At 67.8% G+C, this 57671-nt stretch carries 52 protein-coding genes and 1 pseudogene (2 of these 53 only partly in view); 30 read left to right on the top strand and 23 right to left on the bottom strand.

What is annotated here, in order from left to right:
* A protein-coding gene (locus A5696_RS18145; RefSeq protein ID WP_067882026.1) for a hypothetical protein crosses the window boundary here: on the top strand, positions 1-904 show its 3' portion. It extends 539 nt beyond the left edge of the window; 904 of the gene's 1443 nt are visible here — the last part of the coding sequence; the start codon falls outside the window, past its left edge; it ends in the stop codon at positions 902-904.
* Here the strand turns inward: A5696_RS18145 and A5696_RS18140 are convergent.
* The 4 genes from A5696_RS18140 to A5696_RS18125 all read right to left on the bottom strand — a co-directional run bounded on the left by A5696_RS18140 (position 901) and on the right by A5696_RS18125 (position 4523).
* Positions 901-2010: a hypothetical protein gene (locus tag A5696_RS18140; RefSeq protein WP_067881978.1), complete on the bottom strand. Its 1110-nt coding sequence runs from the start codon at positions 2008-2010 to the stop codon at positions 901-903. The genes A5696_RS18145 and A5696_RS18140 overlap by 4 nt on opposite strands.
* The gene (locus A5696_RS18135) at positions 2007-2612 is read right to left on the bottom strand and encodes a TetR/AcrR family transcriptional regulator (RefSeq protein ID WP_067881975.1); all 606 of its coding nucleotides are present in this window, start codon (positions 2610-2612) and stop codon (positions 2007-2009) included. Before A5696_RS18135 ends, A5696_RS18140 begins: the two co-directional genes overlap by 4 nt.
* The gene (locus tag A5696_RS18130) at positions 2609-3382 is read right to left on the bottom strand and encodes an SDR family NAD(P)-dependent oxidoreductase (protein ID WP_067881972.1); all 774 of its coding nucleotides are present in this window, start codon (positions 3380-3382) and stop codon (positions 2609-2611) included. Before A5696_RS18130 ends, A5696_RS18135 begins: the two co-directional genes overlap by 4 nt.
* A gap of 70 nt (positions 3383-3452) precedes the next feature.
* A complete protein-coding gene (locus A5696_RS18125) occupies positions 3453-4523 on the bottom strand; it encodes a dihydrodipicolinate reductase (protein ID WP_067881969.1) in 1071 nt (356 codons plus the stop codon).
* A gap of 96 nt (positions 4524-4619) precedes the next feature.
* Between A5696_RS18125 and A5696_RS18120 the strand changes: the two genes are divergently transcribed.
* The 3 genes from A5696_RS18120 (at position 4620) to A5696_RS18110 (ending at position 7623) form a co-directional block, all read left to right on the top strand.
* Positions 4620-5477: an SDR family NAD(P)-dependent oxidoreductase gene (locus A5696_RS18120; RefSeq protein WP_067882024.1), complete on the top strand. Its 858-nt coding sequence runs from the start codon at positions 4620-4622 to the stop codon at positions 5475-5477.
* A gap of 79 nt (positions 5478-5556) precedes the next feature.
* The gene (locus A5696_RS18115; protein ID WP_231964372.1) at positions 5557-5988 is read left to right on the top strand and encodes a hypothetical protein; all 432 of its coding nucleotides are present in this window, start codon (positions 5557-5559) and stop codon (positions 5986-5988) included.
* A gap of 135 nt (positions 5989-6123) precedes the next feature.
* Entirely contained in the window at positions 6124-7623 is a 1500-nt protein-coding gene (locus A5696_RS18110; protein ID WP_067881962.1) for an NAD(P)/FAD-dependent oxidoreductase, read from the top strand.
* A 13-nt stretch (positions 7624-7636) separates the two neighbouring features.
* Here the strand turns inward: A5696_RS18110 and A5696_RS18105 are convergent, their stop codons facing one another.
* Positions 7637-8653 (bottom strand): AraC family transcriptional regulator, encoded by a 1017-nt coding sequence (locus A5696_RS18105; protein ID WP_067881959.1) that lies wholly within the window; start codon positions 8651-8653, stop codon positions 7637-7639.
* A gap of 159 nt (positions 8654-8812) precedes the next feature.
* Between A5696_RS18105 and A5696_RS18100 the strand changes: the two genes are divergently transcribed.
* The 9 genes from A5696_RS18100 to A5696_RS18060 all read left to right on the top strand — a co-directional run bounded on the left by A5696_RS18100 (position 8813) and on the right by A5696_RS18060 (position 17985).
* Positions 8813-9643, top strand: a complete 831-nt coding sequence (locus A5696_RS18100; protein ID WP_197517011.1) for an SDR family NAD(P)-dependent oxidoreductase — start codon at positions 8813-8815, stop codon at positions 9641-9643.
* Positions 9640-10494: an alpha/beta fold hydrolase gene (locus A5696_RS18095; protein ID WP_067881953.1), complete on the top strand. Its 855-nt coding sequence runs from the start codon at positions 9640-9642 to the stop codon at positions 10492-10494. The genes A5696_RS18100 and A5696_RS18095 overlap by 4 nt, the downstream gene beginning before the upstream one ends.
* A gap of 15 nt (positions 10495-10509) precedes the next feature.
* Positions 10510-10893, top strand: coding sequence for a DUF1330 domain-containing protein (locus tag A5696_RS18090; RefSeq protein WP_156738468.1), 384 nt, complete (start codon positions 10510-10512; stop codon positions 10891-10893).
* An 80-nt stretch (positions 10894-10973) separates the two neighbouring features.
* On the top strand, positions 10974-12776 hold the full coding sequence (locus A5696_RS18085) for a long-chain fatty acid--CoA ligase (protein WP_067881947.1): 1803 nt from the start codon (positions 10974-10976) through the stop codon (positions 12774-12776).
* 76 nt (positions 12777-12852) lie between these two features.
* Positions 12853-13929, top strand: coding sequence for an SDR family oxidoreductase (locus tag A5696_RS18080; RefSeq protein WP_067881943.1), 1077 nt, complete (start codon positions 12853-12855; stop codon positions 13927-13929).
* Positions 13930-13970: 41 nt separating this feature from the next.
* Complete coding sequence (locus A5696_RS18075; RefSeq protein WP_067881940.1) at positions 13971-15326, top strand: wax ester/triacylglycerol synthase family O-acyltransferase; 1356 nt, start codon at positions 13971-13973, stop codon at positions 15324-15326.
* A gap of 6 nt (positions 15327-15332) precedes the next feature.
* Positions 15333-15818, top strand: coding sequence for an NUDIX domain-containing protein (locus A5696_RS18070; RefSeq protein ID WP_067881937.1), 486 nt, complete (start codon positions 15333-15335; stop codon positions 15816-15818).
* Position 15819: 1 nt separating this feature from the next.
* Complete coding sequence (locus tag A5696_RS18065) at positions 15820-16725, top strand: haloalkane dehalogenase (protein WP_067881934.1); 906 nt, start codon at positions 15820-15822, stop codon at positions 16723-16725.
* A gap of 30 nt (positions 16726-16755) precedes the next feature.
* On the top strand, positions 16756-17985 hold the full coding sequence (locus A5696_RS18060; RefSeq protein WP_067881931.1) for a cytochrome P450: 1230 nt from the start codon (positions 16756-16758) through the stop codon (positions 17983-17985).
* Positions 17986-18100: 115 nt separating this feature from the next.
* Here A5696_RS18060 and A5696_RS18055 read toward each other — a convergent pair whose 3' ends face one another.
* Entirely contained in the window at positions 18101-18469 is a 369-nt protein-coding gene (locus A5696_RS18055; protein WP_067881928.1) for a hypothetical protein, read from the bottom strand.
* A 40-nt stretch (positions 18470-18509) separates the two neighbouring features.
* Positions 18510-18959: a hypothetical protein gene (locus A5696_RS18050; protein ID WP_231964371.1), complete on the bottom strand. Its 450-nt coding sequence runs from the start codon at positions 18957-18959 to the stop codon at positions 18510-18512.
* A gap of 119 nt (positions 18960-19078) precedes the next feature.
* Between A5696_RS18050 and A5696_RS18045 the strand changes: the two genes are divergently transcribed.
* Together A5696_RS18045 and A5696_RS18040 are read left to right on the top strand one after the other, a co-directional pair.
* Positions 19079-19408 (top strand): hypothetical protein, encoded by a 330-nt coding sequence (locus tag A5696_RS18045; protein ID WP_067881925.1) that lies wholly within the window; start codon positions 19079-19081, stop codon positions 19406-19408.
* 126 nt (positions 19409-19534) lie between these two features.
* Positions 19535-19918, top strand: a complete 384-nt coding sequence (locus tag A5696_RS18040) for a hypothetical protein (protein ID WP_231964370.1) — start codon at positions 19535-19537, stop codon at positions 19916-19918.
* A gap of 12 nt (positions 19919-19930) precedes the next feature.
* Here A5696_RS18040 and A5696_RS18035 read toward each other — a convergent pair whose 3' ends face one another.
* Positions 19931-21001, bottom strand: a complete 1071-nt coding sequence (locus A5696_RS18035) for an ATP-dependent DNA ligase (protein WP_067881919.1) — start codon at positions 20999-21001, stop codon at positions 19931-19933.
* 25 nt (positions 21002-21026) lie between these two features.
* Between A5696_RS18035 and ligD the strand changes: the two genes are divergently transcribed.
* Both ligD and A5696_RS18025 read left to right on the top strand, forming a co-directional pair.
* On the top strand, positions 21027-22067 hold the full coding sequence (ligD, locus tag A5696_RS18030) for a non-homologous end-joining DNA ligase (RefSeq protein WP_156738467.1): 1041 nt from the start codon (positions 21027-21029) through the stop codon (positions 22065-22067).
* A 125-nt stretch (positions 22068-22192) separates the two neighbouring features.
* The gene (locus tag A5696_RS18025) at positions 22193-23566 is read left to right on the top strand and encodes a PE family protein (RefSeq protein ID WP_067881913.1); all 1374 of its coding nucleotides are present in this window, start codon (positions 22193-22195) and stop codon (positions 23564-23566) included.
* 82 nt (positions 23567-23648) lie between these two features.
* On the opposite strand, the gene A5696_RS18020 is transcribed toward A5696_RS18025, so the two are convergent.
* The 3 genes from A5696_RS18020 to A5696_RS18010 are packed head-to-tail and all read right to left on the bottom strand — an operon-like array spanning position 23649 to position 25599.
* Complete coding sequence (locus A5696_RS18020; protein ID WP_082956221.1) at positions 23649-24857, bottom strand: FAD-dependent oxidoreductase; 1209 nt, start codon at positions 24855-24857, stop codon at positions 23649-23651.
* A gap of 53 nt (positions 24858-24910) precedes the next feature.
* Positions 24911-25348 carry a type II toxin-antitoxin system VapC family toxin gene (locus A5696_RS18015; protein ID WP_067881906.1) on the bottom strand — a complete coding sequence of 146 codons (438 nt, stop codon included), beginning with the start codon at positions 25346-25348 and terminating at the stop codon, positions 24911-24913.
* Positions 25345-25599, bottom strand: coding sequence for an antitoxin (locus A5696_RS18010; RefSeq protein ID WP_067881903.1), 255 nt, complete (start codon positions 25597-25599; stop codon positions 25345-25347). Before A5696_RS18010 ends, A5696_RS18015 begins: the two co-directional genes overlap by 4 nt.
* Before the next feature lie 147 nt (positions 25600-25746).
* On the opposite strand from A5696_RS18010, the gene A5696_RS18005 reads away from it, so the two are divergent.
* Positions 25747-29070, top strand: coding sequence for a LuxR C-terminal-related transcriptional regulator (locus A5696_RS18005; RefSeq protein WP_067881900.1), 3324 nt, complete (start codon positions 25747-25749; stop codon positions 29068-29070).
* Between the two features lie 21 nt (positions 29071-29091).
* On the opposite strand, the gene A5696_RS18000 is transcribed toward A5696_RS18005, so the two are convergent.
* Positions 29092-30333 carry a cytochrome P450 gene (locus tag A5696_RS18000; protein ID WP_067881897.1) on the bottom strand — a complete coding sequence of 414 codons (1242 nt, stop codon included), beginning with the start codon at positions 30331-30333 and terminating at the stop codon, positions 29092-29094.
* Positions 30334-30582: 249 nt separating this feature from the next.
* Here A5696_RS18000 and A5696_RS17995 point away from each other — a divergent pair, with 249 nt between their 5' ends.
* From A5696_RS17995 to A5696_RS17985, 3 genes are all read left to right on the top strand, one after another.
* Positions 30583-33909: a LuxR C-terminal-related transcriptional regulator gene (locus tag A5696_RS17995; RefSeq protein ID WP_082956220.1), complete on the top strand. Its 3327-nt coding sequence runs from the start codon at positions 30583-30585 to the stop codon at positions 33907-33909.
* Positions 33910-34012: 103 nt separating this feature from the next.
* On the top strand, positions 34013-35089 hold the full coding sequence (locus A5696_RS17990; protein ID WP_067882018.1) for an ABC transporter ATP-binding protein: 1077 nt from the start codon (positions 34013-34015) through the stop codon (positions 35087-35089).
* Between the two features lie 147 nt (positions 35090-35236).
* On the top strand, positions 35237-38503 hold the full coding sequence (locus A5696_RS17985; RefSeq protein ID WP_231964375.1) for a LuxR C-terminal-related transcriptional regulator: 3267 nt from the start codon (positions 35237-35239) through the stop codon (positions 38501-38503).
* Here the strand turns inward: A5696_RS17985 and A5696_RS17980 are convergent.
* Together A5696_RS17980 and lysA are read right to left on the bottom strand one after the other, a co-directional pair.
* Positions 38500-39312, bottom strand: a complete 813-nt coding sequence (locus tag A5696_RS17980; RefSeq protein WP_067881892.1) for a rhomboid-like protein — start codon at positions 39310-39312, stop codon at positions 38500-38502. The genes A5696_RS17985 and A5696_RS17980 overlap by 4 nt on opposite strands.
* Positions 39300-40673, bottom strand: coding sequence for a diaminopimelate decarboxylase (lysA, locus tag A5696_RS17975; RefSeq protein WP_067881889.1), 1374 nt, complete (start codon positions 40671-40673; stop codon positions 39300-39302). The genes A5696_RS17980 and lysA overlap by 13 nt, the downstream gene beginning before the upstream one ends.
* Before the next feature lie 188 nt (positions 40674-40861).
* Between lysA and A5696_RS17970 the strand changes: the two genes are divergently transcribed.
* The 4 genes and pseudogenes from A5696_RS17970 (at position 40862) to A5696_RS17960 (ending at position 42891) form a co-directional block, all read left to right on the top strand.
* Positions 40862-41098, top strand: a complete 237-nt coding sequence (locus A5696_RS17970; protein ID WP_067881887.1) for an antitoxin — start codon at positions 40862-40864, stop codon at positions 41096-41098.
* Positions 41091-41441, top strand: coding sequence for a type II toxin-antitoxin system PemK/MazF family toxin (locus tag A5696_RS27215; protein ID WP_082969054.1), 351 nt, complete (start codon positions 41091-41093; stop codon positions 41439-41441). The genes A5696_RS17970 and A5696_RS27215 overlap by 8 nt, the downstream gene beginning before the upstream one ends.
* A gap of 107 nt (positions 41442-41548) precedes the next feature.
* Positions 41549-41644: pseudogene (locus A5696_RS27720) on the top strand (SDR family mycofactocin-dependent oxidoreductase); the annotation flags it as partial.
* 44 nt (positions 41645-41688) lie between these two features.
* Positions 41689-42891, top strand: coding sequence for a cytochrome P450 (locus A5696_RS17960; RefSeq protein WP_067881881.1), 1203 nt, complete (start codon positions 41689-41691; stop codon positions 42889-42891).
* Here A5696_RS17960 and A5696_RS17955 read toward each other — a convergent pair.
* Positions 42888-43436 carry a TetR/AcrR family transcriptional regulator gene (locus tag A5696_RS17955; protein ID WP_156738473.1) on the bottom strand — a complete coding sequence of 183 codons (549 nt, stop codon included), beginning with the start codon at positions 43434-43436 and terminating at the stop codon, positions 42888-42890. The two genes, A5696_RS17960 and A5696_RS17955, sit on opposite strands and share 4 nt — an antisense overlap.
* Before the next feature lie 156 nt (positions 43437-43592).
* Here A5696_RS17955 and A5696_RS17950 point away from each other — a divergent pair, with 156 nt between their 5' ends.
* A complete protein-coding gene (locus A5696_RS17950; RefSeq protein WP_067882015.1) occupies positions 43593-44297 on the top strand; it encodes an SDR family NAD(P)-dependent oxidoreductase in 705 nt (234 codons plus the stop codon).
* A 138-nt stretch (positions 44298-44435) separates the two neighbouring features.
* Positions 44436-46907 (top strand): DUF4118 domain-containing protein, encoded by a 2472-nt coding sequence (locus tag A5696_RS17945; protein WP_067881875.1) that lies wholly within the window; start codon positions 44436-44438, stop codon positions 46905-46907.
* Here A5696_RS17945 and kdpC read toward each other — a convergent pair.
* Genes kdpC through kdpA form a run of 3 tightly spaced genes read right to left on the bottom strand, consistent with a single transcriptional unit; the run spans position 46867 to position 51295 of the window.
* A complete protein-coding gene (gene kdpC, locus A5696_RS17940) occupies positions 46867-47469 on the bottom strand; it encodes a K(+)-transporting ATPase subunit C (RefSeq protein ID WP_369803365.1) in 603 nt (200 codons plus the stop codon). The genes A5696_RS17945 and kdpC overlap by 41 nt on opposite strands.
* A 3-nt stretch (positions 47470-47472) precedes the next feature.
* A complete protein-coding gene (gene kdpB, locus A5696_RS17935; protein ID WP_067881870.1) occupies positions 47473-49560 on the bottom strand; it encodes a potassium-transporting ATPase subunit KdpB in 2088 nt (695 codons plus the stop codon).
* A 13-nt stretch (positions 49561-49573) separates the two neighbouring features.
* Positions 49574-51295, bottom strand: coding sequence for a potassium-transporting ATPase subunit KdpA (gene kdpA, locus A5696_RS17930; protein ID WP_067881867.1), 1722 nt, complete (start codon positions 51293-51295; stop codon positions 49574-49576).
* A gap of 611 nt (positions 51296-51906) precedes the next feature.
* Between kdpA and A5696_RS17925 the strand changes: the two genes are divergently transcribed.
* Positions 51907-52293, top strand: a complete 387-nt coding sequence (locus tag A5696_RS17925) for a PPOX class F420-dependent oxidoreductase (RefSeq protein ID WP_067881864.1) — start codon at positions 51907-51909, stop codon at positions 52291-52293.
* Here the strand turns inward: A5696_RS17925 and A5696_RS17920 are convergent.
* The 5 genes from A5696_RS17920 to A5696_RS17900 all read right to left on the bottom strand — a co-directional run bounded on the left by A5696_RS17920 (position 52277) and on the right by A5696_RS17900 (position 56973).
* Positions 52277-53440: a zinc-binding dehydrogenase gene (locus A5696_RS17920; protein ID WP_067881860.1), complete on the bottom strand. Its 1164-nt coding sequence runs from the start codon at positions 53438-53440 to the stop codon at positions 52277-52279. The genes A5696_RS17925 and A5696_RS17920 overlap by 17 nt on opposite strands.
* 12 nt (positions 53441-53452) lie before the next feature.
* Positions 53453-54856, bottom strand: a complete 1404-nt coding sequence (locus A5696_RS17915; RefSeq protein WP_067881857.1) for a wax ester/triacylglycerol synthase family O-acyltransferase — start codon at positions 54854-54856, stop codon at positions 53453-53455.
* 155 nt (positions 54857-55011) lie between these two features.
* Positions 55012-55998, bottom strand: coding sequence for an SDR family NAD(P)-dependent oxidoreductase (locus A5696_RS17910; RefSeq protein WP_067881854.1), 987 nt, complete (start codon positions 55996-55998; stop codon positions 55012-55014).
* Between the two features lie 19 nt (positions 55999-56017).
* Positions 56018-56719 (bottom strand): cutinase family protein, encoded by a 702-nt coding sequence (locus A5696_RS17905; protein ID WP_067882013.1) that lies wholly within the window; start codon positions 56717-56719, stop codon positions 56018-56020.
* Positions 56720-56799: 80 nt separating this feature from the next.
* Positions 56800-56973, bottom strand: coding sequence for a CsbD family protein (locus A5696_RS17900; RefSeq protein WP_067881851.1), 174 nt, complete (start codon positions 56971-56973; stop codon positions 56800-56802).
* 95 nt (positions 56974-57068) lie between these two features.
* On the opposite strand from A5696_RS17900, the gene A5696_RS28030 reads away from it, so the two are divergent.
* Both A5696_RS28030 and A5696_RS17895 read left to right on the top strand, forming a co-directional pair.
* Positions 57069-57221, top strand: coding sequence for a hypothetical protein (locus A5696_RS28030; protein WP_197517013.1), 153 nt, complete (start codon positions 57069-57071; stop codon positions 57219-57221).
* 59 nt (positions 57222-57280) lie between these two features.
* A protein-coding gene (locus tag A5696_RS17895; RefSeq protein ID WP_067881848.1) for a serine hydrolase domain-containing protein crosses the window boundary here: on the top strand, positions 57281-57671 show its 5' end (the start). It continues 914 nt past the right edge of the window; 391 of the gene's 1305 nt are visible here — the first part of the coding sequence; its start codon is at positions 57281-57283; its stop codon lies off the right edge, out of view.

Below are 57671 nucleotides of genomic sequence, written 5' to 3'. Positions count from 1 at the left end.
CAGCAGCTGGGCTCCGCTGTGGACGGCGCTGATCGTCGTAGGCGTCGCGCTGGCGGCGGTCGGGCTGATCTGGTTCGCCGTGGGGCGAAGCCGCAAGCGCCGCAAGGACAACGAAGCCCGGGAATGGGTCAAGGGGCAGTTGATCGCCGCCGAATCCGAGGTCGCCGACCTCGATAATGCGGTCATCGCCAACGCCGACACCGATGTCAGCGCCGAGTCGCTGAAGGCCAACGCCAGTCTCGGCGACGCCCGAAAGGCCTACCAGGCGGGCGATTACACCGCGGCGCGGGCGCACCTACGGGCCGTGCAGTCAACTGTGGAAAAGGCCAACCGGAAGCTGAACCCCGGGCCCAACGTGTCCGCCGTGACGTCGGTGCCGGAGGCCGACCGCAGGCAGGCCACGGTGCGGGCGAAGAACCCGAATACCGGGGAGTACGTGACGATCAACAACAACAACTACAGCACCACCCCGCAACCCGGCTACGCGAACTACTACCCCGGTGGCATGTACAACGGGATGTTTTTCTACCCCGGCTACTACCCGTACGCGTTCTGGGGGCCGGGCTGGGGCTGGGCCCTGGCCGACGTCCTGCTGATCGACGCCATGCTCGACGACCATTGGGGCGGCAGTTACGACCGGGGTTTCGACGCCGGATGGGAATCCGCACAGGCGAATCAGAGCTTCGACAGCGCCGCGAGCGGCGGCTACGACAGCCAGCAGGGCGACGCCGGCTTCGACGGGGGCTACCAGTACTCGGGCGGCGGCGACACCGGTTTCGGCGGCAACGACTGGGGTGGCGGGTTCGACTCCGGCGGCTCGGACTTCGGGGGCGGGTTCGACTCCGGTGGGTCGGACTTCGGGGGTGGATTCGACTCCGGTGGCGGGGGCGACAGCGGCTTCTAGAACGCCGAGACCCCGTCGCGGTGCGGGTGCAGCGCCCCCACCGGTGACGTGAGCGGGATGTGCAGCGCGTCAACGATTCCCGGCTCCGCCTCGCAGACCCGGGGAATGGCGTTGACCGCGCGCATGCCCGTTGCCAGCAGGCCGTGATCGTTGTGGCTGTCGCCGGGTCGATGCCCGACCTCGAACTCGGCGTCGAAGCTCGGTTCGCCGTCGATGATGACGCGCCAGATGCCGTCGGTTCCACCGGTGCGGCCCTTAGGCCAGTCGGGGGCCAGGTCGTCGGCGATGCGGTCGACGTGCTCGATGGTGATGACGTCGACGCCGTCGACGACCCCGATGCAACGCGCCCGGGTGGCGCCGACGGTCCCCGCCCCGACAAGCCCGAACGCGGTAGGGATGTCGCGCGGGGTGGGTAGAAACTCACACGTCTCGCGGAGGTCGTCCAGCTCAACCCCTAGCGCGTCGGCCACCATGGTGACCGCGGCGCCCCAGCCCCAGCGCAGCACGCCGGGCCTCATCAACCCGCCCCGATAGTCCAGCGGCTGGCCGAAGCCGAACAGTTCACGCATGTCGTATTCGGCCGGGTACTCGGAGTAGTTCGTGATCTCGATGCCGCGCACCGAATAAACCTTGTGCGACATGGACATCAGCGCGATCGGGAACAGGTCGGCGCCGAACCCGGGCTCGATGCCGCTGGAGAACAGTGAGCTGCCGCCGGCCTCGGCGGCGCCGCGGATCGCGTCGGTCACCTTGGCCGGCAGCGAACCGCGCGGGTAGACCAGCCCCGGTATCGCGGTCGTCACCACGTTCTTCCCTGCGGCCAGGATCCGGCACAGGTCGCCGATGGCTTCCTTCATCCGCGGTGGCGCGGGCGCGGCATAGACCACGCAGTCGGCCTCGCCGCCAAGGATTTCCGTTTCGTCGCGGGTGGCGAGAACGCCGACGGGGTCGATGCCGGCGAGCTCGCCGGCGTCCTTGCCGTCCTTGCTGTCCGAGTGCACCCACACCCCGACGAGTTCGAGGTTGCTGCGGTCGGCGATGGTTCGGATCGCGTACTTCCCGACCCCGCCGGTGGCCCAGACCGCGACCTTGTAGTTGTCCTTCACGATTTCGGCTTCCTCCTCCAGTGGCTGCCCTTGACCGCGTCGAGGGCCTCGGTCACGTAGAGCTCCAGCGGCCGCGAGGCCCCGGTTTGGCGGACCCATCGTCGGAACGCGAAATCCGCAGCCGCGAACGCGAGTTGGACCAGCAGGCCGGGACGCATGTCGTCCTCGGGATTGGCGCCCATGCGTTCGCCGATCAGTTTGGCGGCGCGCTCCCTGTCGGCGGGCGTGTGGATGGTGGCCTTGTCGAGCAGGCCCGGAGCGACCAGCAGGGCCTCGCGCCATTCCTCGACGTCGGCTTGGTCGAACGAGCGGATCCGCGCGACGATGGCGTTGATCAGCGCGACGTCCGGCGATTCCCTGGGCGGCCGCTGTTCGAGGAGGTTGACGATGGCGGCGCCGCCGTGGCGCACGGGGGCCAGCAGCAGGTCCTCCTTCGTCGGCACGTGGCGGAAGAAGGTGCGTGCGGAAACTCCTGCGGCAGTGGCGATTTCCTCCGTCGTTACGGCGTCGTAGCCGCGCTCGATGAACAACCGAAACGCCGCGCGTCGGATTTCGGCGCGGATCTGTGCGCGCTGCCGATCACGCAGGGATCCCTCGGTCACCGGAAGCAGCCGATCCCGCCGTCGACGTGAATGGTCTGACCGGTGATGAACGTCGCGTCGCTGCCGAGCAGGAACGCCACGAGCGCTCCGACATCGGTGCGGACGTCGCCGATGCGCTTCATCGGAACGCGCCCGACCGCCTTGGCATAGTCGTTGGGCGCGAACTGCTTCCACAGCTTGACGCCGTCGGACTCGGCGAACGGGCAGATGACGTTGACGCGGATGTTGTCGCGCCCCCATTCGAGGGCGGCGACCTTGGACAGCCCGCGAATGGCCTCCTTGGCGGCGGCGTAGCCGCCCCACCGGGGCTCGCCACCGGTGCCCGTGCCCGAGCCGAGGTTGACGATCGACCCGCCGCCCGCCTCGACCATCAGCGGGTACGTGGCCTGCATGAGCAGAAAGGTCGCGCGGGGACCGACGTCGTAACCGAGCGCCAGGTCCTCGGTGGTGACGTCGACGAACGGCTTCGGCTCGTTGGTGGCGATGGCGTTATTGACCAGGCCGTGCACGGTGCCGAAGGCGTCCACCGCGGCCGCGACGATCCGCTGCGCGCTGGACGGGTCGCGCAGATCGGCGACCAGCCGTTCGACACGCCCCAGTGCCGTGAGCTCGGCGGTGGTCGCGTCGAGCACCTCGGCTTGGATGTCGACCAGCAGCACTTCGGCGCCACGCTCGAGCAGCGCAGCGGCGACGCCCTTGCCGACGCCCTGCGCCGCACCGGTGACGACCGCGACGTGGCCGCGCATCGAGGACGGGTGGGAGTAGGTCATTCGACGGGTCCCGGTTGCAGCCGAACCCCCACCCGCCCCTCCTGCTTTCGCCACACGTCGGTCAGCACGGTCATGGCGTGGCCGCAAGGTCGGGGGCGGGGCGGCCGGCGAACAACGGCAGGTCCAGGTAGGTCTTGATGCCGGGCCCGGCGGCGCACACGTCAGGGATGGCGTTGACGCAGTGGTTGGCCGTGGCGACCACGCCGGGATTCTTGACCAGCCCTTCGGCGATGGTCTCCGGCTGCAGCCCCTTGAAGGTGAGGCTGACGGTAGGGTCGCCGGTGATCTCCACTTCGAAGCGTTCGCCGCGCCCACCGAAATCCCAGGCGGGATCCAGGTTTTCCTCGCCCATCAGCCAGTTGACCGCGGCGGTGATGACCGGCTCGCCGTCGACGAGGGCCTGCCAGCGGAACCGGCGCGCGGCCACGGTTCCGGTGGTGATCGGGAACGGGGCGTAGTCGATGTCGGAGGTTGCCACCGCGACATCCTGGATTGTCCTGATGTTGGGATCGATGCGAAATCCCATGTGGTCGGCGATCATTCGCACCGACTGCTTGAAGCCCCCGTCGAGCAGGCCTGCCATGGGCCCCTGCATGGCTTCCTCGGGGGTGCCGCCAAAGCCCATGATGTGGCGCACGACGTCCGGGGCGTTGTAGGTGCGGATGTCGGAGAACTCCTCGGCGCGCACGTGCGTGACCGCCGACGACAGCGACGAGAGCATCAGCGGGAATCGCTCGGTGATGCCGCCAGGGTGGATCCCCGAACCGTGCAGTGTCACCCCGCCCTCGACGGCAGCGTCGGCGACGGCCTGGTGGCGCGGGTTGGCCGGATCGGGGTATACCCAGCCGACGGGGGTGACCACGTTCTTGCCGGACCGCAAGATCGCGATTACCTCGTCGTCGTTGGGGATCAGGGGGCTGTACACGACGCAGTCCGCGTCGAGGGCCAGCACCTCGTCGACGTTGGTGGTGGCCGCGACGCCGAGCGGGGACTTCCCGATGATGTCGCCCACGTCGACGCCGTCCTTGCTCGCGCTGTGCACCCAGCATCCGACGAGCTCGAGCCGCGGGTGATTCAACACGCATGCGATGGCGGCTTTGCCGACACCCCCCGTCGCCCATTGAATGACACGGAGATTCATGGGGCCTCCCAAGCGCACGCCTTTACACACCACCAGATGGAATGGCACAGTATGACCCGCTGACAGTCACTGTCAATGGACAAGGAAGGCCTGACGATGGGCGTCCTCGACGGCAAGATCGCGATCGTGACCGGAACCAGCCGCGGCGTGGGCGTCGGCATCGCCCACGAATTGCTGCGCGCCGGCGCCACGGTCATCGGTTGCTCCCGTTCGCGGCTGGACACCATCCCGGGCAGCGACGCGCACTGGGCCGCACGCGCCCACCAAAAGGTTTGTGACCAAGGCGATTACCGCTCCATCGATTCGTTCGTGTCAGACGTCGTGGCCACCCACGGCCGCGTCGACATCCTGGTGAACAACGCCGGCGGTACGGTGCCGGCCCCGCACGCGGAGAGCATTCCCGAACTCGTGCAACGGATTCAGGGCGCGCCGCCGAGTGACGACGAGTATGAGCGCACGGCACTGTTTCACGCGTACGCGGTGCAGATGAACCTCATCAGCCCGCTGTGGTTCGCGATCCGCGCGTACCGGCAGATGCGCACCCAGGACGGCATGGGCTGCATCATCAACATCTCCAGCGGCGCCGGGCACCCCGCGGGGTCGCCGACGCTGGTCTCCTACGGGGCGGCCAAGAGCGGGCTCAACCAGCTGACCCGGTCGCTGGCCGAGGAGTGGGGACCCAAGGTGCGGGTCAACTGCGTCGCACTGGGCCCGACGATGACCGAGAACTTTCGGTCGTTCGTGCTGCCGAAGGACGATCCGACCGGCGAAAAGTACTTCGCCGCAGTCCCGTTGCGCCGGGCCGGGGAGCCCGCGGAGGTGGGCCGCGTCTGCGTCTTCCTGGCGGGCGGCGACGCCGACTTCGTCAACGGCACCACGATCGAATGCGATGGCGGCATGCTGCCCGGCGTGCTCTACGACGCGGGGCTGAAGACGATCACCGATCTCTTGTAGCCACCCTCGGGGCAAAACTGCCCCCGGTTGCTCGATGCCGGTGTTACTTTCGCGGTTGGCAATGGTTTTGGGAGGCGCCGTGCATCGGACAGTCGTTGCCGCGAGCTGGGCCGCGCTGCTGATCGTCGCGGTCGGCTGCGGCGTCGGGACGCCGCGGGCCGCCGCCGACAATCCGGTCTGCAGCCAGACTTGGTGCGCCTTCCTGTCCCCGTCGCGCAACATCAGTTGCGAGCTGGACTACCGACGCGGCGGTGGCATTCCCGACGAGACCTACTGCCAGTCGATGTCGCCACCGCAGTCGGTGCACATGTCCCCCGACGGGGTGTTCGAGCGGTGCGCGGGGGAATCCTGCCTCGGCAACGCGGGCCAGGGCACGCCCACCCTGCCCTACGGTCAGACGGCCGGGCTCGGCCCCTTCAGCTGCCGGTCGGAAGAAAGCGGCATCTCGTGCACGGTCACGTCCGGGCGCGGCTTCACGATTTCGAACGCGGGGATCGCGCCCGCCGGCTGACGCGGATCCGGCGGCGGGCACGGGTAGCCGCCTGTCCTGAAAGATCAAAAGGTTGTCCTCCGGTGTCAATACCGGCGGGCGTGCGGTGCCGCACAGTTGGGTGAGCACCAGCCCCGACCCGGACAGGAAGCAACCATGAACGCCAGCAGCATCGAACACGTCGACGTGTTGATCGTCGGCGCCGGCATCTCCGGCATCGGCGCCGCCTACTATCTGCGGACCCTGCAGCCCGGCAAGACGTTCGCGATCCTGGAAGCCCGCGACGAGATCGGCGGGACGTGGGACCTGTTCCGCTACCCCGGGATTCGGTCGGACTCGGACCTGCACACCTTCAGCTACGAGTTCAAGGCGTGGCAGAACGACAAGGCCATCGCCAGCGCGGACGCCATCATGGCCTACCTGCGCGAGACGGTGGCCGAGAACGGGATCGGCCGGTCGATCCGGTTCCGGCACAAGGTGATCAGCGCGGCCTGGTCCACCAAGGATGCCCGCTGGCTCGTTGAGATCGAGCGCCAGGACACCGGTGAGCACATCACCATGAGTTGCGGGTGGTTCTTCTGCGCCAGCGGCTACTACCGCTACGACGAGGGGTTCACCCCGGAATTTCCGGGGCGGGAGCGGTTCGCCGGACAGATCGTGCACCCGCAGCACTGGCCGGACGACCTGGACTACCGCGGCAAGCGGGTGGTCATCATCGGCAGCGGCGCGACCGCAGTCACGCTGGTGCCCGCCATGGCCGAGACGGCCGGGCACGTGACGATGCTGCAGCGCTCGCCGACCTACATCGTGCCGGTGCCGTCGGAAGACCGCATCGCCAACACGCTGCCCAAGCTCGTCGGGCGCGACCGCGCCTACGCCATCACCCGGCGGAAGAACATCGCCAAGCAGCGGTTCGTCTGGCGTCTGTGCCAGCAGTACCCGCGTGCCGCGCGGCGGCTGATCCGCCACCTCAACGCCAGGCAACTGCCGGCCGGCTATCCGGTCGACGAACACTTCAAGCCGGCCTACAACCCGTGGGACCAGCGGCTGTGCGCGGTGCCGGATGCCGACATGTTCAAGGCGATCCGCGACGGCCGGGCGTCGGTGGTGACCGACCGGATCGACACCTTCACCGAGCGGGGAATTCGGCTGCAATCCGGGCGTGAACTCGATGCCGACATCATCGTGACGGCGACCGGGCTGAACCTGCTGGCCTTCGGCGGGATCACGCTCACGGTGGACGGCGCGCCCGTCGACTTGTCGGAAAAGGTGGCCTTCAAGGGCTTCCTGCTGAGCGATGTCCCCAACTTCGCCTACGTGTTCGGCTACACCAACTCGTCCTGGACGCTGAAGGTCGGCCTGATCTGCGAGCACTTCTGCCGGCTGTTGGCCCGCATGGACGCGCACGGCGACACCATCTGCTACCCGCGGCTGCCGGGATCCATGCCGACCCGTCCACTGCTGGAAGTCGCCGCCGGCTACGTCAAGCGGGCGGCCGACCAGTTCCCGCGTCAGGGCGTCGAAGGCCCGTGGCGCACCTGCATGGACTACCGCGCCGATTACCGGACGCTGCGCGAGGGCCCCGTCGAGGACAAGAACCTGTTCTTCGCGACCCCATCGCCCGCCGACGGCCGCGAGCCCGCGCTGACCGCGTGACCGCCCCGGGCCCTCACACCCGCGCCATCGCCCGCGCGCGAGTGTTGTTGCGGTATGCGGCCGGGCCCGTTCCGAACCAGCGCTTGCACGAGCGAGTCAGCACGCTTTGCTCCGCGTAGCCCAGTTCCCGGGCCAGGTGGCTGAGGCTCATGGCGGTGCCGCGCAGGTAGCGCTCCGCGGCGTCCCTGCGGACTTGGTCGACCAGCGCGGCGAACGTGGTGCCCTCGTCGGCGAGCCTGCGCTGCAACGTTTTCGGATGCACGTTGAACTGATTGGCGACCACGTCGAGCGTCGCCGCCCCGGTGGGAAGCAGCTGACGAACGATGATCCGCACCGACTCGACGATCCCGGCGTCGTGCGGGGTGATGCCGTTCAGGTAGTCGACGACGGCCTTGTGCGCGACGTCATCGCGGTGCAACGGGCGGCTCAGGTCCGCGGTGCGTACCGTGAAGCCCCCAGCCGGAGCGGCGAACTCGGGCGTGCATCCGAAGTACCGCACGTAGTCGGCTCTCGGCGTGAGCGGTTCGTGCGGCAGGTGCACCTTCACCGGGGTGTAGTCGGCGCCCATCAGCAGCCGGAACACCCTCAGCGAAACACCCAGCGCCAGTTCGGTGGTCTGCTGGTGCGGCGGCGCGTGGTCGAGGAGAAACTCGACGGTCAGGAACGACAGCTCCGGGTCGGGCAGCGGTAGCACGCGGATACCGATCACCGGGCTGTAGGCCGCCATGTACGTGCCGAAGATCGCCAACGCGTCGGCGACGGTTGCGGCGGTGCGGGCCGCCACGCCGACCGGACCCAGGATCTCGATGCCCTGCCGTTGCGCCAGCCGCCGCCCGAAGTCGGGGGTGTTCGTGGCCTGGGCGGCGGACTCGATCGCGTGTATCGCCGCGAGGTAGGGAATGAACGTGTCGTAGTTGCCGGCGTCCTGCTGCCGGATGCCCGCCGCGCGCAGCAGGCTCGCCGGGTCGCCGCCCAGTTCGGCCACCAGGCTCGGGTAATTCGAGAGCGCCGTCCCGCGGACCACGGACATGTGATTGACCCTTCAGCGCGCGGCGACACCATGTCAAGGGCCGGTGGTCGTGTCTTGAAGTGTCAAAAGGCTGTCGCGAAGTGTCAAGACGGCGACCGCATCGGCGCGGGATCGTGGAGTCGTCGTGAAGAGCGGCGATTGTGGATGAGGAGAACGGACATGGCTTTCCGTGTCGCCATCACCGGCGGAGCCCGCGGCATCGGCCGCGCCACCGCCGAGGCCTGCCTGCGCGCAGGCATGCCAGTGGTCATCGGTGACATCGACGGCGCCCTGGTGGCAGCGGTCGCCGACGAGTTGGGCGCGGGGGCCAGTGGCTTGCCACTCGACGTGCGCGACCCGCAGAGCTTCGAAGCGTTCCTCGATGAGGCGGAACAACGCGTCGGCCCCCTCGAGGCGCTCATCAACAACGCCGGCATCGCGCCGATCGGCCCGTTCATCGACGAAGACCCCCACGACACCCAACGGCTGGTGGAGATCAATCTCGGCGGCGTGCTCACCGGAACCCGGCTGGCACTTCGGCGTTTCGTCCCCCGGCGGCACGGCCACATCGTGAACCTGGCCTCGTCGGCCGGGCAGATCGCGACCGCCGGCGGGGCGACCTACGCGGCCACGAAGCACGCCGTCGTCGGGTTTACCCGGGCGATTCGGGCAGAGACCCGCGGTACGGGCGTGCGCACCACCGTCGTCATGCCCGGCCTGATCCGCACCGACATGATCAGTGGCTTCGGAAAGGCAAGGGGCACAAGGGTAGTCGGCCCCGAAGCGGTCGCCGACGCGATCATCGACGCCCTCCGCACGGGACGCGAGGAGGTGTTCGTCCCGCGGGAGATCGGGCCGATCGCGCGGCTGGTGGCAGGAACACCGCCGGCCATCGCCGATCGGATCAAGCGGGCGCTGCGGGCGGACAGCATCATGGCCGAGGCCGACATGGACACCCGCGACACATACCGGCGGCGCATGGACGCCGAGGTGAAGGAGACGGGGCGGTGACCGGATTCGAGGTACGAACGGTCGACGTCGACGGTGTCCGCTCACCGGTGCTGATCGGCGGCACCGGGCCGGACGACGAGGCCGTCGTCTTTGTGCACGGCAACCCCGACGCCGGCAGCGACTGGGAACCGCTGATGAAACCCGTGGCGGAGTTCGCCCGGGTCGTCGCACCCGACCTGCCCGGGTTCGGCGGCGCGGACAAAAGGGACGATCAGGACTACACGCTGGCCGGCTATGCCGCACACCTGGGCGGGCTCATCGACCGGCTCGGCATCGCACGGGTGCACCTGGTCGCCCACGACTTCGGCGGACCGATCGCGCTGACCTGGGCCGCGACCCATCCGGGAAACGTCGCCAGCGTCACCTCGATCAACACCGGGGTGCTGCTCGACTACAAGTGGCACCGGTTGGCGCACGTATGGCGCACTCCGGTGGCCGGGGAACTGTTCATGCGGACGGCCACCCGCCGCCTGGTGCGCTTGGTGATCGGGCATGACAACCCGGGGCTGCCCCCGGAATGGGCGGACCGGATCACCGAACACCTGCTTCCGCGCGGGACGAAGCGCGCCGTGCTGAGGCTCTACCGCTCCACCCGGCAAAAAGACCTGGACGGGCTCGTCGAACCGCTGCGGAAACGCGATCCGGACACGCTGGTGGTGTTCGGCGCCGCGGACGTCTATATCCCCGTCGAGCAGGCCGAACGCCAGCTCCGCGTGTTCCCGCGCGCGCAGGTGGAGATCTTGCCCGGCGTCGGTCACTGGTCCTGGCTCGAACAGCCCGACCGCGTTGCCGGGTTCGTCGTCCCGTTCCTGCGTGAGCGGGTCGGCTTGAATGTTCAGAAATCCAACTAAAACAAGGAGATTCACGTGAGCACAGTCATGGCGCCCACCGCAGAGCAGTTCTCGGCGCTCACCGCCCGGCCGGCCGACGCGCCGGTTTTGATGGTCAACCTGCTGAAGTTCAAGGCCGAAGGCGGCCTGGAGTCCTACCAGCGGTACGGGCGGGAGGTCGCGCCGCATCTCGAACGCGTCGGCGCCACCGTCCGCTATGCCGGCACCGCGCCGGCGTTCGTCATCGGTGATGGCGAAAGGCCTTGGTGGGACGCGATCCTCATCGTCGAATACCCGACGCCCCAGGCCTTCATCGACATGGTGACGACCCCGGAGTACGCCGAGGTGCACGAGCACCGGGCCGCCGGATTGGACCGCGGCGACCTGATCGCCACCTCGGAGTGGTCGCTGGCGGTGTGAGCGGCCGCCAATAGGCCCTTGATGCTGGGACTTTTGACCACTAGGAAGCCCACGGTCAAGGCGGTTAGCGTCTTTAGTTCATGCGTGAATTCAGCGTTCCGGCAAGCTTCACCGTCGACGACCACGACAGCGTCGTCAGCAGTGTGTACTCGCACGAACGGGACGACCCCGATCAGGTGATCTTTCGGCGCCTCGTCGGCGACGTGTGGACCGATGTGACCTGCGCCGAGGCCGCCCAGCAGATCCGCGCGACCGCGCTCGGCCTGATCGCCGAGGGCGTGCAGGCCGGCGATCGGGTGGCGATCCTGTCGGCCACCCGCTACGAGTGGGTGATCCTCGACTACGCGATCCTGTCGGTGGGAGCGGTCACGGTGCCGATCTACGACACGTCGTCGGCCGAACAGGTGCGCTGGGTGCTGGAGGACTCCGGAGCGGTGCTGGTGATCGCCGAGACCGATGGGCACGCCCGGCTCGTCAAGGAACTCAGCGACGAACTGCCGAGCCTGCGCAAGATCCTGTACCTGGAGTCGGGCGGGGCCGCGGCACTCGACGAGCTCGCCGAGGCCGGCAAGGCGGTGGAAAGCGGCCAACTCGACGAGCGCCTGGCGGGGTTGCGGGCCGCCGACCCGGCAACACTGATCTACACGTCGGGCACGACGGGGCGCCCCAAGGGTTGCCGGCTGACGCACTCCAACCTCCTGTACGAAACTCGCGGCGCGGCGACCTGCTTCCCGACGTTGTTGCGCAAGGGTGAACGGCTGCTGATTTTCCTCCCGCTCGCCCACGTGCTGGCGCGCTCGCTGTCGATGTCGGCGTTCGCCAACAAGGTCACCATCGGCTACACGAGCGACATCAAGAACCTGCTCCCGACGCTGGCCGTCTTCAGGCCCACGGTGGTCGTCTCGGTGCCCAGGGTCTTCGAAAAGGTCTACAACGCAGCCGAATTGAAGGCCCGCGACGGGGGCAGGGGCCTGATTTTCGATGTGGCCGCCCGCACGGCGATCGAGTGGAGCACGGCGCAGGACTCCGGCGGCCCCGACTGGCGGCTGCGGGCCAGGCACGCGCTGTTCGATCGGCTGGTGTACGGCAAGCTGCGCGCCGCGCTCGGCGGCGATTGCCATGCCGCGGTCTCCGGCGGGGCCCCGTTGGGCAAGCGGCTGTGCCACTTCTACCGGGGCGCCGGGCTGACGATCTACGAGGGCTATGGCCTCACCGAGACCAGCGCCGCGATCACCGTGAACCAGATCGGTGAGGAGCGGCTCGGAACGGTGGGAAAGTTGTTGCCGGGCAACAGCATGGCGATCGCCAACGACGGCGAGGTTCTGGTGCGCGGCGGGGTGGTGTTCGACGGCTATTGGCACAACGAGAGCGCGACAGCAGAGGCGATCGTCAACGGGTGGTTCCACACCGGTGACCTCGGGTCCGTCGACGACGACGGGTTCTTGTCGATCATCGGGCGCAAGAAGGAGATCATCGTGACGGCGGGCGGCAAGAACGTGGCCCCGGCCGTGCTGGAAGACCAATTGCGGGCCCACCCGCTGATCAGCCAGGCGATGGTGGTCGGTGACGACAGGCCGTTCATCGGCGCCCTCATCGCGATCGACCCCGAAGGCTTCGACGTGTGGAAGCAGCACCACGGCAAGGACGGCACCGCGTCCGTCGCGGACCTGATCGACGACCCCGATCTGGTCGGCGAGATCGATCAGGCGGTGAAGCAGGCCAACCAGACTGTGTCGCACGCGGAATCGATCCGCAAGTTCCGCATCCTGCCGGTGGACTTCACGGTGCTCACCGGCGAGTTGACCCCCACGCTCAAGGTCAAGCGCAACGTCGTGGCGGAGCGGTTCGCCAAGGAGATCGACGCGATCTACAGCAAGCGGTGACGCCGGGGCCGCTCGCAAGAGCGCGCCGAGTCACCGCCGAGGACCAAGCCGGAGTTCATCCTAGAGAGGTGCAGCGATGACCGTATTGATGACCGGATTCCCGGGCTTTCTCGGCAGCGCGTTGCTGCCGGGGATCCTGAAACGCGTTGACAGCTCCGCGATCTGTTTGGTGCAGCCCAAATTCGCCGCGCTCGCCGATCGCCGGGTGGCCGAACTGGGCGCGGCACATCCGTTCCTGGAGGGCCGGATCCAGGTGGCCGAGGGCGACATCACCCAGCCCGGGCTGGGCCTCGCCGCGGACACCCTCGTCGGGGTCACCGAGGCATGGCACCTCGCCGCCGCCTACGACCTGGCCGTCGCCCGGGACGTGGCGATGCGGGTCAACGTCGACGGCACCCGCAACGTGCTGGACGCGCTGGAGCGCTGCCCCTTGCTGACGCGCCTGCACTACTTCAGCACGTGTTATGTCAGCGGTCGCTACCCCGGTTCGTTCACCGAGGACGACCTCGAGGTCGGCGCGCCGTTCAACAACTACTACGAGGAGACCAAGAACCAGGCCGAGGCGGAGGTCCGCCGGCACATGTCCGCGGGCATGCCCGCCACGATCTATCGCCCCTCGATCGTGGTCGGGGACAGCCGCACCGGCGAGACGCAGAAGTTCGACGGGCCCTACTTCGTGATGCAGTGGCTGATGCGACAGCCCCGGCGCGCGATCCTGCCGGTGGCCGGCGACCCGACCGCGACGCGGGTGAACGTCGTCCCGCGCGACTTCGTCGTCGATGCGGTCGGATATCTCAGTGGCCTTCCCGCTTCCGAGGGCCGGACCTATCAAGTGGCGGATCCGCACCCGCTCACCGTCGACGAGATGGCGGTGACCCTCGCCGAGGCAACCGGCCGGGAACTCATCAAGGTCCCCCTGCCGCGCGGGCTGGCCAAGGCGTCCCTGGCTCACGTTCCGGGCCTCTACCGCCTGATGCGGATCCCTCCCGAAGCGGTGGACTACTTCGCGCACCCCACCACCTATGCGACCGACCATTGCCGTGCCGACCTCGCCGGCAGCGGCATCCAGGCACCCCCGTTCCCCGACTACGTCGATCGGCTGGTGGAGTACATGCGCGGCCATCCCGAAGTCGGGTCGGCGGCGATGTTCTAAGAGAGCTTCGCGTGCCACCCGCTTCGCGGTCTAATTGGTGGATGGAACTGATGATGCCCACCGACGCGGTCTTCCTGCTGGGGGAATCGCGCGAACACCCCATGCACGTCGGCGGGCTGCAGTTGTACGAGCCACCGCCGGACGCCGGTCCGGACTTCGTGCGGGAATTCACCGACGCCCTGGTTGCCAGCGACGAATTCCAGCCGACGTTCCGTAAGCACCCCGCCACGGTTCTGGGTGGCATAGCCCCGCTGGCGTGGGCCTACGACGACGAGGTCGACGTCGACTACCACGTTCGGCGCTCGGCGCTGGCGTCACCGGGCCGGGTCCGCGAACTGCTGGAGCTGACCTCCAGGCTGCACACCAGCCTCCTCGACCGCCACCGGCCACTGTGGGAGCTGTATGTGGTGGAGGGGCTGAAGGACGGCCGGTTCGCCATGTACTGCAAAATGCATCACGCGCTCATCGACGGCGTTTCCGCGCAGAAGCTGGTGCAGCGCTCGTTGTCGGCCGACCCCGACGACCGCGAGATTCGCGCGCTGTGGAGCCTGCCCCGCCGCAAGCACAAGTCCAGCCCCACCTCCCGCTTGGGTTCGTTACTCAAGACGGCGGGATCCGTTGCGGCGCTTGGCCCTTCGACGGTGTCGCTGGCCCGCGCCGCGCTGCTCGAACAGCAGCTGACGCTGCCCTTCGGCGCACCGCGCACCATGTTGAACGTCAAGATCGGGGGCGCCCGCCGGTGCGCGGCCCAGTCGTGGTCGGTGGACCGCGTCAAAGCCGTCAAGCGGGCCGCCGGGGTGACCCTCAACGACGTCGTCCTGGCGATGTGCTCGGGCGCGCTGCGCTACTACCTGCTCGAGCAGAACGCGCTGCCGGACACGCCCCTGATCGCGATGGTCCCGGTGAGCCTGCGCAGGGAGGACGAGGCCGACGCCGGCGGCAACCTCGTCGGCGCGATCCTGTGCAACCTGGCCACCGACGCCGAGGATCCGGCGGAGCGACTGCAGATCGTCAGCGAGTCGATGCGCAGCAACAAGAAGGTGTTTTCCGAGTTGCCGCGGGTCCAGGCATTGGCGCTCTCGGCGATGAACATGAGTGCGCTGGCCCTGGCCGCGGTTCCGGGTTGGGTGAATTCCACGTCGCCGCCCTTCAACCTCGTCATCTCCAACGTGCCCGGCCCGCAGGAGCAGCTGTATTGCGGGGGCGCGCGGCTCGACGGCAATTACCCGCTGTCGGCCATCCTGGACGGGCAGGCGCTGAACATCACCCTTATCAGCAATGCCGGCAATCTCGACTTCGGTCTGGTCGGCTGCCGCCGCAGCGTTCCGCACCTGCAGCGCCTGCTCGCGCATCTGGAGTCGTCGCTCAAGGATCTCGAAGTGGCCGTCGGTGTCTGAAAGCTGATGCCCAAGCTCAGCGCGGGTGTGTTGGTGTATCGGACCGTCAACGGGGTCGTCGAAGTCCTGATCGCCCATCCGGGTGGCCCGTTCTGGGCCCGCAAAGACGATGGCGCCTGGTCGATCCCGAAGGGCGAGTACACCGACGGCGAGGACCCCTGGGCGGTCGCGCGGCGCGAGTTCCACGAGGAGCTCGGGCTGCCGCTGCCGTGCGGGCCGCGCATCGAGTTCGGCGCCCTGAAACAACCGAGCGGCAAGGTGATCACCGCCTTCGCCGTCGAGGCCGACGTCGACGTCACCGACGCGCACAGCAACACCTTCGAAATGGAGTGGCCGAAGGGATCGGGCCGGATGCGCGAATTCCCCGAAATCGACCGGGTGGGCTGGTTTACCGTGGCGCGGGCGCGCGCGAAGCTGCTCAAGGGTCAGCGCCCATTTCTCGATCGACTGCTGGCACATCCCGCACTGGCCGGACTGAGCGAAGGGACTTGACATGGAAACGCTGCGCACCCCCGACGAGCGATTCGACGACGTGCCCGACTTCCCTTATGCGCCAAGGTATTGCGAGATAGCGGACGGCGAGGGCGGCACGCTGCGGGTCGCCTGGGTGGAGGACGGGCCACAGGACGCCGAACCGGTCCTCATGCTGCACGGCGAGCCGTCCTGGTCGTTCCTGTACCGCAAGATGATTCCGATACTGGTTGCCGCCGGGCACCGCGTCATCTGTCCCGATCTGGTCGGGTTCGGCCGGTCCGACAAGCCGACCCGCCGCGAAGACCACAGCTACGCGCGCCATGTCGAATGGATGCGCGCCGTCGCCTTCGATGTCCTCGACCTGCGTGATGTCACCGTGGTGGGCCAGGACTGGGGCGGGCTGATCGGTTTGCGCCTGGCGGCCGAGCATCCCGAACGGTTCGCGCGGCTGGTCGTCGCCAACACCGGCCTGCCGAACGGCGAGCAGCCGATGGCCGACGTCTGGTGGCGATTCCGCGAGGCCATCACGACCGCGCCGAAGCTGGACATCGGCTGGTTCGTGCAGGGCGGGTGTCGCCAGCAGCTCAGCGACGAGGTGCGCGCCGGTTACGACGCGCCGTTCCCCGACGACGCGTACTGCGCGGGGCCGCGCGCCATGCCCGGCCTGGTGCCGACCTCACCGGATGACCCCGCCGCGGCGGCCAACAAGGCGGCGTGGGCCAAGCTGGCCGTCAGCCCGACGCCCATGCTGGTCGCGTTCAGCGACCGCGATCCCATCACCGGGCCGATGGCCGCGATCTTCCAGCGCGAGATGCGTGGCGCGCAGGGTATCGATCACCCGACGATCCGCGGCGCCGGGCATTTCCTGCAGGAGGATGCCGGCGAGGAATTGGCCAGCCGCATCGCGGAGTTCTTGCGCCGCTGAGCCGGCCGTCGGGGCGGGCAGAATGTGAGCATGACGACCGCCGCCCAGGCCGAATCGCAGGGGCTGCTGCTGCAGCTGCTCGACCCGGCCAACCGGGCCGATCCGTATCTGCTCCTGGCACAGTTTCGCGACCGCGGACCGCTGCAGCTGCCGCGGTCCAACCTCGCCGTGTTCTCGGCTTACCGGGACTGCGACGAGGTGTTGCGGCATCCGTCGTCGAGCAGCAGCAACATGAACTCGACGGTCGCGAAGCGGCAGCTCGAGGCGGGGTTGGTGCAGCCCCGGCCGTTCCCGCCGGGGTTCTTGTTCCTGGATCCACCCGATCACACGCGGCTGCGCAAGCTGGTCGCCAAGGCGTTCTCGCCGAAGGTGGTCAGCGCGCTGGAGCCCGGAATCATCGCGCTGGTGGACGGACTGCTTGATCGGATCGCCGAGAAGGGCGAGTTCGATGTCGTCGAGGATTTCGCCTACCCGCTGCCCGTGGCGGTGATCTGCCGGTTGCTCGGTGTGCCGCTGGACGACGAGCCGCAATTCAGCCAGGCGTCGGCGGTGCTGGCGCAGGCGCTGGACCCGTTCTCGACGATCACCGGCGTCCCCCCGGACGTGGTGAATGAGCGGATGCAGGCGGTGCGGGGGCTACGCGGCTATCTCCACGATTTGATCGAGCGGCGCCGGTCGCGGCCGGGCGACGACCTGTTGTCGGGCCTGGTCGCGGTGGAGGAGTCCGGCGATCAGCTGACCGAGGACGAAATCGTCTCCACCTGCAATCTGCTGTTGATCGCCGGACACGAGACAACGGTAAACCTGATCGGTAATGCGATCTTGGCCATGCTGCGCAGCCCCGAGCACTGGGCTGCGTTGGGCGCCGACCCGGGTCGCGCCCCGGCGATCGTGGAGGAGACGCTGCGTTATGACCCGCCCGTGCAACTGGCCGGTCGAGTTGCCGCCGCGGACATGACGATCGGAGACGTCGACGTGCCGACGGGCGACATCATGATGGTCCTGCTCGCCGCGGCCCAGCGTGATCCCGCAGAATTCGACCGGCCCGACAGCTTCGATCCGGACCGGGGGACCCTGCGGCACTTGGGGTTTGGCCGCGGCATCCACTATTGCCTCGGCGCGCCGCTGGCCCGCCTGGAGGCCGCAGCTGCCCTGTCGGCGGTGACGGCACGCTTCCCCGACGCGCGTCTGACCGGCGAGCCGCGCTATAAGGCGAACGTCACGCTGCGCGGGTTGTCGGAGCTGATGGTCTCCGTTTAGTGGGCGCAGCCGGGCGCGCCCGGCCCACCCCGCGACCGTGCGTGTCTGCACGGCGACACGCCGGGATTCGCGTGCAACTGCGCACTCTCGCGGACGGCGCGCCCCGCCGCAAGGCCTAGCCGCGCTCCCACGGCGCGCTCTCGTCCATCTTCTTGTAGTACTTCGCCAGGTGGCTTTTGACGCGGCCGACGTCGGACTTCGGCAGATCGATGCCGCCGCGAGCGCCGTCCATGATCGCGCCGGCAATCATGATTCCCCGCGGCACCGCCTTGAGTTCGCCGCCGATGACGTCGGCGAACAACAGCTTGTAGGCGGTGAAGTTGTCCTTCTTGCCGCTGTCGTACCAGATGTGGGCGTCGCGGTATTTCTGATTTGGTTTGTCCTGTGCGCCAGCCCATTTGCGGACGCGTTTCTCGGCCGAATCACCGTCCCACTTGCGGTCGCGGTCGGCCAGCGGCAGGTCTTTGAACGGTGTTACTGACATCTTCTTCGCGTGCCCGCTTCACCCGAGGGATAAACGCCGTCTAGCCTTCGGCATCGTTACCGTCCCCGGTGTCGCCGGCCGGGCTGGCCGCGGTCAGCGCAATCGAAATCGGGACGGGCGTGGCCATTTCGATCTTTCCCTGCGGGTCGTAATAGGCGCCGATGGTGTACTCGCCTTCAGCTTCGACGGGGAAGGTGAGGATTTCAGTGAAGCAGCGGTACTTGGAGGGTCGGTCGCCATCGTCCGGCCAGTGCCACGACGCCTGGAGGCTGCCGCGCGGCACCCCGGCGGGGTCTTTGCACACGACGTGGAGCTCGGCGTCGTAGTCGCCGCCGGCGCGCGCGTGCACCACCAGGACGACCGGAACCCCTGCCGTCAAAGGCATTTGCTCGACGCGAAACCACGTGGTGGGTATGCCCGTGGCGCGGATTGCGCCGTTCTCGTCGAGTTCGGCGGTGCCGGCGACGAACAGCGCGGCGATATTCAGCATCACGACAGCTTAATGGGGTGGGGAAGCCGATTCGGCCATTTCAATTCGGCGCGGCATTCGCAAGAATTTCGCAAGTGGGCGGCTGTACTTTACGGCGCACAGCGGCGAGAGGAATCCCCATGGACGGCACCCGCACCCTGAAATCGATCCTTGCCGGCGTGCTGCTTTCGGGTGGGCTGGCGGCGGGAGGGCTTGCGCTGGGTGCGGGCGCCGCCCACGCCGACGGCCCGCATCGGTGGTGCCCGGGGGATCCCAAAAACATGCCCTACGTGGTCAACGGCCTGATCGACTGGGATTGGAGCGTGTGCCACACCTGGTACCCGGCCAACTACGGGATGGGCAACGTGACCAGCCAGGGCCGGCCCATGTCCATTTGGGACGGAGAGAATCCTCCGCCGGAAGCGATCACGCCGCGAGGGTGCCCGCCAATCGCGTTCATGTGTCCGTAGCAGCTTCGCCGCCGCCCGGCGCGGGTTGGGACCGGTAGCGATGCGGGCGATGTCGAATGGCGCAATAACGCGGCCCGCGAGGGCCCAGAGCACCGGGAAAGGGCAATCATGAACAACGTTCGTTCCGTGGCACGACGAATCGCGCGCGCTGCAACCACCGCACTGGTGGCCGGCGGCATGGGTGTGGCCGGCTTGGGCCTGACCGTCGGTAGCGCCGGGGCCAATCCCGGTGGCGCGTGGCCGGGCTGCCCGAACGACCACCCGCAGGGACCCTGCCACTGGTGCCCGGGCGACCCCCCGGTGCAGACCGGCAACCTTCGCGTCGACCCGGTGCGGTGGGACCCGAATGTCTGCCACACGTACTGGTACGTGTACCCGGGGCAGGGCAACGTCGCCAACATGATTTTCGAGGGCGACAGCCCGCCGCCGCCGCCCCCGCCGGCGCCACCCGGCCTGATCAACAGGGACAACTGCCAGCAGATCCTCGGGATCTTCTGCCCCCACGCGTGATCGGGCGGAGCCCTAGTTGGGCCCGAGGCCGGGCACGATGTCGCCGAGGCTGAAGGTGACCGGCTGTTCGAGTTGCGCGTAGGTGCACGAACGCGGGTCACGGTCGGGGCGCCATCGGCTGAACTGCGCGGTGTGGCGGAACCGCGGGCCTTCCATATGGTCGTAGCGGACCTCGACCACCCGCTCGGGGCGTAGCGGTGTAAACGAGAGATCCTTGCCGGCGTTCCAGCGCGAGAATTCGTTCTTGCGCGGCGTCCGTTCGCCGGCCTCGTGCGCGGCCCAGTTCCACGGGTGGCGCTCGAAACTGGTTACCAGGGGCTGCAATTCGGCGAACAGCCGCCGCCGTTCCGCCATCGGCAGGGCGCCGATCACGCCGACCGACGCGAGCTGGCCGTCGTCGGTGTAGAGCCCGAGCAGCAGCGAGCCGATCGCGTCGCCGCCCGATTTGTGCACCCGGTAGCCGGCGACGACGCAGTCGGCCGTCCGCTCGTGCTTGACCTTGAACATGACGCGCTTGTCGGGCTGGTAGGTGAGGGTCAGCGGCTTGGCGATCACGCCGTCGAGTCCGGCGCCCTCGAACTCCTCGAACCACCGTTGCGCGGTGTCCAGGTCGGTGGTCGCGGGCGTGACGTGGATCGAGGGCCCGGAGCGTTCCAGGGCGTCGACGAGGGCCGCCCGCCGTTCGCTGAACGGGCGCCGCGTGTAGTCGTCGTCGCCCAGCGCCAGCAGGTCGAACGCGATGAAGGAGGCCGGCGTCTTCTCGGCCAGCATCCGCACCCGCGAATCGGCCGGGTGGATCCGCTGCTGCAGCGCCTCGAAGTCCAGGCCGTGGTCGGTCGCGACCACGATCTCGCCGTCGACGACGCAGCGCTGCGGCAGCTCGGCCCGCGCCGCCGCGACCAGTTCGGGGAAATAACGGGTCATCGGGCGCTCGTTGCGGCTGCCGAGCTCGACGTCGTCGCCGTCGCGGAAGCAGATGGACCTGAACCCGTCCCACTTGGGCTCGTACGACGCGTCCGGCGGGAACGTCCGGACCGGTTTGGCGAGCATCGGGGACACCGGCGGCATGACGGGCAAGTCCATTGGTTCATTGTGCTGGAATCGACATGTGGCGGTTGCAGCGGAGGAAATCGACGTCGACGGCATCTCCGTGCGGGTGACCAACCCGGACAAGGTGTACTTCCCCGCGCTGGGGTCGCAGGGCACCAAGCGCCGCCTGGTCGAGTATTACCTGGCCGTCGCTCCCGGGCCGATGCTGACCGCCTTGCGTGACCGGCCCACCCATCTACAGCGGTTCCCGGACGGCATCGACGGCGAGGAGATCTACCAGAAGCGGGTCCCGCAGCACCATCCCGACTACCTGGAGACGTGCCGGGTGACCTTCCCGTCGGGGCGCACCGCCGACGCGCTGAAGGTGACCCACCCATCGGCGATCGTGTGGGCGGCGCAGATGGGCACGGTCACGCTGCATCCGTGGCAGGTGCGGTGTCCGGACACCGATCATCCCGACGAGTTGCGCATCGACCTGGATCCGCAGCCGGGCACCGGTTTTGAGCACGCGCGCTCGGTCGCGGTCGACGTGTTGCGGCCGCTGCTCGACGAACTCGGTTTGGTCGGGTACCCGAAGACCTCCGGGGGCCGCGGGGTGCACGTGTTTCTGCGCATCGCAACGGACTGGGGCTTCGTCGAGGTGCGTCGGGCGGGCATCGCGCTGGCCCGCGAAATCGAGCGGCGCGCGCCGGACGCGGTGACGACGTCGTGGTGGAAAGAAGAACGGGGCGAGCGGATCTTCATCGACTTCAACCAGAACGCCCGCGACCGCACCATGGCATCGCCGTATTCGGTGCGGCGCACGCCGATAGCGACCGTGTCCACGCCGTTGACGTGGGACGAGCTGGCGGGCGCCGACCCCGACGACTACACGATGGCGACCGTGCCCGACCTGTTGAAGAGCCGGGACGACCCGTGGGCCGGGATGGACGACATGGCCCAGTCGATCGCTCCGCTGCTGGAGATGGCCGAGGCCGACGCAGAGCGGGGACTTGGCGATATGCCCTATCCGCCGAACTACCCGAAGATGCCGGGCGAGCCCAAACGCGTGCAGCCGTCGCGGAATACCGATCTAACCAGGAAAAACAAATCGAACTGACGCGTGCAAACCCGGATTCGGTTGTCCCCACCGCGATATGATTCGAATCTGCGTGTGACCTGATGCTGGGCCGGGCGATTCCGGGTCGCCGTGACGCACGGGTTATGACGCGTGGGAGGTGTCCCATGTCGTTTGTGATCGCGACGCCGGAACTGGTGGCGGTGGCGGCAAAAGATCTGGCGAATATCGGTTCGACACTCAACGCGGTCGAGTCAGCCGCGGCGCTCCCGACGACGGGGATTCTGGCCGCGGCCGAGGATGAGGTGTCGGCGGCCATCGCGGCGGCGTTCTCCGCCCACGGCCAGGGCTTTGCGGCACTCGGCGCGCAGGCGGCGGCGTTTCATGACGAGTTTGTGCAGGCGTTGACCACCGTTGCGGAATCTTATGCTGGTGCGGAGGCCGCCAATGCTGCGGCGTTTATGGCTAATCCGGCGCAGACGATAGCGCAGGATCTGCTCGGCTTCGTGAATCTGCCCTTCCTGACATTGTTCGGGCGCCCGCTGGTCGGCAATGGCGCCAATGCGGCTCCGGGGACCGGGGCCAATGGCGGTGCCGGCGGCATATTGTACGGCGACGGCGGGGCCGGCGGGTCCGGCGCGTTCGGTCAGAACGGCGGTAACGGCGGGGGTGCCGGGCTGATCGGCAACGGTGGCCCCGGCGGAGCCGGCGCAGGAGGAGCGGTGTCCGGCACCGCCGGGGGCAACGGCGGGGCAGGCGGCCTGCTGTTCGGCCACGGCGGTGTAGGAGGAACTGGCGGGAACCAAGGGGCGGGCAATGGCGGGATCGGCGGCACCGGCGGGGCTGCCGGGCTGTTCGGCATCGGCGGTGCCGGCGGCACCGGCGGGATCACACAGCTCGTCAACGGCCATGGCGGGATGGGTGGCGCTGGTGGCACCGGTGGTGTGTTCGGCACCGGCGGCATCGGGGGCACCGGCGGGTTCGCCCTTGCCGGCACCGGCGGGGCCGGCGGCATTGGCGGCAACGGTGGCCTCCTCTTGGGCTCCGGCGGCGGCGGGGGCGCCGGGGGCACCGGGTCCGCCGTCGTCACGTCGGTGGGCAACGGGGGCAGCGGCGGCAACGGCGGCAACGGCGGCCTCCTCTTCGGTTCCGGTGGCACGGGAGGGACGGGCGGCGTCGGCGGCGGCAGCCCCCTTACGCCCGGCGGCGGCCTTGGTGGCGCCGGTGGGTTCGGCGGGGCGGGCGGCATGCTGACCGGCTCCGGTGGCGCCGGCGGCATCGGCGGGGTCGGCCTCGGCGCCGGGGGCAATGGCGGGGGCGGCGGTAACGGCGGCCTCCTCTACGGCTCCGGCGGTGGCGGCGGCACCGGCGGCAATTCCTTGAATGCCGGCGGTACCGGCGGCACGGGCGGCAGCGCCTTCCTGATCGGAGACGGCGGTAACGGGGGCGACGGCGGGTCCGGCACGACGACAGGCGCCGGGGGCCAGGGCGGCACCGGCGGGTTGCTGTTCGGCCTGAACGGGATGAACGGGTTGGCGTAGCCGGACGGCAGTGCTGTCGAATTGCCTTATGCCGGTGACGATCTCGTCGTTTATCTTGCTTTCGGCGTCGGGAACAGCTCTGCTAGCCGGTGTGCACGTCGGGAGTGCGCACGTGCTCGGGGCGAAGGCCCCGACCGAACAAAATCGGCGGGATGAATTGCAGGGGGCCGCGACCGACGACCGCCGGGATGCGGATCGGGGACAGGTCACCGTTCAGATTTGGCGCGATCGCCCGATCCTGAGCGAGCACTTGAACAGCCTGGATGACCCGGGCGGGCAACTCTCGCCGGCGCTGCACTTTGGCGAGGTCTGCGTCGCTGAGACGGCCTTCGCGCAGGGGGGCGCACAGGATGTTGGCCGCTGCCACCGCATCGGCAACGGCGAGGTTGATGCCGACGCCTCCGATCGGTGACATCGCATGGGCCGCATCGCCGATGCACAGCACGCCGGTGCGCCACCACGTCTTCAGCCGGTCCACCCGCACGTCGAGCAGACTTGTTTCGTCCCAGGATTTCAGGTCGTTGACGTGTTCGCGCAGCTGCGGTCGGGCGGTCACCAGGCGTTCCTTGAACGCCTCCAGCGATCCGTCGCGAGGATTCGAGCCCTTCGGCATCAAATAGGCGATCTGCCAATAGTCGCTCCGGTAGATCATCGCCATGATGAGGCCTTTCCGGATCACCCCGTAGAGCTCTTGCGGATCACCCGGGCGCCAGTTCAGCCGAAACCACAACACGTCCATCGGGGAGTGCGCCGCCGCGATCTGCAGGCCGGCCGCGGCCCGCACCGCGGATTTGCGCCCGTCGGCACCGACCACCAGGTCGGCGCGTACCTCCAGTTCGGGCGTGCGCACGCCGATCACTCGATCGCCGTCGACGATCAAATCCTTGACCTCGGCGTTACGGACCAACGTGAATTCCGGGTATGCAGAGGCCTTTTCAGCGAGGAAGTCGAGGAAGTCCCACTGCGGCATCAACGCGATATAGGGCTGCGGGAAGCCGAGCCGCTTGAGCACGCCGAAGGTGCCCAAGGTGCGAATGGAGCCGTCGGTGTCAAAAGCGATTCTGTTTACCTTGGTGTGCGGTAGGCGCAGGAGCTCGTCGACAATGCCGAGCTCGTCCATGATCCGCAGGGTGCTCGGGTGCACGGTGTCGCCGCGGAAGTCACGCAGGAAGTCGTTGTGCTTCTCCAAGACAACAACCCTGATCCCGGCGCGGGCAAGCAACAGGGCATGAACGAGACCGGCGGGACCGCCTCCGGCAACACAAACCTGGGCCTGGAGAACTTGTGCCACGGCCCGACAGTACTACGGGGATCGGGCGGGCCCCACCGGATCAAACGCCTTCATCAGGTCAACAACGACTCCGGTGTTTCCCACCGGACGCCATCGAATCGTCCGAAATCGCTGTCGTGACTGACTATTCGTGCGCGGTGCTCGATCGCCAAAGCGGCCAGGTGGGCGTCGCTGACGAGATTTCCTCCCGCGCCGACGTGGGATAGCAGCCCGGATAGCACGTCGCTGTGGCGCGGGGTGGGCGTCACGATCACGGCGCCTGGTGCGTTGCACCAGTCGAGCACTTGGGTCATTGCCGCGTCGGCTGTCAGGGGCGTAGGGAACAGCCCGTGCCGAGTCGTCAATCGCACGAATGCGAGCAGCGCCACCCAGGCGAGGCCGACGGTGTCGCCGCCGGACAGCGGGCCGTCGAGCCAGCGCCGTGAAGCCTCGTGGTGGTCCGCGGCGGTGTTGACGGCGTACAGCAGGACGTTGGCATCGACGATCCTCATGCGCCGCGGCGCTGTCGCCGGATCAGTTCTTCGTCCTCGAGTTCGCCGGCGATCTGCAGGGCCCGGTCCAGGTTCACCGACGGCACACCCAGATCAGCGGTGCGCGTTTCGAAAATCGCGGGAGCCGGTCGCCGTTGCGCACCCTGGCGGATGGCGTCGTTGAGCGCCTGCTTGAACGAGATTTGGCGTTCTTGCATCAGGCGTCTGATGACGACGAGCGTGTCGTCATCCAGTGTCACCGTGGTCCGCATGGTGCAGCATAGCGTCGCAATTGCTGATGCCATGCTGTCAAACGGGGGACCGCAGTGCGCCGCTCGGCTTTGAGTTGGGCGGAATCCCGCGCCGAAAACCCAGGGCTCTACGCATTTGCGCTGATGTTTTGCTCGTCCGGGGACCGCATGCTGGCTAGCATGAGCGAGATTGATCCGCGCGCGGACCTACCGGGGGTGGATTGGAGCGATCTTGGCGTGAGCGGGCTTTTGCCGACCGGCACGGTGACGCTGCTGCTGGCTGACGTCGAGGGTTCGACGCGGCTCTGGGAGACCCAGCCCGAGCAGATGACCGCGGCGTTCGCGCGACTTGATCAGGTTTTGTCGGAACTGGTGGCCGCGCATGCTGGGGTGCGGCCGGTCGAGCAGGGCGAGGGCGACAGCTTTGTGGTGGCGTTCTCCCGGGCCAGCGATGCGGTGGCGTGCGCGCTGGAGTTGCAGCGGGCGCCGCTGGCCCCGGTGAGTTTGCGGATCGGCGTACACACCGGTGAGGTGCAGCTGCGCGACGAGGCCAACTACATCGGCCCGACAATCAATCGCACTGCGCGGCTTCGCGATCTGGCCCATGGCGGCCAGACGGTGCTGTCGGGGGTGACCGAGGCACTGGTTGTCGACACGCTGCCGGCTGATGTGTGGCTGAGCGATCTGGGCACCCATGAGCTGCGCGGCGTCCCCCGCCCTGAACGAGTGGCGCAGTTGTGCCATCCCGACCTGCGCAACGAGTTCCCACCATTGCGGACATCGGAAGGCCTTGCAGCGCAAAACCTTCCACCGCAGTTCACCCGTTTTGTGGGCCGCGGTGCGGAGCTGAGCGAGGTGCGCGGACTGCTGGCGCAGAACCGCCTGGTCACCCTGACCGGGGCCGGCGGCGCCGGCAAGACGCGCCTTGGGGCGGAGGTCGCCAACCAAGTCACTGGTGAGTACGACGATGGTGTCTGGTATGTAGACCTGGCGCCGCTCACCGATCCCGGGCTTGTGGTTCTCGCGGTAGCCCGCGCACTGGGTCTGCCGGACCAGCCGGGCCGCTCCACCATGGATAGCGTGCTGCGGTTTGTCCGCGACCGACGCATCCTGTTGCTGCTCGACAACTGTGAGCACCTGCTCGACGCAAGCCAGGATGTAGTCGTTGAGCTGCTCGCCGGCTGCCCGCGGCTGACCATTTTGGCCACCAGCCGCGAACCGCTCGGCGTCGCCGGCGAACTGATCTGGCGGGTGCCGTCGCTATCACTGGCAGATGAGGCCGTCGAGTTGTTCGCCGACCACGCCCGGAAAGCCAGGCCCGACTTCAGTATCACCGACGACAACACCGCGCTGATCACTCAGATTTGCGCCCGCCTCGACGGCATGCCTCTGGCGATCGAGTTGGCCGCCGCACGGGTGCGTGCGTTGTCGTTGTCTCAGATACTCGACAGCCTGCATGACCGCTTCCGGCTACTGACCGGGGGTGCGCGTACCGCGGTGCGCCGCCAGCAGACACTGCGCGCCTCGGTGGACTGGTCGCACGCCCTGCTCAGCGAACCCGAACGGATCCTGTTTCGCCGGCTGGCCGCGTTCCTGGGCGGATTCGACTTGGACGCAGCGCAAGCCGTGGGGGCCGACACCGAGGTGGAGCGTTATCAGACCGTGGACCAACTTGGCCTGCTGGTCGACAAATCACTTGTGGTCGCCGAAGAATTGGGTGGCGATATGCGCTACCGGCTGCTGGAGACTGTGCGTCAATACGCCGCCGAGAAACTCGGTGAGTCCGGGGAGGCGGACGCCGTACGATCGCGTCACCGGGATCACTTCAAGGCGCTCGCCGCGGCGCTCGACGCCCCGGGGGGCAACGGTTACGAGCGGTGCCTCGAGCAGGCCGAGACCGAGATTGACAACCTCCGCGCCGCGTTCGCCTCGAGCCTCGAGAACTCCGGCACCGAGGCTGCGCTGGAGCTGGCGTCGTCGCTGCAGCCGCTGTGGCAAGCGCGCGGGCGCGTCCGCGAAGGAGCCGCGTGGTTTGACGCCGCCTTCGCCGATATCGACGCGCACGACGGCGACGTCGCGCCAGCCGTGTACGCGCGGGCGCTCGCCGACAAGGCCGTGCTCGCCACATTGATGGGCGCCGCTGAAGGCCTCGAGCAGGCTCAGCGAGCCCTATTGATCGCGCGCGAGGTCGATGACCCGGCCTTGCTAGTCCGGGCGCTGACCGCCTGCGGCCCAATCGCCGCGGTCAGCGCCGAGCCGGCGGGGCCGTATTTCACCGAGGCCATCGGCCTGGCCCGAAAATTGGGCGACCCCTGGGGGTTGAGCCAGATCCTCGCTTGGCAGGCGCGCGCGGCAACCACGGCCGGTGACCCGTTCGCGATGCGCGTAGCCGGCGAGGAAGGACGCGATCTTGCCGACGCGATCGGCGACCGGTTCGCGTCGCGGCAGTGCCGATGGTGCCTCGCAGTGGCAAAGGACCTCGAGGGCGATCTGGCCGGAGCCGCCACTCAGTTCCGCGCGGTGACCGCCGAGGCCGAGGCGGCTCACGACCTTACCTTTCTGGCATACGGCCTTGCCGGCCAGAGCGTGGCGCTGGCCAGCCAGGGTGACGTGCGTGCGGCCAGGGTGGCTGCCGATGCGGCCGTCGAGGCCGCCTCTGAAGTGGGCGGAATGGCTGCGGGTCTCGGCTCACTGGCGTTGGCTTCGGCAGCCCTGGCCGCTGGCGATGTTGCGACGGCACAACACGCTAGCGAGAGCGCCTGGCGGCACTGGAGTGTCTTGCCCGCGCAGGCTGCATGGCCACTCGTGTTCAGTGCGCAGGCCGCGCTGGCGGGCGGGGATCTGCTCGCGGCCCAGCGTGCCGCCGACCAAGCAGTCGCGACAACGACCGGCTGGTGGCTGATGTTTGCGCTGGCCACACGCGCTCGCGTGGCGATCACGCAAGGTGAGCTGGAGAAGGCCCGGCATGATGCTCAGGACGCGCTCGCACGCGCCGCCGCCATGCGGGCGGGTTCAGGTCTTGCCGACATCCTCGAGTGCCTCGCCGCGCTGGCGGGGCAGGCCGGCAGTCATCGCGAGGCCGCCCGGTTGTTCGGTGCCGCACAAGGCGTCCGGCAACGCACCGGCGAAGTCCGATTCAAAATCTGGGACGCCGGTTACGAGAACGCGATAGCGGACCTCCGAAAATCGATGAGCAACAATGACTTCGAGTCCGCGTGGGCCGAAGGCGCCGCGCTGTCCGCCGAGGAGGCGATCGCCTACGCGCAGCGCGGCCGCGGCGAACGCAAACGACCTTCGAGCGGGTGGGCATCGCTGACCCCGGCCGAGCGCGACGTCGTGCGGTTGGTCACCGACGGGCTCGGCAATAACGACATCGCCACTCGGCTTTTCGTCTCACCGCGGACGGTTCAGTCCCACCTCACCCACGTGTACGCCAAACTCGGCCTTTCCTCCCGCATGCAGCTTGCGCAGGAGGCCGCCCGCCACGCATGACCGGCGCCGGCGCCCCAATCGTCAATGCGCGCTGTCGAATTCGAGCGGCACGCTGATCGGGCCGATGATTCCGGTCATTGCCTTCCACTGCGCGGGTTCGGTGCGGTGCGGGTTGGGCATGCGCTGAGTGATGATACGCAGGGCCTCGGTGAGTTCGAGCCGCGCGAGGTGTGCGCCCAGGCAGTAATGCGTTCCGCCGCCGAAGGTGAGCATGGGTGGCGGATCGGTGCGGGTGATGTCGAGGCGATCCGGCTCGTCGTATACGGCCGGATCCCGGTTGGCCGAAGCCGTGTTCGCCAGCACGAGGGTGCCTGCCGGGATCATCACCCCGGCCAGTTCGATGTCTTCGGCCGCCTTGCGCGCGACGGCGAAAACGATTGGACAGTAACGCATCAGCTCATTAACGGCGTTCCCGGTCAGCTCGGGGTTCTGGGCCAGCAGTGCCCACTGGTCCGGATGGTCGGCCAGGACTTGCACCGTGGCCGCGAGCTGGTTGCGGGTGGTGTCGGTGCCGGCACTCAGCAGCCCCCCGGCCAACCTGACCAGTTCTTCGTGGGTGAGGCGGTCGCCGTCGTCTTCGGCGCGGATCAGGTCCGAGATCAGATCGTCCGTCAACGTGTTGCGCCGGAGGTTGATCATTTCCTCGATGTAGGCGTCGAGCTCCTCCAATGCTGCGAGGATCGCCGGCCCGTCCTGGGCGACGTTCCAGTCGAACACCTTTTTGATCTGGTCGGCCCAGGCGGAAAACTTCGGCCAATCCTCGCGTGCAGCGCCCAGCAGGGCGCAGATGACCGGAGTCGGATAGGGGCGGGCGATGTCGCTGACCACGTCGCAGCGTCCGAGCGGAGTGAGCGGGTCGATGAGCTCTGTGATGATCTCGACGGCCAGAGCGCGCAGCCGTTCGGCGCCGCGCGGCGCGAAAGCCTTCGAGACCAGCCGGCGCAACCGGTGGTGCGCCTCGCCGTCGAGGCTCAGGAGGCTGGCGGCGGCGCGCTCCCACAGCGGGCCGGAAGTGACGCCCTGCAGATCGAGTCCCAGGCCGCGGGCGCTGACGAAGCGCGGGTCGCGCAGCACTGCGTGCACCAGCCTGTAGCTCAATACCTCGGGCGCGTGCGGTCCGATCGCGATCGGCGCCCGCTCTCGGACCGCGGCGACGATGCGGTGCGCCTCCTCGAAGTCGGTGAGGTGGTCGTAGGCGATGCTGGGCAGGCCCGCGTCGAAGACGGTCGGGCACGTGCAGGTGGATGCCGTGTCGGTGGTCATAGTCGCCTCCGTGCGTTGGTGTGGAAACGACTATTCGCTGAACGCGGGCCCAGACCATCGGCCGCAATGCGTAGATCCGTGCTGACGGGTCGGATGTCCGGACTCGGTTGGCAGTGGACGAGTGGTCGCTCGCCACCACCCTGCGGCAGCAGTCGGCGGACCGTTTGAACCGGCTGACGTCGCAAGATCCGCATTCAGTCGGCGATAATCTCCGCGTTTCCGCTGATGTTTCTTATCTGTGTTGGCCGCATGCTGGCTAGCATGAGCGAGGTTGATCCGCGCGTGCACCTACCGGGGGTGGACTGGAGCGATCTTGGCGTGAGCGGGCTTTTGCCGACCGGCACGGTGACGCTGCTGCTGGCTGACGTCGAGGGCTCGACGCGGCTTTGGGAGACCCAGCCCGAGCAGATGACCACGGCGTTCGAGCGGCTGGACGAGGTCTTGTCGGAACTGGTGGCCGCGCATGGTGGGGTGCGGCCGGTCGAGCAGGGTGAGGGCGACAGCTTTGTGGTGGCGTTCTCCCGGGCCAGTGCCGCGGTGGCCTGCGCGCTGGGTTTGCAGCGGGCACCGTTGGCGCCGATCGGCTTGCGCATCGGCGTGCATACCGGCGAAGTACAGTTGCGCGACGAGGCCAACTACATCGGGCCCACCATCAATCGGACGGCGCGGCTGCGCGATCTGGCCCACGGCGGCCAGACGGTGCTGTCGGGCGTGACCGAGTCGTTGGTCGTCGACACGCTGCCCCCTGATGCGTGGCTGACCGATCTGGGCACCCACGAGCTGCGCGGCATTCCCCGCCCGGAGCGGGTGGTGCAGCTGTGCCATCCCGATCTCCGCAACGAGTTCCCGCCCTTGCGGACGCCGAAAGGCATTGCGGGGCACAATCTTCCGCCGCAGTTCAGCAGCTTCGTCGGCCGCGTGCCACAGCTGGCCGAGGTGCGAAAGCTGTCGGCGCAGAATCGGATCGTGACCTTAACCGGCGCGGGCGGCGTGGGCAAGACGCGCCTGGCGGTGGAAATCGCGAGCCAACTGGCGCCCGAATACGCCGAGGGTGTCTGGTATGTGGACTTGGCGCCGATCACCGATCTCGCCGCGGTGCCCGTCGCGGCGGCACGGGCACTGGGTTTGCCCGACCAGCCCGGCCGCTCCACGATGGACACGCTGCTGCGGTTTGTTAGTGCCCGCCACATGTTGATGGTGCTGGACAACTGCGAGCACCTGCTCGATGCGTGCGCCGAATTGGTCGTCGCGCTGCTGGGTGGGGCGCCGCGGTTGACCTTGCTAGCCACGAGTCGGGAGCCGATCGGAGTGGTTGGCGAAGCGACGTGGCGGGTGCCGTCACTGTCGCTGGCTGACGAGGCGGTCGAGTTGTTCACTGATCGCGCACGTTTGGCGCAGACGGGCTTCACCCTCACCGAGGACAACTCTGCCGTGGTGGGCGAGATCTGCCAGCGCCTCGACGGAATACCTCTGGCGATCGAATTGGCCGCGGCGCGGGTGCGGGCGCTGTCGCTGGCCGAGATAGTCGGCAGTCTGCATGACCGATTCCGGTTGCTGACCGGGGGTGCGCGCACCGCGGTGCGCCGCCAGCAGACGTTGCGCGCCTCGGTGGATTGGTCGCACACCCTGTTGACCGAACCGGAGCGGGTGCTGTTTCGCCGGCTAGCGGCGTTTGTCGGTGGCTTCGATCTGGCGGCTGCCCAGGCGGTCGGCGGCCACGACGAGGTGGAGCGCTTCCAGGTGATCGACCTCCTCACGCTGCTGGTCGACAAGTCCCTCGTGGTAGCCGAACAAGCCTGTGGCGCAACGCGATACCGCCTGCTGGAAACAGTCCGCCAATTTGCCCAGGAAAAGCTCAGCGAGTCGGTCGACGCCAATGCCGTCCGAACGCGTCACCGCGATCACTACACGGCGATGGCCGCTCTGCTCGATGCGCCGGCCGACAACGACTACGGACGGCGTCTTGCGCAGGCCGAAACCGAGATCGACAACCTGCGCGCCGCGTTCGCTTGGAGCCGGGAAACTTCCGACGTGGAGCGAGCGTTGGCGCTGGCGTCCTCGCTGCAGCCGCTGTGGCTCGCGCGGGGACGCATCCGGGAAGGGCTGGCCTGGTTTGACGCCACGCTCGCCGATCTGGAGGAACCGCACCCCGGGTTGGGGGCCGCTGTGCGCGCTCGGGCGGTCGCCGATCGGGCCATGCTCGGGGCTCATCTAGGCGTCGACTGCCTGGAGCAAGCCGAGCATGCGGTGGCGATCGCGCGAGGCCTCGATGATCCGGCCCTGCTGGCCCGGACATTGACCGCTTGCGGATTCACCGCCAGCCTCGTCTATCACGTCGAGGTGGCCCAAACCTGTGCCGCGGAGGCGATCGGTCTGGCAGGTGCAGTCGACGATCGATGGCTTCTCAGCCAGATCTATGCCCTGCGGGCGCGGTACGCCCACGTCGTCGACCCGCTACGGATGCGCGCAGCTTGCGAGGAGGGGCGCGACCTCGCCGACGCGATCGGCGACAGATTCAGCTCGCGTATGTGTCGGTTTTACCTTGCGGCGGCGCGGCACCTCAGCGGTGACTTAGCCGGGGCCGCCGCACTGTGCGGTGAGGTGGCAGCTGAGGCCGAGGCGGATCACGACGAGCTCGGTAGGGTGTACGGCCTGGCCGGCCAGAGCATGGCACTAACACGCCAGGGGGAGGTGGCTGCGGCCCGCGCGGTGGGCGCGGCGATCCTCAAGGTCGGCGCTGAGGTCGGCGGCCGGTTCGCGGCAGTAGGACATATGGCGTTGGGGACCGCCGCCCTGGCCGCGGGGGATGGAGCGGCGGCGCACGAGGCGCGCGAGGCCAGCCTGCGACACAGAATTCTGGTGAGTGGCGGCGCGGAGCGGGCGCAGCGCATCTGGAATGCCGAGGCGGCGCTAGCGGATAAGGATCTCGCAGCCGCCCGGTTTTGGGCCGAGGAGGCCGTGTCGACGACGGCCGGCATCTGGTCAACGTCGGCGCTGACCACGCGCGCCCGGGTGGCGATCGCACAGGGCGAGTTCGAACTGGCAGAACGCAGCGCCCACGACGCGCTCAAATGCGCCGCCGACATGCAGGCGCGCTCAGGCGTTGCCGACACTCTCGAGTGCCTTGGCGCCCTAGCCGGGGGCGCCGGTAGTCATCGGGAAGCCGCCCGGCTCTTTGGCGCCGCACACGCCATCCGGCAACGGATCGGCGAGGTCCGCTTCAAGGTCTATGACGCCGCGTGCGAAGCCGCAGTGGCCGCCCTGCGAGAAGCCATGGGCGACAGTGAGTTTGACGCGGCGTGGGCCGAGGGCGCGGCGTTGTCCACCGAAGAGGCGATCGCCTTCGCGCAGCGTGGCCGCGGCGCACGCAAACGCCCCAGCAGCGGCTGGGCGTCGCTCACCCCCGCGGAGCGCGACGTCGTGCGACTTGTCGGCGAGGGGCTGGGCAACAACGACATCGCCACCAGGCTGTTCGTCTCGCCCCGCACCGTCCAATCGCATCTCACCCACGTCTACGCCAAACTGGGCCTCGCGTCTCGCGTGCAGCTGGCCCAGGAGGCGGCCCGCCAGGCCTGATTCCACGAATTCTCGGCTCAGACGGTTGCGCCGCGACCAAACGGCTATCCCGGTCCTACGGCCGGTGAATGCGGTGGCCGGCAAAACCGTGGGGAGCATGCACATGGGCATCGGAATTTCGGTCGCTGGCCTCAGCAAGTCTTTCGGGCCTTCCCGGGTGTGGGAAGACGTCACGATGGACATCCCTCCGGGTGAGGTCAGCGGGCTGATAGGGCCGTCCGGAACCGGCAAGTCGGTGTTTTTGAAGTCCCTGATCGGACTGTTGCAACCGGAACGCGGCTCGATCGTCATCGACGGCCAGGACATCATCAAGAGCACCGCCAAGGAGCTTTACGACATCCGCAGGCTGTTCGGCGTGATGTTCCAGGACGGCGCGCTGTTCGGCTCGATGAACCTGTACGACAACACCGCGTTCCCTTTGCGCGAGCACACCAAGAAGAAGGAGAGCGAGATCCATGACATCGTCATGGAGAAGCTCGAGTTGGTGGGCCTTGGCGGCGACGAGCACAAGATGCCCGGTGAGATCTCCGGGGGCATGAAGAAGCGCGCCGGCCTGGCCCGCTCGTTGGTGCTCGACCCGGAGATCATCCTGTGCGACGAGCCCGACTCCGGTCTGGACCCCGTCCGTACGGCCTACCTGTGCCAGCTCCTCATCGACATCAATGCGCAGACCGACGCGACCATCCTGATCGTGACGCACAACATCAACGTCGCCCGTACCGTGCCGGACAACATCGGCATGCTGTTCCGCCGCAGACTGGTGATGTTCGGCCCGCGTGAAGTGTTGTTGACCAGCGATGAGCCGGTTGTCGGGCAGTTCCTCAACGGGCGCCGCATCGGCCCGATCGGCATGTCGGAGGAAAAGGACGAGGCGACGATCGCCGAGGAGCAGGCCATGCTCGACGCCGGTCAGCACGCCGGCGGCGTCGAGGACATCGAGGGAGTGCCGCCGCAAGTCGTCGCCACGCCGGGGATGCCGGAGCGTAAGGCGGTGGAGCGCCGCAGGGCCCGGGTGCGCGAGATGCTGCACACGCTGCCTCCCAAGGCGCAAAAGGCCATTCAAGACGACCTGGAGGGCAGCGATGGTAAACACTTCGGCAGTTCTCCGCGCCACTGGGGAGACCGTGGCTACGACGACGAGAGCGACACGGCATCGCTCCCCGTCTCACGGCAACGCTGAGTAAGCGCGGAGAAAACCCGCGCATCTTTGTGCCGAGTTTGCGCGTTTCCGCTGATGTTTTATGGCTGATGCGGGCACACGCTGATTAACATGAGCGAGATTGATCCACGCGCGGATCTACCGGGGGTGGACTGGAGCGAGCTTGGCGTGATCGGGCTTTTGCCGACGGGCACGGTGACGCTGCTTCTTGCCGACGTCGAAAACTCCACCGGGCTGTGGGAGACCCAGCCCGAGCCGATGACGGCGGCTTTCGCGCGGTTGGATGAGGCGCTGTCGGATCTGGTGGCCGCCCATGGCGGGGTGCGTCCGGTGGAGCAGGGTGAGGGCGACAGCTTTGTTGTGGCGTTCGCTCGGGCCAGTGATGCCGTGGCGTGTGCGCTGGAGTTGCAGCGGGCGCCGCTGGCCCCGGTGAGCTTGCGCATCGGCGTGCACACCGGTGAGGTGCAACTGCGCGACGAGGGTAATTACATTGGCCCCACCATCAACCGGACCGCGCGGTTGCGCGATCTGGCCCATGGCGGGCAGACGGTGCTGTCGGGTGTGACCGAGGATCTTGTGGCTGACACGCTACCGGCCGATGCTTGGCTGACCGATTTGGGCACCCATGAGCTGCGCGGTGTTGCCCGCCCCGAACGCGTCGTGCAGCTGTGTCATCCCGACATACGCAACGACTTCCCACCCTTGCGCACCCCAAAAAGCGTTGCAATGCACAATGTTCCGACGCAATTCACCAGCTTTGTCGGCCGTGACCAACAGCTGGTCGAAGTGCGAGAATCATTGGCGCGCAACCGGTTGGTCACTCTGACCGGTGCGGGCGGCGTGGGGAAGACACGCCTAGCGGTGCACGTCGCAAATCAGTTGGCCGCCGGCCATGCCGAGGGTGTCTGGTATGTGGACCTGGCTCCGATTACGGATCCCGCCGTCGTGCCGGTCACGGTGGCACGCGCACTGGGTCTGCCTGATCAGCCTGGCCGCTCGACAATGGATACGCTGCTGCGGTTTGTTCATGACCGTCAGCTGCTGGTGGTGTTGGACAACTGCGAGCACCTGCTTGATGCGTGCGCCGAGATGGTCGTCGCGCTCTTGGGTGCGGCGCCGGGGCTGACGCTGCTGGCAACCAGTCGTGAACCGATCGGTGTGCCTGGTGAGGCGACGTGGCGGGTGCCGTCCCTGTCGCTGGGCGATGAGGCCATCGAGTTGTTCACCGACCGGGCCAGGCTGGCTCAGACCGGCTTCGCCGTGACCGACGACAACATCGCTAGCATCGCCGAGATCTGCCAGCGATTGGATGGGATGCCGCTCGCGATCGAGCTGGCGGCGGCGCGGGTGAGAGCGTTGTCGGTGGGCGAGATACTGGACAGCCTGCATGATCGGTTTCGGTTGTTGACCGGCGGTGCGCGTACTGCGGTGCGTCGCCAGCAGACGTTGCGAGCCTCGGTGGACTGGTCGCATGCGCTGCTGACCGAGACCGAACGGATCCTGTTGCGTCGGCTGGCTGTGTTTCTGGGCGGATTTGACCTTGACGCGGCGCAGGGAGTGGCCGGCGCCGATGGGCTGGAGCGTTACCAGGTCCTCGATCAGCTCACCCTGTTGGTCGACAAATCATTAGTCGTCGCCGAAAGCGTAAGGCGCCGAACGCGTTATCGGTTGCTGGAAACCGTGCGCCAGTACGCGCTGGAGAAACTCGGTGAGTCCGGTGAAGCCGACACCGTGCGGTCGCGGCATCGTGATTACTACACGGCGCTGGCGGCGCTGCTCGACGCGCCGGCGCGCGGCACCTATGAGCAACGTCTCGAGCAGGCCGAAACAGAGATCGACAACCTGCGTGCCGCTTTTGGGTGGAGCCGGGAAAACTCCAACGTCGAGCTGGCGTTAGCGCTGGCGTCCTCGCTGCAGCCGCTCTGGCAAGCGCGCGGCCTCGTCCGGGAAGGGCTGGCCTGGTTCGAGGCGGCCTTCACCGATGACAATGCGCCGCACGTCGTAGTGGCGGCAGCCGTGCGGGCGCGAGCGATGGCCGATAAGGCGGTGCTCGCCACCGTTGCGGGCGCTTACAGCAGCCTGGATCAGGCACAGCAGGCTGTGGCTCTCGCACGGGACGCGGACGATCCAGCCCTGCTGGCCCGGGCGCTGACCGCCTGCGGCCTGATCGCCGCATACAACGCCGAGCCGGCGTGGCCGTACTTCGCCGAGGCGGACGGCCTGGCCCGGGCGGCAGGCGATCAGTGGAGGCTCAGCCAGATCCTCGCCTGGCAGGCGCGCGGGGCAGTCACGGTGGGTGACCCGGTTGCGGCGCGCGAGGCCGGTCAAGAGGGACGCGACCTCGCCGGGGCGATCGGTGATCGGTTCGCGTTGCGCCAATGCCGCTGGTGCCTTGGATTGGCACAACTGATGCAGGGTGATTTGACCGGAGCCGTCGCACAATTCGCCGAACTGGTCGCCGAGGCGGAGGGAGCGCACGACGGGATCTATCGGGCGCTAAGCCTTGCGGGCCAGGGCATCGCGCTCGCGTATCAGGGTGATGCCGCCGCGGCCCGAGCCGCGGCGGACGCGGCCATCGAAGGCGCCACCGAGCTGGGTGGCATTGCTACGGGCAACGCCTATTTAGCGTTGTCTGCTGCGGCTCTGGCCGCCGGCGATGCTGCGACGGCGCTGGACGCAATGGAAGTGGTCTGGCATTACCACGATGTTCAGCCGGCGACCAAGGCGGTTGGGCGTGCCGTCGGTGCGCAGGCCGCATTGGCGGGCGGGGATCTGGTTGCGGCACGCCGTGTGGCCAACGAGGCCGTGTCGACGGCGACCGGCTGGTACCTGATGGTGGCGCTGAGCAGACGCGCTCGGGTGGCGATCGCGCAGGGTGAGCCGGATCTGGCCGAGCGCGACGCCTACGACGCGCTCGCAATCGCCGCCAACATGCAAGCGTTTCTTGGCACTTCCGATCTGTTGGAGTGCCTAGCCATGTTGGCGGGCGATCGCGGCAGTCACTGCGAAGGCGCGCGGCTCTTCGGCGCGGCGGAGGCTCTGCGGAAATGTACGGGCGCGGTGCGCTTCAAGGTGTGGGACCCCGGCTACGAGGCTTCGGTGAAGCGGATTCGTGATGCCCTAGGGGAGAAAGACTTTGAATGCGCGTGGGCCGAGGGCACGGCTCTTTCGCCTGAAGAGGCGATCGCTTACGCGCAGCGTGGCCGCGGGGAACGCAAACGCCCGGCCAGCGGTTGGGCCTCGCTCACCCCGGCTGAGCGCGATATCGTCCGCCTGGTCAGCGAGGGACTCGGCAACAACGACATCGCCACCCGGCTGTTCGTCTCGCCGCGGACCGTGCAATCCCACCTGACGCACGTCTACGCCAAACTGGGCCTCACCTCGCGGGTGCAGCTGGCCCAGGAGGCGGCCCGTCAGACCGCAGCGTCGAGCTAGGCCGCTGCCGGCTGGGGCACAAATTCGGGTTGTGACGCGGCGTAGCGCACCTGCGCCAGCTGGCCGGCAAGTAACGCGATGAGCGTCCCCCCCAAACCAGCGACCGTCGTCTCCACCGATGAGCCCGACAGCACGAAATAACCGAAGCCGGCGCCGCCGATCAGCAAAGCGACCCGCACGGGCGTCCACTCGGCCGCCGACGGTAGCCGGAAGGACAAACCGATGCCGAGCAGCAGCGCCAGGACGTGCCCGACGGCGGTGAAGTCCGCCCCCGAGGCCGCCATCAGCGCGATGCCAAGCCACCACCCGACCCAAAGATGGCGCCAGCGCGACGGTATGGACGCCGTCAAGGCGCCCAGCACGCACACCGCGCCGTAACTGACCCCGACGTCGCTCGCCCGCGCAATTGAGAACGGCAGCCATCCCGCCTTGAGCGCGACGACCAGCCCCACCGCGACGAGTAACGTGGCGCCGACATGGCCGACCGCGAACGCGACCACCAAACCTTTGCCCCGCCAGATCAATTCGCCCAGGGCCAGCAAGCAGACCAGCCACGGCAGCCAAAGACAGATCTCCCCGCCGTCCTCGACGAACGCGCTGCCCACCAGCGTGCTCAGGTGGCCGTGCGCGAGATTGTGCAAGTTGGTGCTCATGCGGCTCACCGCAACCTCGCGCGCGTGAGGACCGAGCGCATTCAAGACGACCGAGATCGCGGCCAGCAGGATGGCGTAGGCCGCCGTGATGCGCACCGATGCCGCGCGGGAGAATGCCCGCGCGGCCCAGCTCTCGCCAACGGCTATGGCATACATCGTGATCCGCCTTTATCGGAGTGGCCCGACCAGCCACGGTCTCGGCCCAGGAGGTCGGCGATGGTCTCGCGGCGCACCAGTTCGCGCGCCTTGCCCCCGGTGACGGCGATCAGGGGTGGGCGGCCCACCAGGCTGCAGCTCGATCCCGTCGAGTAGTGATAGGCACCGGTGCACGCCACCGCGAGCAGATCGCCGGGATGGATATCGGCGGGCAGCACGACGTCGCGGGCGATCTCGTCGCCGGACTCGCAGTGCCTACCCACCACCGTGACCGGTGCGGCGGCGCACGGCCCCTGCCGATTGGCCAGTGCCACGGCGTATCTCGCGTCGACGCCCGCGATGCGCGGATTGTCGCTCATGCCGCCGTCCACCGCGACGAAGGTGCGTCCGTCGGGCTGGCGTTTGACCGCGACCACCCGGTAGAGCGTGATCCCGGCGCGGGCCGCGATCGCCCGGCCCGGCTGGAGCACGACGCGCGGGCGGGGGTAACCGTGTTCCGCGCACGCGGAGCTGACCGCGGTGTGGACGACCGCGCCCAGCGATCGCGGGTCGAGTTCGGGGTCGCCGGACCGATACGGGACCGCGTGCCCGCCGCCGAGGTTGAGCTCGCCCAGCACCACCCCGTGGCGGTCACGGACCTCGGCCATCAAGGCCAGCACTTGCCGGATCGCCTCGCCGTACAGCCCGGCGTCGGCCAGCTGCGACCCGAGCTGACAATGCAACCCAACCAGGTCGAGCCACGGCTGACCCAGGACGCGCTTCACCGCGCCGGCCGCCTGGCCGCCCGCCATCGCAAACCCGAATTTCTGGTCGAGCACCCCCGCGCTCAGCGCGCCGGCATCGACGTCGGGAATCACCCGAATCAGCACACGCTGCCGCCGGCGCACCCGCCCGGCGAGCAGCGCGATCTCGTTCGGCGTATTGATCACGATCCGCCCGACCCCGGCGGTGACCGCGTCGTCCAGCTCGCCGGCGGTCTTGGCGTTGCCGTCGAGGATGATCTTCGACGGCGGCACCTCGCCGGTGAGCGCGGTGGCCAGCTCGCCGCCGGAGCAGACGTCCACGCCCGCGCCCTCGTCGGCGGCCCAGCCGGCCACGGCCGCGCTGAGCAGCGCCCGACCGGCGTAGATCACTTCGACGCCCGGAAGCGCCGCGAGATAACCGCGGATGCGCGCCCGGAAGTCATCCTCGTCGACGACGTAGGCAGGGGTACCGAATTCGGCGGCAAGGTCCGTTGCGGCCACCCCGCCGACGCGCAACCGGCCCAGCTCATCCACGAAACTGGTCAGCGGCCAGATCGCCCGGTCGAGGTGCGGATCCACCTCGCGCCGCGGCGATGGAAGCAGCTCGAACAGCGTCATACGTCCACGGTGCAGGGGGAAGCCGCGGTCCGCCGCGTTCTTAACGAAGCTTTCACACCGGCGTGATTAATCTTCACAGATTGAATACGGCCGGCTAATCGTCCGCACTTCTGGCGCACAATCCCGCTTTTCGCCGCTGGGCGGGGCCTCACCTGAAAAATTAATATCTACCGAATAGACTACGGAATATGTCTACACCGACGACTACAATCAGAGTTCCGGTCCACACGCGCGACCTGCTGGCGGCCCAGGCGCGCGCGCGGGGAATCTCTATCGCTGCCCTGCTCGCGGAGCTGGCCGCCCGTGCCGATCACGAAGCGATCTTCCGCGCCGAACGCGACGCCAGCCGCGCCGAGGCGGCGCTGCAAGCTGCACGCGCCGAGAACAGCGATTGGGACGTCACGGTCAGCGACGGTCTTGCCTGAACTCAGACGCGGTGAGCTGTGGCTGGTCGCCCTCGGCGCAGCTCGCCCCGGTGAACCAGGCAAGCACCGGCCCGCCGTCGTCGTCTCCGTCGACGACATACTCGTCGGAATCGACGATGAACTCGTCGTGGTGGTACCGGTGTCGAGTTCTCTTGCCGATAGCCCATTGCGGCCGCGCATCTCGCCTGCCGAAGGCGTGGACGCCGAAAGCGTCGCGGTTTGTCGTGGCGTACGCGCCGTCGCTCGCACGCGGCTGCTGGAGCGACTGGGAACTCTGGAACCCGAAACGATGCAGCAGATCGAGCGCGGCCTCGCATTGATTCTGGGCATCCCCACTGTCTGAAACCACGAACCGCGTCGAGTGCTTGACGAGCTCCGGTCGCTGCTGCTAGACATGGCGTGCGGCAGAAATTGGGCGATCGCCCAAAATTGGCGGAAATCGAGGTCGCTATGGCGGGCCGGATGGACGGCCAGGTCGCGTTCGTGACCGGCGCGGCGCGCGGGCAGGGCAGGAGTCACGCGGTCCGGCCGGCGCAAGAGGTCGCGCTGCCCGTCGACGCCGGCAGCTGCCTGAAGTGAGGAAAGCATCGATGACCGTCACCAGCGACACCGACGTCTACTACGACCCCTACGACACGGGCATCATCGCCGACCCGTACCCGACCTACGCGCGGCTGCGCGAAGAAGCGCCGATCTACTACAACGAAAAGTACGACTTTTGGGCGATATCAAGGTTTTCCGACGTCGAACGCGCTCTGGGCAACTGGGAGGTGTTCTCCAACCGTCGCAGCGACATCCTCGAACTGATCCAGTCGAAGTTCGACATGCCCGGCGGCGTCATGATGTTCCAGGATCCGCCCGAGCACACGAGGCTGCGCGGCCTGATGTCGCGGGTGTTCACGCCGCGCCGGATGGCCGCCCTCGAAGACCAGATCCGCCGGTACTGCGTGCGGTGCCTGGACCCGCTGGCCGGGTCGGCGAGTTTTGACATCATCGCCGAGCTCGCCTCGATGATGCCCATGCGGGTGATCGGGATGCTGCTGGGAATCCCCGAATCGGAACAGGTTTCGGTTCGCGACGCCAATGACGCCAACCTGCGGACCAAGCCAGGTACGCCCATGAAGGTCGCCGACGCCGACTCCATCGCCGACGGCCGCATCTACGCCGACTACGTCGAATGGCGCTCCAAGAACCCGTCGGACGACCTGATGACCACGCTGCTCAACGTCGAGTTCGACGACGAGCAGGGGGTGCGCAGAAAGCTGACGCGCAAGGAGGTGCTGCACTACACCCAGGTGGTCGCGGGCGCCGGCAACGAGACCACCGGCCGGCTGATCGGCTGGCTGGCCAAAGTGCTCGCCGAGCACCCCGACCAGCGCCGTGAGGTCTACCAGGACCGGTCGCTGCTGACCCGGACCGTCGACGAGACGCTGCGGTTCGAACCCACCGGACCCCACGTGGCCCGCTGGATGGCAAAGGATTTCGAGTGCTACGGCCGGACGGTTCCGGCCGGCAGCGCCATGCTGCTGCTGTTTGGCGCCGCCAACCGCGACCACCGCCGCTACACCGATCCGGACACGTTCAACATCCGCCGCGACAACATTTCGCACATCACCTTCGGCAAGGGCGTGCACTACTGCCTCGGGGCGAACCTGGCGCGGCTGGAGGGCCGCGTCGCGCTGGACGAGATGCTCAACCGCTGGCCCGACTGGGACATCGATTACGACACGGCACAATTGGCGTCGACGTCGACCGTCCGCGGCTGGGAGCGCCTGCGGGTCGTGCTGCCTTAGGTCGGGTGCTTGGTCGGCATCTCGAACCGGTCCAGGAACCGCTTGACCAGCGCGACGGCCTCGTCGTGGCCGCCCTTGGTGCCGAGCGTCTGTTCGAGGATCAGGGTGCGCCCGATCGCGGCGATGACCACCGCGATGCCCGCGGGCGGGAATTCGCTTGTGTCGAGGCCGTGTTCACGCACGATGAAATTGAGCGCGGTGATCTGCATCTCGCGCCACCGCTCCTGCCACGCGGAGATCTCGGCCCGAATCTCCTTGCGGTGGTTGGCGAGTCCCATGAACTCCAGCAGCAGCCGGGCGTCCTTGGGTTCGACGAGCGTCTCCCAGAAGGCGTGCAGAGGCCGGTCGGAGGCCAGCGCTTCCCGCTGGCGTTCCAGGTAGGCGGCGGCCCCGCGACGGAAGACGTCCCGATACAGATCGTCCATCGTCGGGAAGTAGTAGTGCACCAACGCCGGTTTGACGCCGGCCTCGGCGGCCACGCGTCGCGATGTGGCCGCGGCGTATCCCTCGTCGACCATGATCCGACTCGTGGCGTCGATCAGCATGTCCCGCGTGGTGGAGTCCCTGGCCATCACCGGACCCTAGATTGGGCGATCGCCAAAAATCAACCGGGCCGCGGCGCGACTTGACCCTCGTCGCGCCAGGGTGATAGGCAAGGTCGAGCCCCCGTGCTGGGCGGTCGCTCAGGAAGGTGCGTGCACGTGAAGACTGCGGTGGTAACCGGCGGTGCGTCCGGGATCGGCCGCGCGATCGTCGAGAGACTGCGCAGCGACGGATTTCGGGTGGCCGTCATCGACCTGTCCGTCACCGAGGACGGCTCGGGGTACGTCGCGGACGTCACCGACCGCGCGCAGGTCGATGCCGCGATGTCGGCGATCCGCGAGGCGTTCGGTCCGATCCTGGTGCTTGTCAACGCCGCCGGCGTGGAGGGCTTCAAGAAATTCTTGGACATGTCCTTCGAGCAATGGTCGAAGGTGATCGACGTCAACCTCAACGGCGTGTTCCACTCCTGCCAGGCAGCGCTGCCCGACATGGTCGAGGCCGGATGGGGGCGCATCGTCAACATCTCGTCGTCCAGCACTCACTCCGGGCAGCCGTTCATGGCCCACTACGTGGCGGCCAAGTCCGCGGTGAACGGCCTGACCAAGTCGCTGGCCCTCGAATACGGGCCGAGCGGGGTCACCGTCAACGCGATTCCGCCGGGATTCATCGATACGCCGATGCTGCGCAGCGCCGAGCGCCGGCAGTTGCTCGGCGGCACCGTCGAAGACCACATCGCGCGCACCCCGGTGCGTCGGGTGGGCAGGCCGGAGGACATCGCCGCGGCGTGCGCGTTCTTCGTGTCCGAGGAGGCCGGCTACATCACCGGCCAGATACTGGGCGTCAACGGCGGCCGCAACACCTGAGCCGACAATGCGCCGACCGGTCCTGGGGTGCCTCGGCACCCACGCTTGCCTCTCGGGATCCTTCGGCGCATCAGCGAATCGGTTTACGCTGATGCGCGTGGACGGCCGCGCCGGCACTGTCGTAGAAATCGGCTGCTGATGGCACGGGGGAAGCTCCGCGTGTACCTGGGAGCTGCTCCGGGGGTCGGCAAGACCTACGAGATGCTGCTCGAGGGCCATCGCCAGTGCCGGCAAGGCGTCGACTGCGTGATCGGGTACATCGAACCGCACGGTAGGCGGGCGACCCAGGCGCTGGTGGAGGGCTTGGAGGTGGTTCCCCGGCGTCAAGTCCGGTATCGGGGCGGGGTGCTTTCGGAGATGGACGTGGACGCGGTTTTGCGCCGCCGTCCACAGCTGGCGCTGATCGACGAACTGGCCCACACCAATGTCCCCGGTTCGCGCAATGCCAAACGCTGGGAGGACGTGAAGGAGCTGCTAGATGCCGGCGTCGACGTGATCACGACGCTCAACATTCAGCACCTCGAGTCGCTGGGCGACGTGGTGACCGACATTACCGGTGTGCGGCAGCGCGAAACGGTGCCCGACGTGGTCGTGCGGGAGGCGGACGAGCTGGAATTGGTGGATCTGTCGACCGAGGCGCTGCGGCGGCGCATGGTTGCCGGGGACATCTATCCGCCGGATCGAATCGATGCGGCTTTGTCGCATTATTTCCGGCCGGGGAATCTGACCGCTCTGCGGGAGCTGGCGTTGCTGTGGATGGCCGGCCGGGTTGATGAGGGCTTGCGCCGTTACCGCAGCGAGCACGGGATCAGCACGGGCTGGGAGGCCCGGGAGCGCATCGTGGTGGGCGTGTCGGGTGGCCCGGAAAGCAAGGCGCTCATACGGCGGGCGGCGCGGCTGGCGGCGCGCACACCGGGCAGCGACCTGATGGCCGTGCACGTGTCGCGTAGCGACGGGCTGCCCGGGGCGGACGCGGCCACCCTGGCCGGCCTGCGAACCTTGGTCGAGGATTTGGACGGCAGTTGGCACCAGGTGGTCGGTGCCGAGGTGAGCAGCGCGCTGGCACAGTTCGCGCAGCACGAGAACGCCACCCAGGTGATCATCGGCGAAAGCCGTCCAAGAACCTGGTGGCGCCTGTTGACCGGGCGCGAGGTGGTGGCCCGTCGGCTGTCTCGGTTGAGCCCGGGCCTTGACGTGCATGTGGTGAGCGATGAGTCGCCGTCACGGTTTGCGGTGCGGCTTCCGCAGCTGCGCGGTGTCAGTGGACGCCGGCGCCTGCAGGCGCTCGTCCTGACAGCGGTATTGATACCGGCCATGACCGTTGTGTTGGCCCTGCTGCGCACCCGGCTGAGCCTGTCCATTGACCTGCTGGTGTATCTGGCGGTGGTCGTCCTGATCGCCGTGGTGGGAGGGTGGTATCCGGCGCTGATCGCCGCGATCATGTCCGCGGTGACGGCCGACTTCTTCCTGACGCGGCCGCTGTATTCCTTGCGAGTCGCGCTCATGGACGACGTTGTGGCACTTGTGGTGTATCTGGCGGTGGCGCTGCTGGTGAGCTGGACCGTGGAAGTCAGTGCCCGGCGACGCCGGCTTGCCGCCCGGTCAAGCGCGGAGGCCGCGGTCCTGACATCGATGGCGGAGGCGCAACTGCGCGGGGAGGGTGAGCTTCCACAGCTGCTGGAGGTGATGCGGGAGACCTTCGGGCTGGAGGGGTTGAGCGTTCTGGAACGCCCGACCACGCAGCCGTCGGCTGCTTGGGTGGTCACCGCCAGCAGTGGCGACCGGCCCCCGGAGGGGATCGAGGAGGCGACGGTGCAGGCCGAGCTGGATCCCTGCTCGATGCTCGCCGGCCGGGGACCGGTGTTGTCGGCGGCCGACATGGAGATCTTCACCGCGTGCGCTGCCCAGATCGCCCAGAACCTGGGCCAGCGCAGGCTCAGCCGACGTGCCGCCGGCGCCGAACGGCAGGCCGAGAGCGAGCGCAGGCGAACGGCGTTGACTGCCGCGGCCGATCGTGCCCTTACGGAGGGGGTCGACTCCGCCAAGCGGGCTGTCGCGGCACTGCGTGCCTTACCGGCTGCCGCCCGGGACGGCGAGCCCATCGACACGCTCGAGAGCGCGGTCGACCGGATCGGGGCACTGGCGAACGAACTGGACGATGTGGCCAGGGCCCGGGCCGGTGCGTTGGATGTGCGCATACGGCAGGTGGATGTCGCCGAGGTGGTGGCCGCCGCGCTCGACGAACTCGGTCCCGGGCATCACGCGGTGAACGTCGTGTTGCCCGACGACTTGCCTAATGTGCTTTCCGACGCCGCGGTGCTGACGCGGGTGGTAACGGCCTTGACCGCCAACGCAATTAGGCTCAGCTCACCGGGTGGCACACCGACGATCGCTGCGACTCCGTGCGGTGATCGGGTCGAAATACGTTTTCAGACAGGCCATTCCGGGCATGGGCCGGCCGATGGTGGCGGTGACCACTTCACCGTCGAGGCGGCGCGCGACCTGCTCGAGGCAGTCGACGGATCGCTCCGCATGGAAACGGGTCCGGACGGCGCCGCAACGGTCGTCGTCAGCGTCCCGGCGGCTGCTGCTGATCGAGCGCAAGGTTGAGTTCGACGACATTCACTACGGTTTCCCCTAGAAAACCCAGCGCGCGGCCGGTGGTGTGGTCGCGCACCAGCGCCGCAACGGTTTCCGGTGACAGACGCCGGGCGGCGGCGACTCGCGATGACTGGAGGTTGGCGTTGGCGACGGAGATGTCGGGATCGAGACCCGATCCGGAGGCGGTCACCGCATCGATCGGCACCGCCGCATCGCCGGGCAACTGGTTGAAGGTGCGGTAGGCAGCGGCTCTGTCGCGGATGGCGCCGAGCAGTCGGGGATCGCTGGGACCGAGATTGCTTGCCCCGCTGGCGGTGCCGTCGTAGCCGTTCCCCGCGGCCGAAGGGCGAGACTGGAAATACTGTGGCAGCGGGTTGCCCCTGGCATCGGTGAAGGATTGGCCGAGCAGGCTGGATCCGACGATTTGGTTGTCACGGCTGATCAGGGAGCCTTCCGCGTGGTGGCGGAAGGCCAGTTGGCCGATGCCGTAGGTGGTGAGCGGGTAGGCCACACCCAGCACCACGCTGGCCAGCAAGGTGAGCACGGCCGCCGGAAACAGCTGGGAACGCAGCATTTAGCGAATTCCTATCGGGGCGACGATGGCGATGTCGATAAGTTTGATGAGCACGAACGGGGTGATCAATCCGCCCACGCCGTAGATCAACACGTTCCGGCGGAGCATGGCGGTGGCGCCCATCGCCTTGATGCGGACACCGCGCAGCGCCAGCGGGATCATCAACACGATGATGATCGCGTTGAAGATGACCGCGGAAAGGATGGCCGTATGCGGGTTGTGCAGGTTGAGAACGTCGATCGCCGCCAACTCCGGATAAACGGCATGGACCATCGCCGGGATCGCGATGAAGTACTTGGCCACGTCGTTGCAGACCGAGAACGTCGTCAGCGAACCACGAGTGATGAGCAGCTGCTTGCCGACCTGGACGATTTCCATGAGTTTGGCCGGGTCGCTGTCCAGGTCGACCAGATTGCCGGCTTCCTTCGCGGCCTGGGTGCCGCTGTTCATGGCCACCCCAACATCGGCCAGCGCCAGAGCCGGTGCGTCGTTGGTGCCGTCGCCGGTCATGGCTACGAGGTCGCCGCCGGCCTGTTCGGTTCGAATCCGGTCCATTTTGTCTTCCGGGGTCGCCTCAGCGATGAACTCGTCGACGCCCGCTTCGTTGGCGATGGCGGCGGCGGTGGCCGGATTGTCGCCGGTCACCATCACGGTGCGGATTCCGAACGGGTGCATGGCGCCCAAGCGCTGCGAAATACCTGGCTTTACAGTGTCTTTGAGATGAACGATGCCCAGCAGGCCATGCTCGTCGGCAACGGCAAGCGGGGTCCCGCCACTGGTGGCGATGCGAGCTACGATCTCGTCCGTATCAGGTGGCACGGTGCCACCGTTGGCGCGGACCCAGTCGCTGACCGCTGCCACTGCACCTTTGCGGATCTTGCGGTCTGGCAAGTCAATTCCGGACATCTTGGTCTTGGCGCTGAAATTGACCAGGCTCGCCCCGGCGATTTCGCGCGGCTGGCAGCCGCACTGTTGTTCAGCGAACTCCACAATCGAACGGCCCTCGGGCGTCTCGTCGGCCAGGGACGATAGGTGCGCGGCTTCGGCCAAGGCGTGTTCTTCGGTGGCGCCGACGGGGACGAACGCCGTGGCCATCCGGTTGCCGAACGTGATGGTGCCCGTCTTATCCAGCAACAGCGTGGTCACGTCGCCGGCGGCCTCCACTGCCCGCCCCGACATCGCCAGCACATTGTGGCGGATCATCCGGTCCATGCCGGCGATGCCGATGGCCGAAATCAATGCCCCGATGGTGGTCGGCGACAGCAGCACAAGCAGGGCAACCAACAACACGATCGGCTGCTTGACTCCCGAGAAGATCGCAACCAACTGGAAGGTGCTGACCGCAACCAGAAAAATGAACGTCAGGCTGACCAGCACCACTGTCAGGGCCAGCTCGTTCTGCGTGCGTTGCCGGTTCGCACCCTCCACCAAAGCGATCATGCGGTCCAGAAAGGTTTGCCCGGGCGGGGATGAGATCGAGACAACGATGCGGTCGGACAGCACCACGGTGCCGCCGGTGACCGCGGAGAGGTCACCGCCCGACTCTCGGACCACCGGGGCCGACTCACCGGTGATGGCTGATTCGTCGACCATCGCCATGCCTTCGATCACCTCGCCGTCGCCTGGGATTGCCTGACCGGCCTCGACCACACAGCGGTCACCGATTTTCAGGTCGGTGGAGGGAATGTCCTTCGTAGTCCCATCCGGCTGCAGGACATAGGCGACGGTTTCCTTCCTGGCCCGGCGCAGCGCGTCGGCGTGTGCCTTTCCGCGGCCCTCGGCCATCGCGTCGGCGAAGTTGCCGAACAGCACGGTGAACCACAAGAACAGCACGACCAGACCGGTGAACAGATTGTCATTGGCACTGGATTTCGGCGCGTCCCGAACGAATAGCAACGTGGTCCAGATGCTGCCGATATAGACGACGAACATCACCGGCTTGTGCACCATCAGCCGCGGATCGAGTTTGAGCAGAGCATCGACGACGGCTCTGCGGACGATCCGTGGATCGACGATTGACAACTCGCGCAATTGCCGGGTTTCGCGACCCAGGTGCCGACCGGGCGGGGCGGCCGTCTGTGTTGTCATGGCTCCCATCCCGTCAGACTCCGAAGTGCCCGGAAAAGTGCTCGGCCATCGGGCCAAGGGCGAGTACCGGGAAGTAGGTGAGACCTACCAAGATCACGACAATCGCAGCGAGCAGGGCAGTGAAAAGCGGCGTGTCCGTGCGCAGCGTCCCGGCGGTGACCGTGTATTTGCGCTTGCTTGCCAGCGAACCTGCCAGTGCCAGCGCGGGAATGATCTCGAAGAACCGCCCGACCCACATGGCCAGCCCCAGCGTCGAGTTGTACCAGGGGGTGTTGCCGGCCAACCCGGCGAACGCCGACCCATTGTTGTGCGCGGCAGAGGTGTAGGCGTAAACGACCTCGGTCACCGCATGTGGCCCCGTCGTCGAGATTTGGTGGGCCGCCGACGGCAGCAGCAGCGAGATGCCGGCGAACGTCAGCAGCGTGACCGGTAGGACCAATATGTAGATCGCCGCCAGTGTCATGTCCCCGGCCAGCAGACGCTTGCCCAAATACATCGGGGTGCGTCCCACCATCAGCCCGGCGATGAAGGACGTGATGAGCACAAAGATCAACATTCCGTACAGGCCGGTGCCGGTGCCGCCGGGGATGACCTCCCCGAGCATCATGTCCGACAACGACAAACCACCGCCCAGCGGCGTATAGCTCTCCATCGCCGCGTTCACCCCGCCCGTCGAAGTAGAAGTCATGGTGACGGCGTTCAATGCCGAACCGGTCGCTCCAAGGCGCAGATCCTTGCCCTCCAGGTTGCCGCCGGGATTGTCGGCAGTGGGGTATTGGGCGATGCCGAACTGTGGAATGTGCGAATTGCCATGGGCTTCCAGCGCCGCCACCAGCACCACCGAGAGCGTGTACAAGGTGGCCATGGCGACGATCACCACCGTCGCCTGCCGCATGGATCCGACGAGTCGGCCATACGCCCACGGGAACGCGAACGGTATCGACGCGGCCAGCCAGATGGTGAGCACGTTGATGACGGGATTGGGATTCTGGAACGGGTGGGCCATGTTGGCGCCGAAGTAGCCGCCGCCGTTGTCGCCGATCATCTCGATGGGCACCATGCTCGCCACCGGGCCGCCCGGGATGCTTTGTTGGAGCCCGGAAATACTCGACACGACGCGGGTGGGATGGAAGTTGTCGATCACGCCGCCGGCGAGCAACACGATGGCGAACGCGAAGCTCATGGGTACCAACACCCGCACCAGAGAGCGCACCGTGTCGACCCAGAAATTTCCCAAAGTTGTTGTCCGCGTTCGGATCACGCCGCGGATGAACGCCGCGGCCAGCGCCATCCCGATGGCGGCGGACAAGAACTGATGCACCACAAGCGCGAACATCTGGCTGAACTGGCTCAGCGTCGATTCGCCCGTGTAATTCTGCCAGTCGGTGTTGGTGACGAAGCTCACCGCGGTGTTGAACGCCAGCGGCGGGCTGACCGCGCCGAAATGATCGGGGTTGCCGGGCAGCAGGTGCTGTACGCGAAATACCAAGTAGTTCAGCAGCACTCCCACCAACGTCAGGGCCACCGCCGAGCCGACGAATGCGGTCCAGCGCTGCTCACTGTCGGGGTCGATGCGCAACAACCGGTAGATCAGTCGCTCCACCGGCAGGAAGAACGTGTCCCCCGGCGCCTTCTGGTTGCCGTACACCTTGGCAAGGTAATTTCCCAGAACGGGTGTGCTGGCGAGCAGAAGCGCGAACACCGCCGCGATCTGCGCCCAACTTGCCGCAACCATCTAAAGGTCTCCCCGCCGGATCAGTCCGTAGACCAAGTAGGCGCCCAGCATCACGGCGACGACAATCCCTGTCACATCGTCGAACGTCATACCGATCCGGCCTCGGTCCGCGGTGCCCGCCGGCGGTCCGTTTCCCCGAGCGCGGGCTCCTCGGGCGGCGCCAATCGATCGCAAGCAACGGCAAACCCGACGGCCGACGCGGTCAGCACAAGTAGCAACGCCACGAACGCCAGGTCCAGCATGACCGACCTCCGATTGAACAGCGGTTGGGATGAACGTACGACAACCATGCGCGGCACTACTGCCGCATATACGCAATTTTTGCGCCCCGATTCGCGCCGCAGTAGGGCCATTCGACTCTGCGCCTTATGCGCGGACCGCGATTGACCTGAACGTTTGGGCTGCTGCCCGGGCGGCGCGCTCGCCTTGCGCATGTCACCGAAAACGACTCCCGCGTAGCGGGTTACGAGGCGCGCCCCTCCTCGATTATGAGAAATCCAGTGCGGGCAGCCTGCTGGGCAGGCGGGGCCGGCACTGGCTACGCAAAAGGTTAGGAAGTCAGACGATCGGGAATTGTCCTGCTGAGCTCATGCAGAGATAGGAAAAAAATCGTGCCCCTCCGCTTTCAGGACGTGATCACGTCCAAGTACCTGCTGCTGACCACCTTCACCAAGGACGGCCGTCCCAAGCCGACACCGATCTGGGGCGTGCCCGACGGCGACAAGCTGCTGGTCATCACCGACGACGGGTCGTGGAAGGTCAAACGGATCAACAACACGCCGCGGGTGACGATCGCGCGCAGCGCCGCACTGGGCAAGCCCAGGAGCGAACCGGTGGAAGGGATCGCCCGGTTGCTGCCGAAGTCGGAGACGCGGCGGGTCTACAACGCCGTGCTCAAGCGGTACTGGTACCACGCCTGGTGGTTCTATGCGCACTCGATCGTGCGGGGCGGCATCGACAAGGTGCACGTGGGGCTGGAGATCACGCCGGCTGCGTAGCGTCGCTGCGGGGGTCGATCAGGATCTTCGCGTGCGCCTCGGGGTCCCCGAGCGCATCGAACGCGGCCTCGACGCCGCCGAGCCCGACCGTCCCGGTGATCAGCGGCGCGACGTTGACCTTGCCGTCGGCGAGCATGCGCAGCGTGTCGCGGAACTCCAGCGGGGTGTAGCCGAGCACGAACCGAAGGTCGATCTCCTTGTTGATCGCCATCGACGGCCGGATGTGGTCCGAGCCCATGCAGACGCCGACCACGACGACGCGCGAGAACAGTGGCGCGCTCGCGATGATGCCGTCGATGATGCCGGGGACGCCGACGCATTCGAAGACGACGGGGTGCGCGGGCGTGGCGGCGCCGGCCGCTTCGGCGGCGCGCCATAGGTGCCACCAGGGCAGCCGCAGCTTCTGCATCTTCTCGATCGTGCCGACCGCCAGGTCGAACGCCTCGACGATGCCCTTGAGGTGTTTGCGGCTGGCATCCGTCGCATACGGCGAGTCCTGCGCGGGATCGACGACGATGTCGGCCCCGCAGGCGGTGGCCAGCGCGCGCCGCCCGGCCGAGAAGTCGCTGGCGACCACGGTGCGCACCCCGCGCGCCTTGAGCATGCAGATCACCGCGAGACCGATGGGCCCGCAGCCGATCACGATCGCCACGTCGCCCTTGCCCACCTCGCCGCGGCGGACGGCGTGCCAGGCGACGGCCATCGGCTCGGTGAGGGCCGCCACCTCCGGTGACAGCCCGTTGGGGACGGCGAACGTCAGCGACTGCTCGACGAGGAGCTGCTCGGCGTAGGCGCCCGGCGCCATCGCCGACAGCCCGATCCCGTGCACCTCCTTGCCGCGGCGCAACAACGGCAGCGCGACGACATGAGTGCCCGTCTTCGGCGCCTTCCGCGTGCCGGGGCCGTAATCGAGCACCTCCCCACAGAATTCGTGACCGAACACCACGTGCTGGTTCGATCGCATGAACGCGTCGTAGCCGGCTTCGACCATCACGTCGGCGAGTTCGTCGCAGTGGTGGCGCGCATGCAGGTCCGATCCGCAGATGCCACACCGCAACACCTCGATGAGCAACTGACCCTTCGCCGGGGTCGGGGTCGGGGTGTCGACGAGCTCAAGCTTCGCGTTGGTACAGGTGACGCTCTTCATCCGTCGATCTTCCTACACCGTGGCGGGTTTCCGGCGCGCCGGTTGCAGTCCCGCCGCTTCCTTCAGTTCGTCGTAGGCCTCCCTCGTGCAACGCGCGAGTCGCGGGAGGCCGTCGAGCGCGGCGCTGTTGCCGACGAACCCGAAGTCCATGCTGTCGTGATAGGACGCCATCGTGGCGTTGAGCCCGATCGAGGCGGCGAGGGCCGAAATCGGGTAGATGCCGAGCAGTCGCGCACCGTTGAGGTAGCGGATCTCCTTGGCGCCCGCCATATTTGAGATGACGAGGTTGCACGCGGGGTGGGCCACCCGGTCCAGGTGTGTGGACGACCCGAGGCCGGCGAGCGCGACGAGCCCGGTCGCGTAGGTTATCGCCGCCTCGTTGGACATGCGGCCGAGTTCCTTCTTGCACGTGGCGACCGAGTCGGTCACTTGCCGGATTCGTTCGGACACGCTCGCGCCGGGCTCGCCGAGGCGCGGAAATATCGCCGACACGCGGGTGCCGATCGCGGTGTCCCCGTCGGCCCGCATGGACACCGGACACATCGCGATGAAGGGGTGCGCGACGTCCCGGCCCGTCTCGCGCAGGTAGGCGTGCAGCCCCGCGTCGACCACGGTGACCGCCACGTCGTTCAGGGTCGCCCCGAACCGTCGGCCGACCTCGCGCATCTCGTCGAGCGGCAGGGACAGCGTCGCGAAGCTTCGCCCGATCTTGAGCGGCTCGTTGGTGGGGCCGTGCTGCGCGGCGAACGGCAAGCTGCCCTCGAGATGCGACCCCAACACGCCCGCGAGGACCTTGCGCAGCGCGCCGACCGAGACCTGGTTCACCGCACCGACCTGGGTGAGGGCGCCCCGCACCGCATCGGCGATGCGCCCGGCGAGCGGCGTCGGGGGATGCGGCGCGGGTTCGGGCGTGCTCAGCGCGAAGGCGGGGGTGGGCACGCCGCGCCGATCGGTCGTGCTCAGCCCGGCGTACAGCCGCCGCAGGCCCGACTCGCCGTCGATGATCGAGTGATGGGTCTTGGTGTAGATCGCGAACATTCCGTCCGGCACACCGTCGATCACCCAGCAGCGAAACAGCGGCCGATCCCGGTCGAGTTGTGGTTCGTGTAGGTCGGCGACCAGCCGCAGCAGGTCGTCGTACGAGGCTCGGGCGGGCAGCGCCAGGTGCCCGACGTGGTAGTAGGGGTCCCAGTCCGTCACCTCCCGGAAATGGGGGGCGGAGCGCCCGAGCAGCTCGGGGACGTAGTTGAACGGCGGCACCGGCGTGCACGCCCGATACGCCTGCACGATCTCGCGCACGACGGGCGCCCGGCCCGCGGGCTTCTTGAACAGCAGCATCGCGCCGACGTGCGTCGTGCCGGCCGGTGATTCGATCAGCAGCCACGAAAGGTCAAGTGGCGGAATGGTTTTCGTCATGACACAGCTCCTAGCCGAAGGCTACGGCGATGTTCCCGCACCGGACCGCGGCCGGGGAGAGGATTAGGCCCCCGTTACGGCAGCCGAAAGTCCCTCGCCAGATTGCAACGGGCGACCCGAGAAAGGTCGGTAGTTGCACGGTCGACGCAAAGGGCTTAGCGGCCCGCCGTGCGCAGGGCCGCGAAGGTGTCGGCGATGGTTTCCTTGGGATCCCGGTAGGTGATGCCGAGTTCTTGCTCGCTGGGCGAGTCGTCGGACGCCGGCATCTGGGTGTAGTACTGCATCCCCGCCGATGTGATCGGCGTGTCGAAGGGCAGAAACCGGCCCGCCCGATCCATGACCGCGCCGGCCACGCGCAGCGCGGTGTCGGGGATGGGGACCGCCACCATCGGGGTCCCGGCGACCTCGCCCAGCATCGCCGCGAGCTCGGCCGCGGGGACCCGGTGCCCACCCGCGGTGTAGCGGCGCGGCCCCCGCCCGGGCTTCAGGAGCGCGGCGTGCAACGCGGCCAGATCGCGGGCGTCGACGATCAGCCAGGCCGCGCTGCGCCCCGGGATCGCGTGCATCTGCACGGCCGCCCTGACACCCTCGCCGGCCTCCCCGAATTGGTTGCCGACGGGCGGGCCGAGCACCATGCCGGGATAGGTGATGTTCACCGGGGCGCCGGCGTCCTGTAGCCCGCGCGCATAGATTTCGACCTGCGCCTTGGACGTGCCGTAGCCGTCGGCCCCGCCGACGACCGGCAGGTCCGCCGTCAGCGTCTGAAGGCCCGGGTGAAACAGCGCCGTGAAGCTCGACACGTGAATGATCGGGTCCAGTCCGAGCTCGACGGACTGGCCGAGGACGTTCTGCGCGCCCTGCATGTTCGTGGTCAGCATCTCGTTGGTCTGCCGCGGGTCGACGGCCACCAGGGCGGCGCTGTGCACGACGGCGTCGCAGCCGCGCAACGCGTCGCGCACCGAGACCCGATCGGTGATGTCGCCGACGGCGAAGTCCGACACATCGACACCCAGCTTGGCGACGGAGGTCTGCAGCCGATCCGGATTTCGCACCAGGAACCGGATGGAGTGTCCCGCGTCGGCGATGGCCTTGGCGGTCCACCCGCCGACGAATCCCGTCCCGCCCGTGACCAGAACGTGCATGCTGCGATTCTGCCCGGGGCTACAAATGGCTCGCCGCGTAGGTCGCGGCTTGGCCCGTCATGCCGTTCATCGGATAGGACATGTGCGCGAAGGCGTCGTTGCCGTCACCGCAGATCCCGTCGCCCGGCGCGCACAACTCGAGCGTCTTGGGCTGATACAGCGGTCCGATGACGATCACCGGCGCGCCGTACTTCTGCAGCCACGGACCCGACGGCGTCCCGAACAGCGTGACCGCCGCGACGTGGTTCGCGATCTCGGGTGGCATCGGCGGGGGCACCGCGGACGCCGGGACGCCCGCCGGGACGGCGGCCGACGTGACGAAGCCCGCCACCGCGGCGCCCTGGGAGTACCCGCCGAGCACTTCCTTGGTGTTCGGGCAGTTTTTCGCCATCGACTCGATGTGCGTGCCGGCGTCACGGATGCGGTCGATGACGGTGGCCGGGAAATCCGGATTGGAAAAGTCGGTGCTGGCGGGGTAGTTGACCGGATACACCCCGAGCGACCTGCCGCCTACCTGCCCCCGCAACGCGTCGACGAATGACCCGCCGACGCCGCCGACGCCGGGTGGTTCGCCCGACCCGCGCGCGAAGACGACTTCGACGTCGGGGCACGGGTCGGCGGACGCGGCCGGGGTGGGGGCGCCCCAGAGTGCGAATGCCGCCGTGACCGCCGCGACTCCCAGGGATGTGGTGAATCGGCGCATGCTCGAAGACCTCCGCATCGTGTGTCGTTTATTGATGTTCGACGCCAATCGCGCTGTGGATTGTCGATCGAACCAACGAACGACCAGCGGGCCGTCGATTACTTCTTGAACGCGTCCTTCACCTTTTCCCCGGCGTCTTTCAGGCTCGACTTCGCCTGGTCCGCCCGGCCTTCGTCCCTGGTTTCGTGGTCGCCGGTGGCCCTGCCGATGGCCTCCTTGGCCCGGCCGCCCAAATCCTCGATCTTGTTCTTCGCCTTGTCCGCGCCGCTCATCTGCGTGCCTCCTGATCGCGTCGTTGTGCTGGGTGTGGCTACCCGGCGGCGGGCGACCTTGAAACCCCGAAGGCGATCCGCCCATCATGGACGGCGTGAGCACCGCAATCGTGGTGGCTATCGTCGCGGTGCTGATGCTGCTGGGCATCGGCATGGTGGTCAACCAGCTATTTCGGCTCAGGAAGTGGTTGAATGCCGCGCCCCCGGAGCGCCCACCCGGGGACGAGGCTCCCCGACCGCCGGAGTGATCCACCCGCGGCCCGGTTTGTGTTCAGGGCGCTGACCGGCTGATAGCTTCATTTCCGTGATGGCACCTCGCCGGGGGTCCACCCTGCTTGTGACCGACGACGGCCTGCCGCGCGGGGTGTCCGGTGCCGCCGACCCTCGTTTCTCCAACGTCGTCGGCCTGTTCGCCCGGTTGTTCCCCGGTCGTCGGTTCGGCGGCGGAGCGCTGGCCGTCTACATCGACGGCGCGCCCGTCGTCGACGTCTGGACCGGCTGGTCGGACCGGGCCGGCACCGAACGCTGGGCCGCCGACACCGGCGCGATGGTGTTCTCGGCGACCAAGGGGGTCGCCTCGACGGTGATTCACCGTCTGGCCGACCGGGGCCTGCTGTCCTACGACGATCCCGTCGCCGACTACTGGCCCGACTTCGCGGCCAACGGAAAAGCCGACATCACGGTGCGCGACGTCTTGC

It is taken from the genome of Mycobacterium sp. E2699 (genome assembly GCF_001666745.1).
GTDB lineage: Bacteria > Actinomycetota > Actinomycetes > Mycobacteriales > Mycobacteriaceae > Mycobacterium.
Note: the sequence above shows the minus strand (reverse complement) of the source record. Positions and strands in the feature narration are given on the sequence as shown.

Excerpts from the sequence above, each read along its gene's own strand:
- A5696_RS18130 (WP_067881972.1), bottom strand. The coding sequence starts at position 3,382 with ATGACCTACTCCCACCCGTCCTCGATGCGCGGCCACGTCGCGGTCGTC.
- A5696_RS18125 (WP_067881969.1), bottom strand. The coding sequence starts at position 4,523 with ATGAATCTCCGTGTCATTCAATGGGCGACGGGGGGTGTCGGCAAAGCC.
- A5696_RS18120 (WP_067882024.1), top strand. The coding sequence starts at position 4,620 with ATGGGCGTCCTCGACGGCAAGATCGCGATCGTGACCGGAACCAGCCGC.
- A5696_RS18110 (WP_067881962.1), top strand. The coding sequence starts at position 6,124 with ATGAACGCCAGCAGCATCGAACACGTCGACGTGTTGATCGTCGGCGCC.
- A5696_RS18105 (WP_067881959.1), bottom strand. The coding sequence starts at position 8,653 with ATGTCCGTGGTCCGCGGGACGGCGCTCTCGAATTACCCGAGCCTGGTG.
- A5696_RS18100 (WP_197517011.1), top strand. The coding sequence starts at position 8,813 with ATGGCTTTCCGTGTCGCCATCACCGGCGGAGCCCGCGGCATCGGCCGC.
- A5696_RS18085 (WP_067881947.1), top strand. The coding sequence starts at position 10,974 with ATGCGTGAATTCAGCGTTCCGGCAAGCTTCACCGTCGACGACCACGAC.
- A5696_RS18080 (WP_067881943.1), top strand. The coding sequence starts at position 12,853 with ATGACCGTATTGATGACCGGATTCCCGGGCTTTCTCGGCAGCGCGTTG.
- A5696_RS18075 (WP_067881940.1), top strand. The coding sequence starts at position 13,971 with ATGGAACTGATGATGCCCACCGACGCGGTCTTCCTGCTGGGGGAATCG.
- A5696_RS18070 (WP_067881937.1), top strand. The coding sequence starts at position 15,333 with ATGCCCAAGCTCAGCGCGGGTGTGTTGGTGTATCGGACCGTCAACGGG.
- A5696_RS18065 (WP_067881934.1), top strand. The coding sequence starts at position 15,820 with ATGGAAACGCTGCGCACCCCCGACGAGCGATTCGACGACGTGCCCGAC.
- A5696_RS18060 (WP_067881931.1), top strand. The coding sequence starts at position 16,756 with ATGACGACCGCCGCCCAGGCCGAATCGCAGGGGCTGCTGCTGCAGCTG.
- A5696_RS18055 (WP_067881928.1), bottom strand. The coding sequence starts at position 18,469 with ATGTCAGTAACACCGTTCAAAGACCTGCCGCTGGCCGACCGCGACCGC.
- A5696_RS18050 (WP_231964371.1), bottom strand. The coding sequence starts at position 18,959 with ATGCTGAATATCGCCGCGCTGTTCGTCGCCGGCACCGCCGAACTCGAC.
- A5696_RS18045 (WP_067881925.1), top strand. The coding sequence starts at position 19,079 with ATGGACGGCACCCGCACCCTGAAATCGATCCTTGCCGGCGTGCTGCTT.
- A5696_RS18035 (WP_067881919.1), bottom strand. The coding sequence starts at position 21,001 with ATGGACTTGCCCGTCATGCCGCCGGTGTCCCCGATGCTCGCCAAACCG.
- A5696_RS18025 (WP_067881913.1), top strand. The coding sequence starts at position 22,193 with ATGTCGTTTGTGATCGCGACGCCGGAACTGGTGGCGGTGGCGGCAAAA.
- A5696_RS18015 (WP_067881906.1), bottom strand. The coding sequence starts at position 25,348 with ATGAGGATCGTCGATGCCAACGTCCTGCTGTACGCCGTCAACACCGCC.
- A5696_RS18010 (WP_067881903.1), bottom strand. The coding sequence starts at position 25,599 with ATGCGGACCACGGTGACACTGGATGACGACACGCTCGTCGTCATCAGA.
- A5696_RS18005 (WP_067881900.1), top strand. The coding sequence starts at position 25,747 with ATGCTGGCTAGCATGAGCGAGATTGATCCGCGCGCGGACCTACCGGGG.
- A5696_RS18000 (WP_067881897.1), bottom strand. The coding sequence starts at position 30,333 with ATGACCACCGACACGGCATCCACCTGCACGTGCCCGACCGTCTTCGAC.
- A5696_RS17995 (WP_082956220.1), top strand. The coding sequence starts at position 30,583 with ATGCTGGCTAGCATGAGCGAGGTTGATCCGCGCGTGCACCTACCGGGG.
- A5696_RS17990 (WP_067882018.1), top strand. The coding sequence starts at position 34,013 with ATGGGCATCGGAATTTCGGTCGCTGGCCTCAGCAAGTCTTTCGGGCCT.
- A5696_RS17980 (WP_067881892.1), bottom strand. The coding sequence starts at position 39,312 with ATGTATGCCATAGCCGTTGGCGAGAGCTGGGCCGCGCGGGCATTCTCC.
- lysA (WP_067881889.1), bottom strand. The coding sequence starts at position 40,673 with ATGACGCTGTTCGAGCTGCTTCCATCGCCGCGGCGCGAGGTGGATCCG.
- A5696_RS17970 (WP_067881887.1), top strand. The coding sequence starts at position 40,862 with ATGTCTACACCGACGACTACAATCAGAGTTCCGGTCCACACGCGCGAC.
- A5696_RS17960 (WP_067881881.1), top strand. The coding sequence starts at position 41,689 with ATGACCGTCACCAGCGACACCGACGTCTACTACGACCCCTACGACACG.
- A5696_RS17955 (WP_156738473.1), bottom strand. The coding sequence starts at position 43,436 with ATGCTGATCGACGCCACGAGTCGGATCATGGTCGACGAGGGATACGCC.
- A5696_RS17945 (WP_067881875.1), top strand. The coding sequence starts at position 44,436 with ATGGCACGGGGGAAGCTCCGCGTGTACCTGGGAGCTGCTCCGGGGGTC.
- kdpB (WP_067881870.1), bottom strand. The coding sequence starts at position 49,560 with ATGACAACACAGACGGCCGCCCCGCCCGGTCGGCACCTGGGTCGCGAA.
- kdpA (WP_067881867.1), bottom strand. The coding sequence starts at position 51,295 with ATGGTTGCGGCAAGTTGGGCGCAGATCGCGGCGGTGTTCGCGCTTCTG.
- A5696_RS17920 (WP_067881860.1), bottom strand. The coding sequence starts at position 53,440 with ATGAAGAGCGTCACCTGTACCAACGCGAAGCTTGAGCTCGTCGACACC.
- A5696_RS17915 (WP_067881857.1), bottom strand. The coding sequence starts at position 54,856 with ATGACGAAAACCATTCCGCCACTTGACCTTTCGTGGCTGCTGATCGAA.
- A5696_RS17910 (WP_067881854.1), bottom strand. The coding sequence starts at position 55,998 with ATGCACGTTCTGGTCACGGGCGGGACGGGATTCGTCGGCGGGTGGACC.
- A5696_RS17905 (WP_067882013.1), bottom strand. The coding sequence starts at position 56,719 with ATGCGGAGGTCTTCGAGCATGCGCCGATTCACCACATCCCTGGGAGTC.
- A5696_RS17900 (WP_067881851.1), bottom strand. The coding sequence starts at position 56,973 with ATGAGCGGCGCGGACAAGGCGAAGAACAAGATCGAGGATTTGGGCGGC.